This is a genomic window from Pseudomonas sp. PS02290, from assembly GCF_029960075.1.
In the GTDB taxonomy this organism is placed as follows: Bacteria; Pseudomonadota; Gammaproteobacteria; order Pseudomonadales; family Pseudomonadaceae; genus Aquipseudomonas.
The window spans coordinates 1-44637 of record NZ_JASCOY010000044.1 but is presented as its reverse complement, the minus strand read 5'-3'; the positions used below and the strand labels follow the sequence as shown (position 1 = coordinate 44637).

The 44637-nt window shown below is 61.1% G+C and carries 36 protein-coding genes; 9 read left to right on the top strand and 27 right to left on the bottom strand.

What is annotated here, in order from left to right:
• Positions 1 to 142: 142 nt before the first annotated feature.
• The 3 genes from QMX88_RS18315 to QMX88_RS18305 form a co-directional block, all read right to left on the bottom strand.
• The gene (locus QMX88_RS18315) at positions 143 to 3229 is read right to left on the bottom strand and encodes an efflux RND transporter permease subunit (RefSeq protein ID WP_282371736.1); all 3087 of its coding nucleotides are present in this window, start codon (positions 3227 to 3229) and stop codon (positions 143 to 145) included.
• Positions 3226 to 4326: an efflux RND transporter periplasmic adaptor subunit gene (locus QMX88_RS18310; RefSeq protein ID WP_282371735.1), complete on the bottom strand. Its 1101-nt coding sequence runs from the start codon at positions 4324 to 4326 to the stop codon at positions 3226 to 3228. Before QMX88_RS18310 ends, QMX88_RS18315 begins: the two co-directional genes overlap by 4 nt.
• 76 nt (positions 4327 to 4402) lie before the next feature.
• Positions 4403 to 5017, bottom strand: coding sequence for a TetR/AcrR family transcriptional regulator (locus QMX88_RS18305; RefSeq protein ID WP_282371734.1), 615 nt, complete (start codon positions 5015 to 5017; stop codon positions 4403 to 4405).
• A gap of 89 nt (positions 5018 to 5106) precedes the next feature.
• Between QMX88_RS18305 and QMX88_RS18300 the strand changes: the two genes are divergently transcribed.
• The gene (locus tag QMX88_RS18300; RefSeq protein WP_282371733.1) at positions 5107 to 6564 is read left to right on the top strand and encodes an efflux transporter outer membrane subunit; all 1458 of its coding nucleotides are present in this window, start codon (positions 5107 to 5109) and stop codon (positions 6562 to 6564) included.
• A gap of 123 nt (positions 6565 to 6687) precedes the next feature.
• Positions 6688 to 7458: an SDR family NAD(P)-dependent oxidoreductase gene (locus QMX88_RS18295; protein WP_282371732.1), complete on the top strand. Its 771-nt coding sequence runs from the start codon at positions 6688 to 6690 to the stop codon at positions 7456 to 7458.
• A gap of 33 nt (positions 7459 to 7491) precedes the next feature.
• On the opposite strand, the gene QMX88_RS18290 is transcribed toward QMX88_RS18295, so the two are convergent.
• The 14 genes from QMX88_RS18290 to QMX88_RS18225 form a co-directional block, all read right to left on the bottom strand.
• Positions 7492 to 8274, bottom strand: coding sequence for a hypothetical protein (locus QMX88_RS18290; protein WP_282371731.1), 783 nt, complete (start codon positions 8272 to 8274; stop codon positions 7492 to 7494).
• A gap of 77 nt (positions 8275 to 8351) precedes the next feature.
• Positions 8352 to 9341 carry an alginate O-acetyltransferase AlgX-related protein gene (locus QMX88_RS18285; protein ID WP_282371730.1) on the bottom strand — a complete coding sequence of 330 codons (990 nt, stop codon included), beginning with the start codon at positions 9339 to 9341 and terminating at the stop codon, positions 8352 to 8354.
• Positions 9338 to 10003, bottom strand: a complete 666-nt coding sequence (locus tag QMX88_RS18280) for an alginate O-acetyltransferase AlgF (protein WP_282371729.1) — start codon at positions 10001 to 10003, stop codon at positions 9338 to 9340. The genes QMX88_RS18285 and QMX88_RS18280 overlap by 4 nt, the downstream gene beginning before the upstream one ends.
• 8 nt (positions 10004 to 10011) lie before the next feature.
• Complete coding sequence (locus QMX88_RS18275; protein WP_282371728.1) at positions 10012 to 12594, bottom strand: bacteriophage N4 adsorption protein A; 2583 nt, start codon at positions 12592 to 12594, stop codon at positions 10012 to 10014.
• Entirely contained in the window at positions 12591 to 14699 is a 2109-nt protein-coding gene (locus QMX88_RS18270; RefSeq protein ID WP_282371727.1) for a glycosyl transferase family protein, read from the bottom strand. Before QMX88_RS18270 ends, QMX88_RS18275 begins: the two co-directional genes overlap by 4 nt.
• 12 nt (positions 14700 to 14711) lie before the next feature.
• Positions 14712 to 16925 (bottom strand): hypothetical protein, encoded by a 2214-nt coding sequence (locus QMX88_RS18265; RefSeq protein ID WP_282371726.1) that lies wholly within the window; start codon positions 16923 to 16925, stop codon positions 14712 to 14714.
• Positions 16926 to 16971: 46 nt separating this feature from the next.
• Positions 16972 to 18189 carry a non-hydrolyzing UDP-N-acetylglucosamine 2-epimerase gene (gene wecB / locus QMX88_RS18260; RefSeq protein ID WP_282371737.1) on the bottom strand — a complete coding sequence of 406 codons (1218 nt, stop codon included), beginning with the start codon at positions 18187 to 18189 and terminating at the stop codon, positions 16972 to 16974.
• Between the two features lie 875 nt (positions 18190 to 19064).
• A complete protein-coding gene (locus tag QMX88_RS18255; RefSeq protein ID WP_282371725.1) occupies positions 19065 to 19862 on the bottom strand; it encodes a hypothetical protein in 798 nt (265 codons plus the stop codon).
• A 415-nt stretch (positions 19863 to 20277) separates the two neighbouring features.
• Positions 20278 to 20928, bottom strand: a complete 651-nt coding sequence (locus QMX88_RS18250; protein ID WP_282371724.1) for a LysE family translocator — start codon at positions 20926 to 20928, stop codon at positions 20278 to 20280.
• 544 nt (positions 20929 to 21472) lie between these two features.
• Positions 21473 to 21946, bottom strand: a complete 474-nt coding sequence (locus tag QMX88_RS18245; RefSeq protein WP_282371723.1) for a hypothetical protein — start codon at positions 21944 to 21946, stop codon at positions 21473 to 21475.
• Positions 21943 to 23052: a saccharopine dehydrogenase NADP-binding domain-containing protein gene (locus QMX88_RS18240; RefSeq protein WP_282371722.1), complete on the bottom strand. Its 1110-nt coding sequence runs from the start codon at positions 23050 to 23052 to the stop codon at positions 21943 to 21945. The genes QMX88_RS18245 and QMX88_RS18240 overlap by 4 nt, the downstream gene beginning before the upstream one ends.
• 121 nt (positions 23053 to 23173) lie before the next feature.
• On the bottom strand, positions 23174 to 24385 hold the full coding sequence (locus QMX88_RS18235) for an MFS transporter (protein ID WP_282371721.1): 1212 nt from the start codon (positions 24383 to 24385) through the stop codon (positions 23174 to 23176).
• A 46-nt stretch (positions 24386 to 24431) separates the two neighbouring features.
• Complete coding sequence (locus QMX88_RS18230) at positions 24432 to 25130, bottom strand: haloacid dehalogenase type II (RefSeq protein WP_282371720.1); 699 nt, start codon at positions 25128 to 25130, stop codon at positions 24432 to 24434.
• Between the two features lie 179 nt (positions 25131 to 25309).
• Positions 25310 to 26437, bottom strand: coding sequence for a serine hydrolase domain-containing protein (locus tag QMX88_RS18225; RefSeq protein WP_282371719.1), 1128 nt, complete (start codon positions 26435 to 26437; stop codon positions 25310 to 25312).
• 144 nt (positions 26438 to 26581) lie between these two features.
• Between QMX88_RS18225 and QMX88_RS18220 the strand changes: the two genes are divergently transcribed.
• Positions 26582 to 26845 carry a hypothetical protein gene (locus tag QMX88_RS18220; protein ID WP_192174076.1) on the top strand — a complete coding sequence of 88 codons (264 nt, stop codon included), beginning with the start codon at positions 26582 to 26584 and terminating at the stop codon, positions 26843 to 26845.
• Between the two features lie 49 nt (positions 26846 to 26894).
• Positions 26895 to 27134, top strand: coding sequence for a hypothetical protein (locus tag QMX88_RS18215; protein ID WP_282371718.1), 240 nt, complete (start codon positions 26895 to 26897; stop codon positions 27132 to 27134).
• 164 nt (positions 27135 to 27298) lie between these two features.
• On the opposite strand, the gene cysC is transcribed toward QMX88_RS18215, so the two are convergent.
• From cysC to QMX88_RS18185, 6 genes are read right to left on the bottom strand one after another with little or no spacing between them, the layout of a single operon-like run.
• Positions 27299 to 27901, bottom strand: coding sequence for an adenylyl-sulfate kinase (gene cysC, locus QMX88_RS18210; RefSeq protein ID WP_442969473.1), 603 nt, complete (start codon positions 27899 to 27901; stop codon positions 27299 to 27301).
• 28 nt (positions 27902 to 27929) lie between these two features.
• Positions 27930 to 28712, bottom strand: coding sequence for a class I SAM-dependent methyltransferase (locus QMX88_RS18205; RefSeq protein ID WP_282371716.1), 783 nt, complete (start codon positions 28710 to 28712; stop codon positions 27930 to 27932).
• Positions 28681 to 29883: a hypothetical protein gene (locus QMX88_RS18200; RefSeq protein WP_282371715.1), complete on the bottom strand. Its 1203-nt coding sequence runs from the start codon at positions 29881 to 29883 to the stop codon at positions 28681 to 28683. The genes QMX88_RS18205 and QMX88_RS18200 overlap by 32 nt, the downstream gene beginning before the upstream one ends.
• Positions 29884 to 29929: 46 nt before the next feature.
• A complete protein-coding gene (locus QMX88_RS18195) occupies positions 29930 to 30661 on the bottom strand; it encodes an SDR family NAD(P)-dependent oxidoreductase (protein ID WP_282371714.1) in 732 nt (243 codons plus the stop codon).
• Positions 30658 to 31395 (bottom strand): sulfotransferase family protein, encoded by a 738-nt coding sequence (locus QMX88_RS18190; protein WP_282371713.1) that lies wholly within the window; start codon positions 31393 to 31395, stop codon positions 30658 to 30660. Before QMX88_RS18190 ends, QMX88_RS18195 begins: the two co-directional genes overlap by 4 nt.
• The gene (locus QMX88_RS18185; protein ID WP_282371712.1) at positions 31392 to 32618 is read right to left on the bottom strand and encodes a transaldolase family protein; all 1227 of its coding nucleotides are present in this window, start codon (positions 32616 to 32618) and stop codon (positions 31392 to 31394) included. Before QMX88_RS18185 ends, QMX88_RS18190 begins: the two co-directional genes overlap by 4 nt.
• A gap of 397 nt (positions 32619 to 33015) precedes the next feature.
• Between QMX88_RS18185 and QMX88_RS18180 the strand changes: the two genes are divergently transcribed.
• Positions 33016 to 33168 carry a hypothetical protein gene (locus QMX88_RS18180; protein ID WP_192174084.1) on the top strand — a complete coding sequence of 51 codons (153 nt, stop codon included), beginning with the start codon at positions 33016 to 33018 and terminating at the stop codon, positions 33166 to 33168.
• 2 nt (positions 33169 to 33170) lie between these two features.
• Positions 33171 to 33713 (top strand): cytochrome b, encoded by a 543-nt coding sequence (locus QMX88_RS18175; protein WP_192174085.1) that lies wholly within the window; start codon positions 33171 to 33173, stop codon positions 33711 to 33713.
• Between the two features lie 32 nt (positions 33714 to 33745).
• On the opposite strand, the gene QMX88_RS18170 is transcribed toward QMX88_RS18175, so the two are convergent.
• The 4 genes from QMX88_RS18170 to QMX88_RS18155 form a co-directional block, all read right to left on the bottom strand.
• Complete coding sequence (locus QMX88_RS18170) at positions 33746 to 34957, bottom strand: cytochrome c biogenesis protein DipZ (RefSeq protein ID WP_282371711.1); 1212 nt, start codon at positions 34955 to 34957, stop codon at positions 33746 to 33748.
• Positions 34958 to 35194: 237 nt separating this feature from the next.
• A complete protein-coding gene (locus QMX88_RS18165; RefSeq protein WP_244656017.1) occupies positions 35195 to 36310 on the bottom strand; it encodes an HlyD family secretion protein in 1116 nt (371 codons plus the stop codon).
• A 119-nt stretch (positions 36311 to 36429) separates the two neighbouring features.
• Positions 36430 to 38109 carry an MFS transporter gene (locus QMX88_RS18160; RefSeq protein ID WP_282371710.1) on the bottom strand — a complete coding sequence of 560 codons (1680 nt, stop codon included), beginning with the start codon at positions 38107 to 38109 and terminating at the stop codon, positions 36430 to 36432.
• 94 nt (positions 38110 to 38203) lie between these two features.
• Positions 38204 to 39376 (bottom strand): XdhC family protein, encoded by a 1173-nt coding sequence (locus tag QMX88_RS18155; protein WP_282371709.1) that lies wholly within the window; start codon positions 39374 to 39376, stop codon positions 38204 to 38206.
• 459 nt (positions 39377 to 39835) lie between these two features.
• Between QMX88_RS18155 and egtB the strand changes: the two genes are divergently transcribed.
• The 3 genes from egtB (at position 39836) to QMX88_RS18140 (ending at position 44594) form a co-directional block, all read left to right on the top strand.
• Entirely contained in the window at positions 39836 to 41983 is a 2148-nt protein-coding gene (gene egtB, locus QMX88_RS18150) for an ergothioneine biosynthesis protein EgtB (protein WP_282371708.1), read from the top strand.
• A 358-nt stretch (positions 41984 to 42341) separates the two neighbouring features.
• Positions 42342 to 43439 (top strand): enoyl-CoA hydratase/isomerase family protein, encoded by a 1098-nt coding sequence (locus QMX88_RS18145; RefSeq protein ID WP_282371707.1) that lies wholly within the window; start codon positions 42342 to 42344, stop codon positions 43437 to 43439.
• A 3-nt stretch (positions 43440 to 43442) separates the two neighbouring features.
• Positions 43443 to 44594: an acyl-CoA dehydrogenase family protein gene (locus tag QMX88_RS18140; protein ID WP_282371706.1), complete on the top strand. Its 1152-nt coding sequence runs from the start codon at positions 43443 to 43445 to the stop codon at positions 44592 to 44594.
• Positions 44595 to 44637: the final 43 nt, after the last annotated feature.

Genomic DNA, 44637 nt, shown 5'->3' with positions numbered 1-44637 from the left:
CCACCGCTGTTAATGCCCTGGGGGGGGGGGGGGGCGGTGCCCCCCCCCCCCCCCGGCGCTGATGTTTCATTGACTACCGGGCCATTCAGAGAGCTGCTGACTTTGGGCGCTGGAACAACGCTTTACTGCCAGCAGCATCCTGCTAAGAGGCGTGTGTTTCGGGAAGAGGCTCTTTCACCGGGCGGATCCTGAACCAGATAGAGTACATGGCCGGCAGGAAGACCAGGGTTATGACGGTTCCTCCCAGAGTACCGCCTATCAAGGTGTAGGCCAGGGTGCCCCAGAACACTGAATGGGTCAGCGGGATGAATGCCAGGATCGCTGCCATTGCCGTAAGCAATACCGGCCGTGCTCGCTGCACCGTGGCCTCGACCACGGCGTGAAACGGGTCAAGACCTTGCTTTTCGTTGTGGTCGATCTGTCCGATCAGGATCAAAGTGTTGCGCATCAGAATGCCGGACAAAGCGATCAGCCCTACCAGGGCATTAATGCCGAAAGGCTGGTTGAACAAGAGCAAGGCAGGCACTACCCCGACCAGTCCAAGCGGTGCGGTCAGGAAAACCATCACCATCGCGGACATGGACCGTACTTGGATGATGATGATCAGCAGCGTGACGGCAATCATGATCGGAAACAGCGGCAGCAACGCTACGGTGGCCTTCGCCGACTCCTCGATAGAACCGGCCTGCTCGATCCGATACCCGTCTGGAAGGCTGGCGATGATGGGCTGCAACTCGCTTGCGATCTCGGAAGAAACGTCCGGCGGCTGCAGGTCCTCTGCAATATCGCCGCGCACGGTGATGGTTGGCATGCGGTCACGGCGCCGAAGAATGGGATCCTCCATGCGCACACTGGCCTCGCCTATCTGGGAAAGCGGGATCCGCTGACCTGCCGAACCTGTCAGAGTGAAGCCCTCAATCTTTGCAGGATCGAGCCGGATACCGCCTGCTGCCCGCCCGATCACCTCCACCGAACGGATATCTTCACGAACAGCCGTTATCGGTACACCCGAGAGTAAAAACTGCAGCTGCTGGGCAACTGCGCTGGACGTAAGCCCCACTGCCTGCAACCGGTCCTGATCCAGAGAGAAATGCAGCGTCGGCACCCTTGGGCCCCAATCGCTATTGACCGTGCGCATCATAGGGTTTGCCTGCATGACGCTTTGCACCCGCCCCGCGATCTCACGCAATTTATCGGGATCTGGTCCAATCACCCGGTATGCGACAGGAAAGGGCGAATAAGGGCCGAAGACAAGCTGAGTCGCTCGAACGCGCGCTTCGGACGCGAGCCCTTCAGCGACCGCTTGCCGAATATGCAACTTGAGCGCTTCGCGCGCCTCCTGGCTGTCCGTGAGCACGACGATTTTTGCAAACGATGGATCCGGTAACTCAGGCGCCATTGCCAGGTAAAACCGCGGGGAACCCTGCCCGATATAGGAGGTTACGATTTTCGCGGCATTCTGCTGTCGGAGCCATGCCTCGATCTTCGCCGTCGTCGCACTGGTCTGTTCAATCGAGGTGCCATAGGGCATTTGCACCTCGATCAATACTTCAGGACGATCAGAGGTTGGGAAAAACTGCTTTTTGACCAGTCCCATTCCCACAATGGCCACGGCAAATATCAGAACGACCCCACCCGCCACCCACCATTTATGCCCGATCACGCGGGTCAACACCCGACGGAAACGGTCGTAATGCCGCGTGTCATAGATCGCGGCATGCCCACCTTCCACCGGTTTGATCTCGGGCAGCATCTTCACACCCAGATAAGGCGTGAAGACCACAGCGACTACCCAGGAGGCAATCAGAGCAATGCCTACGATCCAGAACATGTTGCTTGTGTATTCGCCGGCCGTTGACTGTGCAAAACCGTTGGGCATAAAGCCAACCGCCGTGACTAAAGTGCCGGCCAGCATGGGCGCTGCAGTGTGGCTCCAGGCGTAGGCCGATGCCTTGATGCGGTCATAGCCCTCTTCCATTTTCACCACCATCATTTCGATAGCGATAATGGCGTCATCCACCAACAGGCCAAGCGCCAGGATCAGAGAGCCCAGGGTAATCCGGTCAAAATTCTTGCCCGAGGCTTCCATGACCACAAACACGATCGCCAGTGTGAGCGGCACTGCCGCCGCTACGACGACACCCACGCGCCAACCCATGCTGAGGAAGCAGACCAGCATCACCACGAGCAGCGCGACGAAGAATTTGATCATGAACTCGTCAACGGCCGAGCTGATGTTCACTGATTGGTCGGTGACCTTCGAAAGCCCCATTCCCAGAGGCATGCCCTGGTTGATTTTGACCGTTTCGGCATCCAGCGCCTTGCCAAGGTCCAGCCCGTTCCAGCCATCACGCATGACGATGCCTAACAACAAGGCAGGCTCACCCTGGTTGCGGACCATAAAGGTCGCGGGGTCCTCATACCCACGCTCAACAGTCGCCACGTCTGACAGCTTCAACGTTCTAGCCTGCACGACGATCGGGGTATTGCGGATACTGTCGAGCTTGTCGAAAGCGCCATCCAGGCGCAAGAGCACTTGGGGCCCGCTGGTTTCAATCGAACCGGCCGGGGTCAAGGCATTCTGGCTGTTCAGTGCAGCGAAAATATCCTGGGGAGCAATACCCAGCGTGGCCAGCCGCTCATGGGAGAACGACACGAAGATGCGCTCGGTCTGCTCGCCGATAATGTTGATCTTTTTGACGCCCGGCACATGCAGCAGACGCTGGCGCAGCGATTCGCCATCGCGCACCAATAAACGTTGGGGCTCCCCTTTGGCCTTGAGCGCAAACAACGCGAAGGTCACGTCCGAGAACTCATCGTTGACCATCGGGCCAATCACGCCCGCAGGCAGCGATTTGGCCGCATCACTCAGCTTTTTACGCGCTTGGTAGAATTCTTCCTGCACCTCGGAGGGCGGGGTTTTATCCAACAGCGAAACGATGGTGAAGGCCATGCCTGGGCGGGTGTAGGTCTCGCTGCGGTCATACCACTTCAATTCCTGCATGCGTTTTTCAAGGGGCTCGGCCACCTGATCCTGCATCTCTTGCGCGGTCGCACCCGGCCATACAGAGATGACGGTCATCTGTTTGACGGTGAACGGCGGGTCTTCTGCACGGCCCAGTTTGAAAAAAGAAAGCGTCCCCGCGATGCCGATCAACAAAATGAGAAACAGTGTGATGGACCGTTCGCGAACGGCCACTGCAGAAAGATTGAAACGGGACGCGCTCATGGTCGCTCCCCGTTGATACCGTCACCCGGCTGCTGGACCAGCACTTGCTCACCTTCGTGAAGTAAATGCGCTCCCAAGGCAACAATCTGTTCACCAGGCTTGACGCCGCCACTCACCGTCGCCGAGTCATCGCTCAAACCCAGCAGTTGAACCGCACGCCAGGAGACGGTCGCCGGCGTTCCCCCTACCACCCAAACGCCAGGGCCCTTGCCCGAGTCGTAGATGGCTGCCATTGGAACCGCGAGCGCAGGCTGGGCAGCCTTGCCGTCCGAGAGACGCAGCGTAACGGTAGACCCCAGCGGCGCGTTGGCGTCATCAAGCACATACCGTGCTTCGAATGTACGCGTGAGCGGATCGGCTGCGTCAGACAGCAGCCTGAGCCTGGCAAGGATGACCTTCGTATCGCTGCCGTAGAATTTAGCCTGAGCCAGGTCGCCGATGGCGGGCCGCACGGTTTCGGGCAAGTGAATAATGGCCTCGCGAGGCCCCGCCTTTGCCAGCCTTGCGACGGGTTGACCTGCGCTGACAACTTGCCCGGGCTCTGCCAGCGTTTCAACCACCACACCGTCGGCGTCGGCCAGCAAAGTGGCGTAGCCCGTGGCATTGCGCGCGACATTGGCCTGAGCTTGGGCGGCATTCAGTTCCGCCTTGGCCGTGTCGGCCATGGACTTGATCCGGTCGTATGCCGAGGCGGAAATCGCGCCTGCGGCAACCAGATCGCGATTCCGTGCTTCCTCATCGGCCGTTTGTTTGGCGCGCGCACCGGCGGCCGCAACGGCCTGCGTTTGGGCTTGCGTCTGAAGGCCCAGGTCGATGGGATCGAGGCGCATCAGGGGCTGTCCCCGTTTGACTGGCTGCCCCGTGTCAACCAGGCGCTCCAAGACCTTCCCCGACACACGAAAGCCCAAATCGCTTTGGACGCGAGCGACCACAACACCGCTAAACGATCGCGATGCCCCATCGGCGCTTGCAACAATGGCGGTTCTTACCAAAGGTGGCTGGGTTCGCGGATCGCGTTCGCTCGACGACTCACCACACGCAGTCAATACGAACGGAATTAAGCAAACGGCAATGGTTGCAGATCTGGACCGACGCATGGGATCCCTGGCTCATATCAAGTGGACAGGGAAGTGATTCTCTATAAAGTGACCAATTTAGTCAATGGTCACAGAGTTATGGAGCCAAGCTTCTTAGTATCAGCGCGGACAGATGCACCGGGGCGGTGGCCACAATGTCCAGGTTGTATTGCAACTGGACCGGGCTGATGTAGGGACGCATGACCAGATGGATCGCCTGAACGGCATCATCCAACGGGGTCTTTCGCTCGAACTCCCCAGACTGTCGTCCTTCGAGAACAATCTCCCGAACCAGCATTCCCAGGCGCTCGTCATGTGCCACAGCAGAGGGCCACTGGTCTCGCCCCGCCACAGCGGCGATGTCATAGAGCTTGCGGTCGTGGAAAAACAGATCACTCCCAGCCTCTACAAGCGCGCGGAACATGCGCCGCAGCTTCTCGGAGGCTGTTGGCGCATCCGAGATCGCCGACTCTACGATGGCCATGATCATCGCCAGCCGGTTGGCGCAAATCACCTCACCGATAGCCTGCTTGGAGTCAAAGAATTTGTAGATGTAGGCTTTGGAGAATCCAATGGCCTTGGCCAGATCGGAGACCGTGGTCTTCTCATATCCGTAGTGGCCGAAGTGCTGAGTGGCCGCTTCCACAACCTGGTCACGAACGCTATGGTCCGATGGCCCGCGAGGGGGCGTTGTTTTCATTTGATTAGTCATGTTTCCAGCTTAGCTCCACGAGCCCTGATTGACAACGAGTAACCATATCGTGATATCGTCACAGCCTACCTCAGATCAGGGAAAATTCAATGCGCTCGCTCTCTGTGTACGCACTGGTCATCAGTACCAGCCTACTGGCGAGCTGCGCAGTGGGCCCGGATTATCTACGTCCACAAGCACCGATCAAAGACCGTTATCTGACGCAACCTGGTCTCGAAACCAATACTACCGTGGGTTCTGCAAGCAATGTCGTTTGGTGGCAGGGTTTCGATGACCCCTTGCTCAGTGATTTAGTCTCGCGGGCTCTTGCGAAAAATCTGAACCTGGCTCAATCCGACGCTCAACTCACCCAGGCGCGGGCAAAACTCGGTTTTGCGAAAGCGGCGCTTCTGCCCTCCGGGAACATTAGCGCCCAGGCGGCACGCTCATATCAGTCGGTAGAGACACCGCTAGGCCAGGTCCTGGACTCCACGCCAGGCTATGATCGCTATGGCAATTCCTACGAAGCTGACCTCGGTGCCAGCTGGGAACTGGATGTGTTCGGCGGGCTGCGCCGCAGCAGGGAGGCAGCATTGGCCGAGTATCAGGCGTCTGAGGCAGGCGTCAGTGCAGCGAAGCTTGCAGTCGCGGCCCAAACGGCTGATACCTACATTACTGTCCGTGGCCTGCAGGCCCGCCTGGCTATAGCCGGCGAGCAAGTCAAAACGCAGGAAGATCTGTTGGAGAAGGTTCATCTTCTATACGGCAAGGGGCTGACTCCAGAGTACCAAGTGCGTCAGACCCAAGGCGAGCTTGCACAGGCGCAGGCGAGCGTGCCAGTTCTGCGCGCGGCGCTTGATGCGGCTATGAATGGGCTGGACATCATGCTTGGCGTGCCCCCTGGTACCAATCGTCAAAATTTGGCGACAGCCCAAGGCATCCCGCGCCCTCCGCATCTCACGTCGACCGGCACACCCGCCGACCTTCTGCGCCGCAGGCCCGACCTCATCGTGGCAGAGCGTCGGCTCGCCGCTTCGAGCGCCCGGATTGGAGCGGCCGTGAGCGAGTACTACCCAAAGTTTTCCTTTAGTGCGTTGGTCGGGAGTGCGACAGCAGTCTCCAGCGGCAATCTGTTCAGCAGCGGAGCGAACCAATCGGCAGGCATTCTAGGGCTGCGCTGGAGACTGTTCGATTTTGGCCGGGTAGACGCTCAAATCGAGCAAGCCAGGGGCGGAGAAGCTGAAGCGTTGGCTGCTTATCGGCAATCGGTCTTGCAGGCCACTGCCGATGTTGAAAGCGCTCTCTCCGCCCTGGCCAATCGAGAAGATCAGGCTGCAACGCTGACCAGAGGTGAAATCGCACTCACCGCCGCCAGACAATCTTCATTAACGGGATATCAAAAAGGCGCGGTCAGCTTGATTGAAGTGCTGCGCGCCGATGAAAAGCTGCTGCTGACATCCGATGCTCGCGCCCAGGCGCAGACAGAGTCGGCGCGCTCGGCCGTCGCCGTATTCAAAGCACTTGGTGGCGGATGGCAACCGACGCAGCCCGTCGTTGGCGCTCGATAGTCCTTGGAGAGCACGCCTATGCCGCTTCGCTGAGATCCCTATAGGTCAGCAGGCACCTACCTGAACGTCATACCCTGCCCCGAAGTCATAAAAACATTTCAGCCACGCCCATCAAGGTGCCTTATGCGTTTGATACCCGAACTGAACAGCGAAGCTCACGTGCTGATTTGCGGCGCCAGTCGAGGTATCGGCCTGGCACTCTGTGCGGCATTGCTGGCTCGCGATGATGTGGCTCAGGTGTGGGCAGTATCGCGAAGCGCCACCACCTCCACAGAGCTGGCAACCCTTGCAGCGCAATACGGCGACCGTCTGAAACCTGTCGACTGCGACGCGCGTAATGAGCAATCCCTCGAAGCGCTCGTGAGCGAAACGCTTGCAGGCTGCGAGCAACTGCACCTGGTTATCAGTGCGCTGGGCATTCTTCATCAGGACGGCGCCAGAGCAGAAAAGGGGCTGGCACAGCTGACCCTTGCAGGCCTGCAAGCGAGCTTCGCGACCAACACCTTTGCGCCGATCCTGCTGCTTAAACACCTGCTTCCGTTATTGCGCAAACAGCCTGCTACGTTCGCGGCGCTCTCCGCGAGGGTTGGCTCAATCGGCGATAACCGATTGGGTGGCTGGTACAGCTACAGAGCCAGCAAATCGGCGCTCAACCAGTTACTGCACACCGCCAGTATCGAATTGAAACGCCTGAACCCTGCCTCTACTGTCCTGGCCATACACCCGGGCACGACCGACACGGAGCTGTCTCGGCCCTTCCAGGCGAACGTGCCTGAGGGCCAACTGTTCGAACCGGCGTTCTCGGCGGACCGCATTCTTGAGGTGGTCGGCGCACATGGGCCGGCCGACAGCGGGACCTTTTGGGACTGGAACGACAAACCTATTGTCTGGTGACGTGTTCCACTGGCGAAGACATGACTTCGATCATTACTTCGCCAACGCTTTCACCAAGGCTGGCGTCACGTAATGCGGGCCATCGAACAGGTACAGCGGATAGCCGTCGTAGGCGGCCAGCTGCGGTTTGAGCTCGGCGGCCGTTGCGGAGCGGAAACCGCCGCCGTAGTTGGGGCGGAAGGCTTCGACGATGATGCGCACGCGGTCCTTGCCCAGGCGTTCGCGCAGGGTGTCGGCGTAAGTGCGGGCGACCGGTGCGGTGCGGGCGTAGACGCCGACCCCATCCTGGAAGAACACGCCGATGTCGTCTGGCAGCCATTGCTTGAGCCAGTCTGCTGTGGCGGCCGGGCCGATGTTGGCGCCGTCATACACGCTGATCCACAACGGCCGCGGAAGCTTGGCCAGCAGCGCGGGCAGCTCCTTGGCGCGGGTCCAGCTGGGGTCGACTTCGGCCGGGAAGTAATAGCCCGTCACGTGCAACAACGTCGGCAGTCTGGCGATGCGCTCCGAGACGGCAGCCAGTTGCTCGATGTTGTCCCGGGAGCGGTTCTCGCTGAAATATCCGGCCAGGCCGATGATTACATCCTGGGCCCAAGGCTCTTTGGCAATACGTGCCCAATCAGGCAGCACCGGTACGTTCGGCAGACCGGTGCCTGGCACGAACGCCTGATCGTCGACCACTGTCCATTGCACCAGCAATTCCCTGGCACCGATCTGGTCCCATTGCCCCTTGATGCCGACTGTTTTGTTATCGGGCTGCCAGACAATTCCAACGATGCCCGGGTCCAGCCGTTTTTGCGTGGTGGCGTAAAACATGGCGGTGCCTGTGACCAGTGTCGCTGCAAGCAGCAGAACACCTAGAGTGGCACGCCGGGGGGTCCTGCCGAGAACTTTCAAGGAAGCGCCTTTTTGATGCGCTGGCGCCACTGGCCCAACGACGTCACTCCCTTGGCATTCCACTGGGCGGCTGCATCGGGGCCGAGGTGGAACTGGCCCTCGTTGAATTGCCACACGATCACCTGCGGCTTGTGCTGAGCAAAGTCCGGTGATTCCAGGTACTGCAGCAGTGTCGCCCAGGGGCCGACGTCGCCGGGGTTCCAGGTCAGTGTGACCTGGCGGTCCAGGGCGTTGGACAGTTTCTGCGTATAGCCAAGGTAAGGCTGCACGAAGCTGTTGCCGATGACCTGAACAGGTGCCGGGGCGTCGTCGATCAGCAGGTCTTTCTCGACCTGATGGCGCACGGTGTAAATGTCTCGGCCGATGGCCTTGCGCTTGATGGACGGCAGAAAGTTGCTGGCCAGATCGCCGAAGGCGCGCCTGTCGAACCATTCCCCCAGCACTGCACCGCCGCCGGGCTCACCCTCCAGGCGATAGCGTGCGGTGATCAGTTTCGCAGTGGCATCGGCTGTGTTTTCAGCGCTCCAGGCGGTCCAGTGGTAGTCGGCCCGGTAAAACGCCGTCTGCTTGCCTTGCTCGGTGGCTTGCAGTATCGGCTTGATGTTCAGGGTCGTCAGGCCAGCCTTGGCCAGTTCGCCTTGCAAACGGTCATAGCGCTGCACCACGGCCGGGCTCAACGGATGGTCGGCGGGTAGCCGTTGGGCGTAGAACGGCGCTTTCATCGGCACCACCAGCACCACGAGGGCGATTTTCTCCCGTTCAAGTTGCTGCTGGACGTCCTTGATCAGGGCGATGTCGCGCGCAATGCCGGGGTTATCGACGGTGTTCAGGCTTTCCCACGCAGGAAATAACCAGCCGCCCTGCCCGGTGATCACTGCCGAATCGGCCTGGGCAGCGGTGCCGGACAGGCTCAGCAGCGCGCCGGCGATCAAGCCGGATACCGAAGGGCGGCGCAGGATGTGGCGAGGTTTTACTAGGAAGGTCATGGGGCAGTCTGGTCAACGAGGCCGATCAGGCGGGGGGTCTGGCGTGAGCCGACCAGGAACAGGCTGTAACGGTCACCGGCCTTGAAGGGCTCAAGCTTGAGCGGCAGGCTGGCGCTTTGATCGCAGCTGGCAATCAGGGTCGCCTGCACCGGATTGATGGTGCGCTGCGCCTGGCCATTGAGCGGCAGCTGGCTGAACACGCTGGAGCCGTTGGCCAGCTTGATCTCGGCTTTGTCACAGCCGGCGCTGAGGTTGTAGACGTTGAGTTCGGCGCGCAAGTCTTTGCCCCGCGGCTGCGGGTCGATCACCACCCGGGGGGCGGCCGCTGGATCACTGTTCAGAATCACCGTGACAAAGGCGTTTTTCGGCACGTTCAGGCCCTTGAGCTCACGCTGGTTGACCGTAATGCGCAGCGGTTGCCGCGAATCCACCACCTGGAAAGGACTGGCCACCACCGACTGCGCAGACAGGGCAACGCCGGGCTTGTTGTCCACGCTCACTTGCACGGCGCCGTCGGCGGGATTGACCACCCGCACCCAAGCCGAGCCTTCCGGCAGTTTCGGCGCATAGAGTTGAGCGATTTCCGACGCAGCCTGAGCCACTGTCGACGCCATGCCCAGGCTCAGTCCGAGCCCCATCAGCCAATACATACGAGGGTGCATATCCGTCCTCAATAGGAGTAAGTCAGGCGAGCGAAAACACCTTTGGCGCGGTCATCGCCAGACACTTTCACTCGGTATTGCAACGAAAAATCCACATAGGAGCGCGGCGCGTTGTACGCGTCTTCGCGGAACCAGTAGCGCACGTTGTTGCCCACGCCGACGCCAGCGGCATGGCCGGAAGAATATTCGGTGCTGCCGTCGGAGCGGGTGTCGCTGTCCATCTTCGAGTCGTAGTCGTACGCGGCCACCACGTGGGGGAATGTCACCCAGCGCGAGCCGGCACCGCCAATGGCGTAGCTGCGACCGCCTTGCCATTCGCTGTTGATGTAGTTGCGCGAGTCGTTGACGTAATGACCGGTCTCGGCGAACAACTGCGACGTCCACCAGCTGGGGACATCAACCCGCAAATCGGTGCCGATGCTGGAGCCGTAACCCAGGCGCAACAGCCAGTCGCCGTCGATGTCGGAGGACCCCAGGGGAAAGGTCCGTTCCACGGCCGCCATGACGTTCAGCGAGGTGAACGGCTTGACCCGCACGCCCAAGGCGCCTTGCAGCGCATCCAGGCCGGTGTCCGAGTCGCTGTTCTTGCTCCACAGCGTATCGGTGACCCGGCCATACAGCTCGACGAAACGGGCGTTGCGGTAACCCAGCGGACGCCACGACAGTTCGGTGCTGTTTTGCAGGCTGTCGTTGCTGCTACTGCCGCTCCCGTTATTGCCATTGCTGGTGCCGGTGCTGGGCGCCGAGCTCAAGCCACTGCTGGAACTGTTGCCGCGATAACTGGTGGTGCTGGTCAGGCCCCAGGTGCGCGACACATCGGCCACGGCGCGGCGGGTGTCGAACAGCTGCTGGTCGGTCATGTCCAGTTCGCCGGCATTTTTGGCGTCGATAACCCGCTTGAAATAACCCACAGCGTGTTCGTCGTCACTGACCCGCATCGCGTTGTAGGCCGCGTCCTGAGTCGCCGTCGGCGCTAGAGGCGTTGCGGCGTCAGCTTTGCGGAATGACTCATGGGCGCTGTCATCGTCGCCGGCCTGCACCGACAGGTAAGCCACTTGCAGGTCGCTCATGCCGTCCAGCTCGCCAGCGTCGCGGGCTACCTGCAAACGTTCCCGCGCCGTGCGACGTTGGCCCAGCTCGGCATAAAGGCTGGCTTCTTCATACGTGGGCAGGCTGCCCAGGGCCAGGGCCTGGGTGAAATCCTTGCGGGCACCGGCATCGTCACCGGTCTGCTGGCGCAACCGACCGCGCTGGGCCAGCAGGCGGGCGTCGTCGCCATTGGCTTGCAGGCCATCGCTGGCCGCCGCTATCGCTTCGGGCAAGCGCTTCTGCTCGGTCAGGGCGCTGACCAGCAGGCTGCGATAGGCCGGATTCTGCGGCGCCCGGCGAATGGCTTCGCTGGCCAGAGCCGCAGCCGAAGCGGCGTCCTTGCGGGCCAGCGCAGCGTAAGCCTGCACCGCCGTGTCCGTGCCGCCATCGCGCTGGTTGCCCGGCCAGATATCGCAGATCAGGCCGAACGCGCTTTCCTGGCAGTTAAGGGCCGGCGCCGGAAAACGCGTCGCGGTTTTCAGGCCATTGTTCTTCTGGCGCAACGCGACCTGGGCGGCGGCGCGACGGCGGGCGACTTCACCGCCCGTGTCGGCGGGCAGTTTTTGCAATTGATCCAGGGCCTGCTGCGGCTCGTTGTTGGCCAGCGCCAGGTCGGCGGCGAAAAAGCGAATCTCGCGCACTTCAGAATCCAGCAAGCCTTCGATGGACAAGGCCCGGTTCAGGTCGGCCTGTGCCGCCTGAGTCTTGCCCTGACGGTCAAGTGCGTAGCTGCGCAGAATCCACGGCGCGGTTTCGCCATCGTCCTGGGCCAGCGCGCCGGTGGCGGCCAGTTCGGCGGCGCGGTAATCCTGGGTCGCGATCAGCGCGCTGATCAGCAATTGCTGGTGAGCGCCGATTTCCGGTGCCCAGGCCACGGCCTTGCGGGCCTGATCCACGGCCAGCGGCAGGTTGCCTTGTTCCAGCGCGCGATAACCGGCGATGGCCAGTGGCGCGGCCAGTTGGCGGCGAATGGCTTCGCGGCGCATCAGCAGGGTGTCGTCATCCGGGAAAACCCGCAGGGCTTCGGTGGTGGCCTGATCGGCTTCTTCCAGATGCTGTTGGCGTTGCAGGGATTCGATCAGCAGCAGGCGATAATCCATGCGCTTGGGTGCCTGGGCGATCGCCTTGCGAGCGGACTGCGCGGCGACGCCGAAGTTGTCGCGATCATAGGCCTTGAACGCTTGGGCCGCCGCGCTGAAACCGGGGGCCGGGCGCGACGGCGACTGCGACGGCGGGTAGCGCTTGGGGTTGTCGCGCTGTTCCTTGTCACGTTGTGCCTGCACGATCAGCCGGTTCAGACGGGTGACATCGGCCCGCTGACGCAAGGCTTCGCGGGCCTTGGCGATGGCCAGGTCGTAGTCCTTGCGGTCGTAGGCGCTGTAGGCCTCACTGGCCGCCTGGTAAGCGGGACCGGTCAACGGCAGGGGCAGCACTTCGCCATGGACCAGCGCAGGCAAAAGGGTCAGCCCCGTGGCCATGAGCGTCAGGAAGGGGCGGTTCATGCCGGGAACTCCGTTGGGTAATGACTGTGCTGACGGGCCACGGCCTGTTCGATGGTGGTCCGAGGCAGCACGCCGCTGTCGACGAGATAGTCGCCAATGCGACCGTGGTGCTGCGGGCGGTAATTGAGCATGGTGCGGTTGAACACGTCGCGGTCCAGCAGCCCCATTTCGATCAACAGGTCGCCCAGCATCGGCGCGCGGGCATTGGGCACCGGCTGGCCATCGAGCGCGTTGACGTTGCGCAATTGCGCAACGATCTCGCTTTCACGGGCAATCAGTTGCACCGGCTCGCTGCCCAGCTCATCGCTGATCTGTTGCAGGCCTTCGGCGGACAGCGGGCTCGCGACAGCGATCTGCGCACGGCCTGCCTCGTTGATCCCCAGCGGCACAACACGCCAGCGCAGCGCAAACTCGTCGGCCAGCAGCGAGGCGTCGGCTTTGTGGGCGACATCGAACACCCGCGGCAGATCGTTCTGGAAGGCGATGGCTTCAGCCAGGGTTTCGTCATCCAGCCAGCCGTGGCTGAGCAAAATGCGGCCCAGTGGCATGTGGCGGGTTTGTTGTTCGTCGAGTGCCGTCTGCAGGTTGGTGTCGTTGATCGCCTGCCAGGACAGCAACACGCTGCCCAGCTTGCGCGGTGCGGCTGCCACCAGGTCGGTGGACGGGAAGTCGTGCATGGTCTTGTCCCAGACCAGCTTGCGATTGAGCGCCTTGCCGACCAGAAACATGCGCCACGCCCGGGAGGCGGCCATGAAGTTAACGAAGTTGCCCACCACCATGCGCGGGATCGACAGCAAACCGTGCTGCCAGCCATACAGCACCGTCGTGAAGTAGCAGCGGTGCAGAATGCGCCAGCCCAAGGCCAGACCGTTGGCAATCAACAGGTACTTGATCCAGCCGTTGGATTCGAACGGCGTCGGGAAGCTGACGTTCCACAGCCCGCTCTGGCGCAGGATAATCAGCGCCACCAGTTGCACCAGAATCACGTAGGCCAGGATGCTGACAAACGCTGTCACCACGCCCTTGCGATCGCGAAACAGCAGGTATCGGTTGGCCAGCGATCCGTTCCAGCCCATCTGCTCCCAGCCTTGCAGGCCGATCCCGAGGGTCCAGCGCGCTTTCTGGCGGAATGCCGTGCGGAAGGTGTCCGGGAAGAATTCACGGACACACAGTGGCATCTTCAGGGTGGATTCATAGGGTTTGCGGAACCACGACTTGCGCAGCACCCGGAACTCCACCGGGAAGCGTACGAAAATGGCGTTCATGCCGACTTTGGCCAGGCGCGCGCCAACGTCGTAGTCCTCGGTGAGGCTGTCGGTGTTGAACGGCTGGTTCTGGGTTTCCCCGGCCAGCACTTTCAAGGCCCGGTGCGAGAAGCAGGTGCCGACGCCGGCCGAGGGCACGGTATCGGTCATGCTTTCGCGGACCACCAGGTCCTTGCCATGCCATTCGGCAAACTCATCCATGTAGGTGCCGGCTACCCATTCATACCAGTTGCGTTCCAGGGAAACGACCGGCAGCTGGATCATGTCCTTGCGCGGCAACAGGTAGTTGAACAGGCGCAGTTCCAGCGGGTGCAACACGTCCTCGCTGTCGTGCAGCACGACGCCGGCGAAGGTCATGCCGTGGGTCTGTTCATGCAGGAAAATCGCCTGAATCACCCAGTTCAGGCAGTCAGCCTTACAGGTCGGCCCGGCATGGGGGACTTCCACGCGATGCAATTGCTTGTAACGCCGACGCATGCGCTCCACCTCATCGATGGTGCGCTGGTCGTTGATGTAGGTGCCGACGAAGACCACGTAGTTCTGGTAGTCGAGGGTCGACACCATGTTCTCGATCATCGGCGCGATGACGTCGTATTCCAGCCAGGCCGGAACCATGATCGCCAGTGGCTGTTCGTCCCGGTCCAGCAATTGCCGGGCGGTCAGTGGCCGGTATTTGCGGTCCGCAGTGAACTTGCGAAACAGGCGGCGAGACCAGTACCACAGGTCAATGAACAGATCGTCCAGGCTGGAGATCAGGATCAGCACCGCGACCACAATGGTCGCGACCTCCAGGAAGCTGTAGTAATGGGCCAGCCAGTACGGCCAATAAAGCGACGTCATCGAAGGGTTCCGTTACTGGCGATTGCGACGGGCGCTACGGCCGGCCAACATCAGGATGAGCACCAACAGGATGCCGCCGGGGATCAGCCACAACATCGAAGGTGTGCGCCAGGCGTCCAGGCCCTTGGGCTCTTCTCTGTCGATGAACTGGCTGCCGTTTGGATCCTGGGTATCGAAGGTGTTCACGACACCGTTGTCGCCCAGGATTGACACGTCGCCGCGGGTCAACAGCACCGGCTTGGCGAACACAGGGGCTTCGCTGCCAAGAACGCGATAGACCAGACCGTGCTGACCACCGGCATCCACTGCCTGCAATGACGCCAGGTGGTTGAGCGGCGACAGGTCCAGCAGCGGCTGGTCCTTGTGGTTGATACGCAGGCGACCCTGGTCATCTACCTGAACCGATTCCTTGCTGTCCTTGAGCGGCAGCTCGAAGGCCAGGAAGTCTTTGTCCGGCGTGACCGTGGCTTTAGGGTCGCTGCTGACTTTCAGTTCAGCGCGCAGCGGCGAAACGCCCGCCCCGTCAGCCACCGAGATCACCTGCGGCAAGCTGCTGGCCGGGTGATCCAGGTAAGCCTGGGGCACGAGGATCTGAGTGTTCGTGGCGTAACGGGCGGCCATGCCGGAGAAACCGTCATCCAGGGAAATCTTGTCCAGCACGATGTGGCTGGTCGGCAATACCGAAACCGGGAACGCTTGCGGCGTTTCCAGGCAGCGATCACTGACGGGCTGACGCTGGAACGAGACCCGCAGGACGTTCCTGGAACCCAGGGCGTAGCTCGGGATGCGCGCTTCGATGCGTTGCTTCTCGCCGTTGGCAAGCAACTGTTGCGCGCCGATCAGGTAGTCGTTGAGGAACAGTGACGCCACCGGAGCGGTGTCCGAAGCGCCAGGGGCGGCGGACACATCGATCACGGCCTTGACGGGCAGGCGACCGTCGTAGGCCACGCTGCCCAGTGGGAACGTAGCGCTCCAGTCGGACTTGGCGAGCACGTCGATGGTGCCGGGGTTGCCGCCCAGATTGCTCAGGGCCACACGGCCATCGGCACTCAATGGCATCTGCGCTTCGCTGACGGTCAGCGTGCGACTGCGGGCCAGTTTGTTCCAGGCGCTGCTGAACAGGGCCATGGCCTTGCCGGCCGCGTCAGGGGCGATCATCAGTACCGGACGAGTGCCGAGCAGCGCCAGACGCACATTGTCCGTACCCTTGGCGGCCATACCGGCGTTCACGTGACGTTCGCGCCATTGAGTAAACGCACCGCCCGCTGAGGCATCCAGACCTTGAATCTGACTTTGCAGGGCGTCCAGAGATTCGTTGATTGCCTTGAGCAATTGCGGGTCGTTGATGGCCAGGTCGGCCTGCACATCAGGGGTCTGGCCGAGCATCAGCAATGCGCCGATTTCCGCCGGGTTGGCCAGCGTATGCGAGCCCTTGCCGTTGAGAGCGGCGAAGGCGGGAATGCTCTGCAGTTCGGCCGGAATGCGCAGGGCGCTCAGGTCAACGCTGTCCTGTACGGCAGGGAAGGACAGGATGCGCGCATGTTTGCCGATCCGTTCCAGGGCCACGCCCAGGCGCCAGGCGGCGTCGTAAGAGCCGGCTGCCAGGCTGCCCGGAGCGACCATGATGCCCGGCTTGCCCGGCAATGCGGCCCAGGCAGCGCCGACGTCCTGCAACAGGTTGGCGTCGTAGCTGTAATTGAGGCGGGTGTCCGGTTCGATGCGCAACACGTTGCCGATCGCGCGTTCGTCTTCACACAACACGCGAGACACGATCGACGACCAGGCCACGCCCAGGCGCACCGAGCCGCTGTTGCGAGCGGCTTTGTCGACGCCCAGCGTGGAGCTGGCGTTGCCTTGCGCTTCGCTGAGCCCTTCGGCCCGTACCGGATAACCGTCCAGGGACAACAGCAAGGTGTTGCGACCGCCCTCCCCGTTGAGGTAACTGGCGTCGAAGGTCAGCGACGCGTCGGTCAATGGCACACCGGCTGGAACCGGCAGGTACAGTTCGCGGCGCGAATCCGTGGAACCGAGCACGATGGGTGCATCGATGCCCAGATCGCTCAGGCGAATCTCCCGGTGTTGCTGGGTATCGGCGTTGAGTCGGTTGATCGCCTCGGTGAGCGGGCTGTCCGCCGCCAGGGCAAAGTTGGGCACGAGCGCGAGCAGGCTCACGCCACAGACAAGGGCGCTAAGCGCGCCCGTTTGGGTGGCAACGGAAGACTTCATTAAGGCAGATCTCAAGCTGATAGAGGGGCGGTCGTTCGATCGGTCGTTATTGGTACGTGGAAGCCGGACGGTCGCTGTCCGGTGTCGGGGCGCGTTGCCCATGCTCAAGGTATTTGGGCACGTGCAGCTGGCCGACCACGAAGTCGTTGACCGGGCGGCCCATCAAGGCATCGACGATGCGCGAACTGGCCTTGCCGTCGCCATAGGGGTTGGCCGCCTGGGACGCGCGTCGCCACAGCAGGTCATCGTCAAACAGCGCGTTGACGCCGCTGATGATCGAGTCCGGTGAAGTCCCGACCAGCCGCACGGTGCCGGCCGCAACGGCTTCGGGCCGCTCGGTCACCTCGCGCATGACCAGTACCGGTTTGCCCAGGCTCGGCGCTTCTTCCTGCACGCCGCCGGAATCGGTAAGGATCACGTGGGCGCGCTGCATCAGGCGCACGAACGCCAGGTAATCCAGCGGTTCGATCAGGTGCACATTGGCCAGGTCGCCCAGGTGCTCGGTGACCGGGCCCAAGACGTTGGGATTCAAGTGCACCGGGTAAACGATCTGGATATCGCTGCGCTTGGCCAGTTGACGCAAGGCTTTGCAGATGTCCAGGAAGCCGTCACCGAAGTTTTCCCGACGATGGCCGGTCACCAGCAGGACTCTGCGGTCGCCCCGCAGGAACGAGAATTGCTGATCCAGTCGGGTACGCAGTTCAGCGTTTTCCTCAATGCGTCGAGCGGTCAACTGCAGGGCATCGATGACCGTGTTGCCGGTCACGAAGGAACGCCCTTGCAAGCGCTCGCCCAGCAGATTGCGGCGCGACTCATCGGTCGGGGCGAACAGCAGGTCGGCACTCAAATCGATGCAGCGGCGGTTCATTTCTTCAGGCCACGGGCTGTAGATGTCACCGGTGCGAAGGCCGGCTTCGACATGACCCACAGGGATGCGGCGATGGAAGGCACACATCGACGCCACCATGGCGGACGTGGTGTCGCCATGCACCAGTACGCGGTCCGGCCGGGTGATTTCAAGCACCGGATCAATCGCTCCGTACAGCGCGGCGGTCAGCGAGTTGAGGGTCTGGTGCGGCGTCATCACATCCAGCGTGAAATCGGCTTTCAGATCGAACAGCTCCAGCACCTGCTTGAGCATGCTCTGGTGTTGGCCGGTGATGCAGATCTGCGAGTGAATACCCGGCTCTGCAGCCAGCGCTTTCACCAACGGAGCCATCTTGATGGCTTCCGGACGTGTACCGAAAATCGACAGGATTTTAATCCCGGAATGACTACGAGCGATGATGCCCTCCTCACACGGCTTGTCCGCGCCTTCTCGATGCTCCAGGCGTGATCGCCTCTTGAGCAAACAGAGATATTGAGTTTATGGGGCCGGGGACTTAATCAGAATGGAGGCTTGATATTTCACTTCGTGTGAGATGGCGCATTGCCTTGCTTCCCGGAGCAGGCCGGATTATTAACATTAATATCGATGACTGCAAAGGCAGATATGCAAAATGAATGTTTAATTCGCCAGTGTGAAACTTTCGAAGTAATGGACAGTCACTTAGGGGTTTTGTTTTAGTTGAGAAGGGTAACTTACGAAGCAACTAAACAGGCGTTTGCGCCAGTGTTTCCGGGGAAACGAGCATTAACACGCGCCGCTCGTCTGCAAAATTGGATCTTTTCTTATATACCGTTGTCGCGACGAAAGCTATACCAGGGTTTGCATAGAGACAGTTAATCCAATGCACTTTCGATAGTCACCCTAATGGCGCCTGTATATTGTCGAAACCGATAGCGAGAGTGTCTGACAATACATGTCGAGTTGCAAGCCCGTTATGTATCGGAAAGGAAATAGTTGAGGTCGCCGCGCGGTGGCTTTCATGCAGCGCAAGGCATCTTCGCTGTACTTACCTGTTCAGCGTGATGCCTTCGGGGGGGGAAAATTCGCTTCGAATGGTCAGGGTCAGGGTCGGTGTGCATTAAACCGTGCCTCGCCTCGATCTCGCGCGACCTTGTCGCCCGCCAACAGGCCACCCTGGAAGCCCATGTCGGGCGCAAAGGGGAAGGAAACATCCACAGCCGACGCGCGCCAACCTGACTGCCGCTCCTGCCAGGCATGCCTCCCAGAAAGAAGCATGCGGCAAGAATCATTTAGAGCGTGCCCGCTACGGTGCGCACCTCTTCTGGTGCAGCTTTGGTTTCTGACAAGGCGCCGGCATAGGCGCCAGCCGCCATGGCTACCGGATTGCCGCCCCCGCCGATCAGGCCTTTGGCCCCACCTTCGGCGATATGCAAACCGCCTTCGACACCGCCTTTGAGTATCCCGCCAACACTGCCATCAGACTCACCGATGCCTGTCGCCACGCCACTCAAACCGGGGACCATCCACATTGCCTCGCCCACTTCGCCAGCGGCGGAAGCCAGGCCGTTCTTGTCAGCACCTTTCTCGTCCACATGGGCATCCCTGGTCTGACTCCGGGCAGAATCGCCGGCGGAATGCGCACTCGCCCCGCCGCCGAACGGCTGCAGCAGCGCCCCGATTAACTTATCAAGCAGCTCCATCAAGGGAGAAGACGGCTTCGACGCCTCACCGCTGTTGCTCAGCCCCTGACTTTGCTCAGCCAGCGACTTGTTTTGCATAACGGCCGGCCCGCCATTCCCGGCAGGGCTGCCATAGTTGACCGCGCCCGTGGCGGACTGCGTGGCGTACTGCGAATTCTGTGTGCTTTGATAAGCCCGATAAATCGCCGAGCCGCCGCTGGCCAGAGCCCCGGTGCCTTGAGCCACGTTGCTGAAGTTGCCGGTGGCTCGGCTGCCGCCATTGCCGGAATCAGTGGGGGTGTTCGACGGCTTTGCAGCGTCAGGGGTTGGTTTGCCGTCGGGCCTGGAGGCATGGGGGGTGATATCAGGTGTCTTGGGCGGCGAGGCGCCGAGTCCGGGTAATTTCACGTTTTTTCTCCAAACTGAAAGGTCGGTTGGCAGTGCCCCAAGCCCACTCATGACCGCTTGCACAGGTGCAGGCGTGCTGGATGTTGTAACGGGGCGATCGCTGTGAGGTTCGCGTGGTGAGTGGGTAGCCCTTGTGTGGCGCTGGAGAGCAGATCGGTTCCGGGGAAATAATGGGGGCGAAGGCTAGTCACCGTTGCGGTGCAACGGGAGACATCCGCACACGGGTGATCTTACCGTCGCGCACTTCTGCAAGATCGATACTGCTAATGAGGGGCGGGCCTTTGGCGAAGTCGCCAGCGTCGAACTCGATCCACATCCAACCGACCTGTGAAGATTTTTCCGCAGGGCTTTGTTGATCTGTGCGAATTGAAGGTAAGGCGCGGAGGAAGAGTAAACAGCACTCTCGGCAGCACTGTCAGACAGGGTTTGCTCCCAGAGCTTTGGTGTTCAGCAGACGTACGCCCAGACCAATGAAAATTGCACCCGTGATGCGCTTCAAACTTCGCACCCACCAGACGGATTTAAGGCGTTTGCTGAATCGGTAAGCCGTGTAGCAGTACACCGAGTGAACGATGATCACGGTCGCCGCGATAGTCAGGTACATGACGATAAACTGCCCAAGAACCGACCGATCGTGATCAATAAACTGCGGTAGGAAAGCGCAAAGAAAAATCAGCGTTTTGGGGTTGCTCGCTGAGACCAAAAACGATTCTGTGCCGATTTTCCAGTTCGATAATGGAGCGCAGGCGGTTTTTACTTCTGTTTCTGATTGGATCGCCGGGGTGCGGGCGAATAATTGACGCGCCCCTAGATAGATCAGATAACCGGCTCCTGCGATTTTTAAAATCAAAAATGCCGTAGGAATAGCGATCAGAATGGCGCCTACCCCTAACGCCACTCCACTGGTGACCAACATCTGCGCACTGAGATTGCCCAGCAGCGTTACGGCCATAGCGGGAGGGCCGCAACGCAACGCATTGCTCACGACCAAAAGTACGTTCGGTCCAGGGGACAGGGTCGTCACCAGATAGGCTAATGCGAAAGTAAACCAGAGGTGCAGTGTCACGGAAAGCTCCTTAATTGAGCGACCGACTTGCTAGAAGGTCAGCAATTCCATTTGCGTATTTCGGAGGCAGAATCTCATGGCTGACCCTGCGCAGCAAGCGACAGGAAACCTCCCCTTGGGGATGAAACTTGTATCGCCCCAAGGCCCACCGTCGCCCACGATATCGAGTAGATTTCCGTTCCGCTACGCAAACCAGGCCAGAAATCCCCACAGCTTTTTTGCAGTCTCAAATCTTGCATGGCCGCACATCAACACCGCCGGTAGGAACAGCAGGGCAACCGCGCCAAACATAAATGAACACTCGGTCCATCCTGCCCAGAAGCTAGCGCTTGAAACCAACACTGCAATTGTTCCTATCCAGAAGCCATGCCACCGGTCACGGGACTGATCGGGATATTTTCCAAACATCTACAATGCCCCCCTTTGCAGTTGCTTCTGCGGAGCACGATGCATTGCGATGCGCCTCAATGCACAAACTTCCAGGCAGTTACAAGGCCAAGGCCGCGTAGGCAGAACGACCAACGCCGGTCACAAACTTCTGCATTCAAAGCGCCGGCTCTTCGGCTCTACTTCGCAGATAGCCTGCCATCGCAGCGAAGCGGTTGCGGGTTTCCCATTCGAAGATTCTGTTCACCAGCGAATCGAGTATACGCCCTAACCACCTCGGCCGAAGTTGCACGCCAAACGTGTAAATCAACTCCGAGGATTTTTCATCGATGTCGCGATGCCGCATTGAAGCGGCCCACCAGTGAAAACAGCCAGCGGGCTCAACCAGCACCGCCGCTGCAACCTGTCCAGGTCGATAATTAACGAATCGGGTGCGCATAGCAAAAAAGCGCTTCCAGCCTCGCCCCTCATTCACCGTGATCGCACCTATGTAAGGGTGACTGCCCCCGCCCTCCACCGCTCCATGAGCCAGCAAAGTGTCCCACCGTTTGCGAACGGTGTGATTGTGAAAGGCTTCGAACACGTCGGCTGCGCAAGCCGGCATAACCAGAGCGATTCGCCGCTGTGTCATAGGGACTCCTCGGTAATGTGGGAGGTTATATTCCACCGTCGAAACTCAGCGTCGAAGTCCTCCAGTTTCAGAAGCCCCATGCACGGGATTGCACCGGTCAATGAAAGCTGTCCGCTCGCCAGCTTGCAGGCAAGGAGCACGGCCGCCATACAGGGGATTTCCGGACCGTTTCCTTCAGGGGCGGTAAGTTGCCAAGTCAAACGGCGTTGCTCGCCCCCCTCAACATTCCCAAGCACCTGAACCTTCATTGCACCAACGTCGGTTCCAAACCGGTCAAGGATGAGATCGGAAATCGCGTTCAAACGCGCCGCCCAGCGGTGCATCGGTAATGGCAGACCCAGTCGCCTTAACGCCGCGGCCAACCAGAGCGCGACATGTTGAACCCGAAGCTCCAATGCAGCATGGAACTCAACATCGCGCACCCCAGGATATCGCTCAGGAAACAGTGCAAGATCGGGAACGTCGCACGCGGCTCCCCAGCGCGGAGCCAGACCGGAAAACGTAAAGCGTCGGATATCCTGCCACCCGTACTGCACCCCCCAAGCCGCACCGTTCCATCGCCCAAATCCCAGTCCTGCGTAGCCGAAAACCGCACTGATCGTCGCCATGCCCCTCGCCGCCTGCTGGCCGGGAGCGATGACAGTGCTGATGGAGTTCACGCGTAGAAGCGAGTTGGATAGATGATCGACCACGGCTGAAGAAAGCCCCGGTACACTGCTGGCCCCTGACACGGCGAGGACTCCCGCCGCTTTTGCCGAGGCGTCGACCTGATCAGAGAAGTTTGCGACGAAGTCTCGACCGTCTGCGAGATCAAGGTAATGGGCGCCCGCAGCGCACGAGGCCAGCGCGACGCGATAATCTTGATTTTGAAAGGGCCCGGCGCAATGAATCACCAAACCGGGCGCGGCCTCAAGAAGGCGTGCCTGGAAATCGGGGGAGTTGATATCAAGGGCCAGAGTTGCAACGGTCTGGCCAGAACCGAACGTATGCGTGGAGCTCCCGGGCCTACGACTGGCTGCGACGACTGTCAAACCTGCGACTTGGGAAAGCCGCTGGCAAATCCGCGCTCCAAAATTACCCAAACCGCCGATGACGATGACACGCATTGCCTGTCCTTAGCCGAACTTTAGTGGCAAGAGTATACGGGTGCGGCATGCAATTCGATCAACAGCAAACTTACTCGACTGACTGTCTGGATTATCCAGTCAGCCAGTGCAAGTCCGCTAATTATGGATGGCCGTAGCAACCTCTGGGCAACCTCAAGAACGAAACCTCGCCCCAGAGATTCCACGCAACAAAACCCCAGAAGCCACAAACGCCAACGAAGCGAACATCACATTCGCAAAATACCCGGCGCTCAAGCCATACAGCCAGGCGCTCAACAGCCCACCCAGCGTGCCCCCCCGTTTGATACACCGCATTGAGCGATGAATTAAGACTTCCTCTCCGCGACGCCTCAACCAGCCGCATGGCGTCGCCCAGTATCAGCGCCAGCATCAGGTCTCGTCCGAACGCGAAGGCCATGTAGGCCGCGCCCTGTGCAAACGGCGAGCCTTCGCCCCATGGGATCACCTGAATCACCGCCGCGATCGCCATTGAGGCGACGGCGCATAAGCGCAACGGATTGTTGAATCGGCTGGCAAGCCTCGCGGAAAGCATCGCGCCGAAGAGTCCGCCGACCTCACCAATGAAGATGACCGAGCCCACGGTATCGACGCCAAATGACGAAAGCCCGTGTTGCACGAGCCAGCTCGGGTAAAGCCCCAGAAAGACGTAAACGCCAATCGACCAGCAAAAGTACGCCGCCATCAACGGGCGCGTTCCGGGGCTGGCCGACAGCGACGTCAATCGCTCCTTGTACATGGCCCGGCTAATTGTGGAGGAGGACAACGAGGCTGAAGGCGGTGCCGGGAAGGTGAGCGCCAGACCGGCAAGGGCGGCGCAGACAACCGCCAGGCCGATGACCGTGACTTGCCACGACAGCAGCCCTCCCACAACGACGCCCATGGAAAGTGAGCACAGAAAGGCAATCGGCGCTGCGGTGGTGACATACCCGGCCGCCCTGGCGCGTTTAGGCTCGGGGACATAGTCCGCTAGCGCGGCGAAAATGGATGCGCCAATCATCGGCATGAACATCCCCGTCGCCGCACGGCTGAGCACGATCATCGAGGCACTGTGGGATGCGGCGGTGAGGAGGAGCGTTAGGCAGCAAGCCGCGCCGCCCACGATGATGAACAGCTTCCTGCCGAGGCGATCAATCAGCGGGCCAAGCGCCAGGTTACTGATCAGCGCCACCACTGGAAAAGCAGCCAAAATCCACCCGGACTCGCTGGGAGAAAGGCGCAGATCACGCTGAACGAACGGCAGCAGCGGAATCATCATCACCACGTTGAAGTTGATGATGAAAAACGCTATCCAGAGGATTCCGGTAACCAGCACGTGAGCCCCCCTTGTAAGCGTGGTGTCCGACAGTCGAGCCGGCGTGTCAGGACGGCATCAGCAACTGCGGCAGTCCGGAAAGGTCCTTCAATACGGCGTCAGGTTTCCAGGCGGGATCGAGGGTTTCGCTCTCTCGATCAATCCAGACGCACCGAATCCCCAATTCCTGGCAGACCTTCAAGTCACTGAACTGGCCCATGGCGACATGGATCGTCTCCTCTTTTGTAACACCTATCGTGGCGTAAGCGTGGCGGAAAAGCGCGTGATCAGGCTTGTACGCCCTCGCCTGCTGGGCCGTGATAACGAAATCAATTGGCGTACCGATTGCCGTGATGGTGTCGGCGATAAGCTCATCCGAGGTGTTGCTGATGACGGCGATCCGGTAATGCTGGCGCAGCCGGGCAAGGGCTTCGGGTACGTCAGGGTGGGGCTCGATCCGCCTGAGGGCCGCGAGCAATATCTCCAGGTCTGCCGCCGTGGCGTCATGACCGGTTTCACGCAACGCCTGGTTCAGGCTCGCACCGAGTACCGCTTCGTACTCAAGGAAAGGCGATTGTTGCTGATGCTCCATCGCTATCTCACGCAGGCGAGCCGCGAAACTTGCGATGCTTTCCTTTGAGGCCGTAACCGTCAGATGCCGCTCAAGGATGGAGGCAGCCGCTCGCCGTACGGCGTCATGCCACTGAACAAGGGTGCCATAGCAGTCAAAAGTGATGACTTTGGTGCGGGAATCAAGCTCAAGCATGGACGTGTTCTCCGAGGCTGCGCAGTGAGATCGCGTGCTGATCAGGAATGTACGGATACGGGCTTAAACTCAGTAGCCAGCATGCTTGAAGAGTTCCGCGGGAATGCGCGTCTGCTCCGTCGAGCGATGATGTCCCTGCTCATGACTTGACCCAAATTGTTGCAACGACATTAACCGGATCACGCCCGCCCGAGCCTGCAGACTTCCTGCGCTTCCATTCCCAGCGTCGTCGATTCGAATATTCTGGAAGCGGACCAGGCATTAGGGCCGGAGTGCATCGAACCCACGTTTGTGAGGAGGGCCAGCACGCAGTCGGTTTCTTCGAACCACCACGTGGTTGCGCTAAACCCAAGCACATTCCCGCCATGACCGATCACAGGCCCGTATGGCGTAGAAGCACGGAAAATACCCAGCCCCATCTGCCTGCCGGGCTGAGCGGGGAGCCAGGCAAAAAACTGCCGTTGCATCATCGGGCCCAGCAACCGCCCGGACTTCAAGGCCGCCATGAACGTCACGATGTCCGATGCCGAAGACACGATGCCGCCTGCAGCCCACTCGACCGACAACTGACTGGATGAAACGTCCAGCAAGCCTGGGCCGACGTAACGGCAGGAAGGCGCGACGCCGGCCGCTTTAAGAAAACATTCGGTGGCCCAATGGTAGCGTCTGGAAATGCCCGAGGCTGTGAGTCCTTCAGCGTCTTCAAGACCGGTCGAGGTCATCTTGAGCGGGCTGATAATGCGCTGTTTCAGCACATGTTCAAGGGGCTGAGAAGTCACTGCTTCAATGAGCAAGCCCAGTAATGTGTAGTTGGTGTTGGAGTAATGGAAACCTTCACCCGCTTCGAATACGGCGCCCACGCCACGGATGTAATCCAGTGGCTCAGAATGGGCCCAACGTTTGCCGGGCGTCATGTGCTCCCCTCTCCCGTCACGAATCCATCGGGCGTCATTTTCCCAACTCGCGATGCCGCTGTAGTGGGACAGCAACTGGCGAAGGGTTACGGTTGCGGCATTCGCAATGCCTTTCAGCATCGGCACTGGGAGGTACTGAGCCAAGGTGTGATCGAGACCGATACGCCCCTCCTCCACCAGTTGCAACGTGACTACCGCGACAAACACCTTGGTTATGCTGCCCACGCCGAAGGTGCAGCCGGGATGTGCCGGCATGTTCTGCTCAAGATCGACATACCCGGCAGCCCCTTCCCACATCACACCCCGACTGTCCCCGACGGCTAACGCAAGGCCAGGGACCCTGGCAGGCGCGAGGCGATCGATGAATGCTTGAAGATGCGAATGTGAAGTCATTGCCTGGGTCTTCTTGAGTCAGTTCCATCCGCAGCACCCGCGCCGTCGGTGGCATAGCCAAACTTTTTGTATCTTGCTGAACGTTGTCTACGCTGAAAAGCGATGAGGTCATGAGGACCTCGACGTTCGCTCAGGAGTATTACCATGCACAAGCTCGTTTCGTCTGCGCTCATCACTGCGCTGATAACTGCGTCCGTTGTTCCTTTGGCCCTCGCCGAAGACGAAATGGCAAAGGGGATTCGTCACGACAATCGTGAGCTGGACAAGGGCGTGGATCATGATGCCAAGGAAGCAGACAAAGGCGTCAAGCATGACGCCAACGAAGTGGATAAAGGCGTTAAACATGACGACGATGAGCGTCATAAAGCGGATAAGCATCTGGATAAGGAAGCCAAGAAGCATCTCTAAGTGCGCTAATTTCTGTTTATTAATGGCTGTTATTTGAAAGGAGTGGTCGATGCGTTTTCTTTCTTCATCTCTGCTTGCAGCACTTATCGTCACAGGACCTGCGTTTGCCAAGGATGATCACCATGAATGTGAAGCAGCACTCGACAAGCTGAAGGCAGCGACAGAGGCTGACTTCACCTCGTCAGGTCACCATGAGCATCAGCAAGCCAAAGCGGCCCATGAGTCGGGCGACTTCAAGAAATGCGCCGACCAGGCGAACAAGGCGTTGTCCCACATCAAGGAGAAGTAACTGCGCGCTCAGCGGCTATGGGAGCGGCTCGTCTTAAGAAGGCCCCACCGGATGAATACGTTGTTTCAGTGGGGCCGCCTTCAGCCGGGGGAGATCGATCTGGGCGAGGGGAATCACGGACTCGCACGGCGGGGGTGTTGGATCGCAACCCATGCGGCCATCGCCTACCCCCGCGCCAACAACCAGTCATCAATCATCCTCACCGCCCGCCCCACCTCAACCTGATCACTGCGAATATGCAGTTCCGGAAACACCGGCGGTTCATACGCCGAATCCACGCCGGTAAAGCCCGGAATCCCCCCAGCCCGGGCCCTGCGGTACAACCCCTTCGGATCCCGCGCTTCAGCCACCGCCAGTGGCACGTCCACAAACACCTCCACAAACCGCGCACTGCCAACAATCGAGCGGGCCAACTTCCGAGCCGAGCGGGTCGGCGAAATCAACGCCACCATCACCGTCAACCCCGCTTCAACCATCAACGCCGCGACTTCCGCCACCCGCCGCACATTTTCCTCACGATCCTCCGCAGAAAAACTCAAGTCGCGGCACAGACCGGTGCGCACGGAGTCGCCGTCCATAATGCAGGTCGTCAACCCGCGTGCGCGCAGCACCGGGTTGAGGCTGTCGACGATGGTGGATTTACCCGCCGCCGACAGGCCGGTCAACCAGATGACCCGGGGTCTGGCGACGCACGTGGCCGGAATGATCGGAGTGAACGGATACGGCACCAGGTTGTGGTGCTGCGTCAGGCCAGGGGTATGGCTGATCATGACAATGCTCCTCCTTGAGTCAGGGTCAGGCATGGGCCTGATGAATGATGAAGTCCACGTTCATGACGTCGTAGATCGGTTTGAAATCGCCGTACGCATGGGGCGCGCGGAAGCCGGCCGCGCGCAGTTCGTCCTGCAACTGGCGCGGACGAATCGGGCACACCCGCAGCCGATGCTGCGCCCCGTCGGCAAAGCGATAGACGAACTCGCACACCGACTCGTCCAGCTCGCCGAGGGTGACGCTGGCGGTGTCGCCGCAGTAGTAATAGCGCCCCGATGACCTGAAGCGGCCGGCGAGGATGGCTTCGAAATTGCGCTGATCGATCAGCAGCAGTCCACCGGGTTTGAGCATCTGCCGAAACCTTTTCAGCACGGCGATGCGAGCCTCGCGGTCGAACACGTGGCACAGCGAACTGCCGAGGCACAGCACCGCGTCGAACTTCCCCAGTACGCGGGCATCCAGCGCTTGCCAGTCGCAACGATGGACCGGCACGTCGACGCCCAGCCGATCGAAGTTGCGTCGGGCCCGCTGCACCATGGTCGGGCTCCCGTCAGAGGCGGTGACGTCGAAGCCGGCCTTGTGCAACTGCGCCGCATGAAAGCCGCTGCCCGTCGCGGCATCCAGCACACGCCAGCCCCCCGTCCGGCGCAGCAGATCATAAAAGAACGACCCCTCGCCGGCCGCGCGCTTGTCCCAGTCGATCAATTCATCCCAGCGCTCGACGAAGTCCACGGCGTATTGCCCGGCATAGTCGTGATCGGCGACGGCCAGTCGGTCAGCAGGCGAAAGCGCGATGACCGGCGGCATGGGCGGCGACTCCTGCGTGGTGACCGCTGTTGTGCTGAGCGCCCTCGGCATACGCCAGGTATTTGCTACCCAGTTCCTCCGCCCAGGCGGCGGCGTCGCAGACGCGCATCTCGGCCATAGCGAAATTCAGCTCACGCTGCATGACCTGCATCTGTGCCTCACCGAACACCGCCGTGCCGTCGGCGCGAATCAGTTTGATGCCGTCCAGCCGCTGCCCCGCTTCGTTGACCTTGATCGCCTCTTCCCGGGTCACGCCGTACGGCAGGTCGAGCAGCACCTTGCCCATGCCGACCTTGACCGGATAACCGCCGGGCAACCCCTGGGGGCCTGGACCGTGGACCCGCACCTCATGCTCGGCGTGGAGATTTTCCAGCACCGTCACGGCCGACATGGCGGTGAGATATTGCCCGTCGACGCCGCCCGATCGGCTGAATTCACGGGCAACGCAACCGAAGATAGCCTCCGCCGTGTGTTCGTCGGTGCGCTCTTCGCCATCAATCCAGTACGTCAGGTTGAAGCTGGCCTCGAGCCGTTGGGGCGGCAGGCCATGGCGGGGCACGCTGTGGCTGAAATAGTGGTGGCCAACGAGTTTGGCGCAGACCTGCGTTGGCAGGCAGCCGGACAGATGCGCTACGGCGCTGCGGGTGCCCGGAATCAGGTTGGCGATATTGCCGATGCCGATGTCCGGCGCCATGCCGACCTTGTAAAGAATCGGATTGACTGCATCAGGGAACGCCGCGTTGACCACCAGACTTTTCGGGCAGGACTGTTTGACGGCTCGCATCAGCGCGTAGGCCGGCGCCAGGTGCATCGGCAGCCAGGGCCCGAGCTGCGCCTGATCAAGAGCGGCAAAGCGTTCGGCCGGCAGTTGCGTGATCACCCGCCAGGATTGCAGCGAGGCACAGTTGAGAATGATGTCCGGCCGGATCTGTAACAGCGTTTCCGCATTGCGGCTGATGCACGATTCGCGCAGGTCCATCTGATAGCTGTGAATCTGGACCGTGACGTTCTGTTGCAGCGCGGCCAGTCGGATCAGATTGCACATCCGCGTGGCCTTTTCGAGATCGCGACTGGCGACGTGGAATTCAAATTGATTGCGCGGGGCCAGGATCTGCAGGATTTGCAGGCACAGGTTGCCGCCGCCAACGATGAGCAGTTTTTTGCGGTGCATGGTGTTCTCCCTGGAAAGACGTGAGGGACGGTGGTGTTCCCGATCACTAGCGCGGGTAAGCGCCGTTATCCACTGCGATGACTTTTCCGGTCAGGTGGCGGCTCTGTTCCGACAGCAGAAACAGAATGACGTCGGCCACGCCGTCTGGCTGGATGGGCTCCTTGATGATTTCCTGTCGCTCGTACTCCCTGCGGCGGGGATCGGGAATACGATCATGGATCGAGGTGTCGCGAATCAGCCCCGGGGACACGGTGTTCACCCTGATCCGGGGAGCGAAGTTCCAGGCGTTGGATTTGGTCAGGCCGATCACGCCCGCCTTGGTCGCGCCGTACCACGCATCCATGCTCCCGACCTCCCCTGCCACCGATGTGATGTTGACGATGCTGCGCGAGTAGCCCGCCGTCGACTCCCGCCGCGCGAAGTCCTTGGACAGGCACCCCAGCGACTTGAGGTTGACCGCCCAGATCTCGTCCACTTCCGAGTCGCTGTAGTCGTAGACACTTTTGCCGTGATAGATCCCGGCGTTGTTGACCAGGGCATACAGCGCCCGGTGTTTGTGAAGGTCGTACAGGTTGCCGATAAACGACTGATAGACGTGCGCCTGGGAGAAATCCGCCAGGTGGGTTTCGAGTCGGTGCAGCGGCAGGCTTGCCTGAAGCGACTGCAGGCCCAGCCGGTCAATGTCCGCTGCGATGACGTAATAGCCGGCTCTGACGCAGGCTATGGTGGTGGCCTTGCCGATGCCATTGGCGGCGCCGGTGATGACGATTTTTTTCATGGCTGTCCCTGCTCGGTGAACTGATTCATACGCTCGTAGAAAGGTCGATGCAGCTGGTAATACGTCATGAGGTGGGGATTGGCGTGCAGAGGACGCTCATCGAAATCAGCACTGACGGGCATGATCCTGGTGCTGTTCTCGGCCTCCTTGTGCCAGCTGCGCCAGGCCTTCCATTGCTCGGGGCACGTTGCACTCCAGCTCAATGCCTGGGGCATGAAATCCAGTTGCAGGTGGTCGCAAAGCCTGCGCACGGTGTGCTCCGGGTGGCTTGCCAGGTCCTCGGCGTTGATCACACAGGGGGTTTGGCCGGTCAGCCGCCTGACCTCGCGGAAGATTTCGTACAGCGCTTGATGACCGATCGCGTGCGCCGGCATCTGCGGGAAGATGGCGTGATGGGACAGAATCGCCCGGGCAGGATCGCGAATGATGAAGACGTTCTGTTGCTCCGTTAGAAACTCGGCATCGGCCTTCAACCGGTCGAGGCAGTGATAGGCCATGTCTTTATGAAAAACATGGGCGCGCTGGCGGGTGTTACGCAACAGGGCCTTGATCGACTCGTAGTCACGGGGCATCCCGCAGTTGAGGTCCCCATGGGGAATGGCTGATTGTTCGTCGAACGCCATGTGCGAAAACGGCTCGTGGAAAACCTCGAAATCACCGCGCTCGATGAACACCCTTTCCAGCACCGTCGATCGCGAGCGCGGATGGGCCCAGAGGCCAATCATCCGGTTCATGCCCGCCCCTCCACGGTCGTTGGACGACGCGCGATGCGAGGCGTGACACCTGGCGGATCCAGGGTGTCGTTGATGAAACCCCGCAGGCGCTGCACGCCCAGGCGTACGTCATTGCCTGCAGTCAGGAACGCCGGATGACGGGCGTATTCGTCCGGGGTGAGGCCGCGTTCAAAGTACGCCTGGTTGAAATAGGGAATGGCCAGGAGACGATCAAGGACTTTGCCGGGAATCGGCACCCACTCCGTCGCCGGGGTGATACCACGCCCGGCCTGCTCACGGCGCACGAGGAACTCGATGAGTTGGGGCGTCAGCGTGTACAGCGTGGTGTCGGCCCCGGTGCGCTGCAGGTGCCAACAATGCTCGCGCCCACGCGCATCGGTGTCGACCCTGATGCTGCACAACAACAGTTGCGCTGGTGTCTCGCGCCGTCGCATCAGGGCTTGCATCGCCTGATACACCGCCAGCTCGGCCCAGCGTTTATCCGTACGGCTGAGGTTGATACGACTGCCCCGCGCTTGCCGTTCGAATTCCGCTTCCGCACCCAGCCGACCGATCATGAAGCTGACCACGTAACGCGCCCGCTCCGTGCTCACGCCGTTGGCGAGCGCCCGCTGACGCCCGGCGTGAATGGCCTTGAGGCAGGCATCCAGCTGGGAGACGGTAAAGCAGAAGGTGTTGTTGATTGAGCAACCCCGCGCCACCAATTGTTCGATGGCGCGATAGCCTTGGGCGCTGCCCGGGATCTTGATCATGATGTTCGGCGCCAGCTCCGCCAGCGCAAGCCCGCGGACAACCAGCGCGTCCTGATTCATCCAGTGCCCGCCCTCGATTTGCGCCGATAGCCAGCCGTATCGGGCTCTTGAACGCTTGAACAGCGGCAGCAACGGTTGGGCGCTGTCGATGACCACTTGGTCGTAGAGCTGTCGCAGCCGAGCGTCTGCCGACATCGAAGGGGGCAGGGTGTAAAGAAAATGACGGTAATGAGCTGCATTGCTCATGACCGCCTGACTGATCAGCGTCGGGTTGGTGGTGGCCCCGCTGACGCCCGCATCCGAACTATCCGGTTCATCGGGCAATAATCCGGTAATAAAATTGTGCGTATCCGGATAAGCCCACAGCAACTTCTTCACGCAGCCTTTATATACAGTCGGCGACGAATCAAACCAGACTTGCGCATCGGAGTTATGACGTTTTAAAAGGTGAACGAAGCCTGAAACATCCATGAAGATGCCCTTCCCTTTTCGATAGATTCACGAACGTCGAGGCCCCGGTTGCATATGGGCAAAATGCCAGCTTTTTCAAGCTGATAGTCAGGGATCTGAGCCGTCGAGGCATTAAGATGGATCCAAGCGGACAACCTGTCAAACGGAATTCAACAGCATTTTAATGCCAAATCAGAATAAGTACCGGCTTCGTTTATTTCTAATATGAATATGAAGGGATATTTAAAATTATTCCACTATTTGAAGTTACTCAAACGAATGACATTAAAAATTAAGTACAGGAACAGGTTCAAAATAGTATCGAGCGGAAATAAGCAAAATGAATATCAGGCGCCATAATCTCTGAATTAATTAGTCATACCATTCAAGTTAGTTAGGCTTTCGGAAGGAGGAGTTAATGGGACGGGCAGGTTTCAAGGGCAAGTGGGTGAGGCCCCAGGCGCCGTTCGAATTGCACGTTCTCCTCGACGGCCGCCAGACGTTGGGTTATGAAAGCGCTGCGGCAGTGACTGCGCCGCGCCAGATCAAAAAAACAGACCAAGAGACCTGACCGTGAGCAAACCTTCCGATACCGAACGCTACAGCTACAAAGCCCGCTGGTTTCACTGGGTGATGGCGATCCTGATTGTGCTCGCCTACGCGCTGATCCTGAGCCGTACCCAACTGGCCCGTGGCAGTGACGCGCGAACCTTCGTCGTGCAAACGCATTTCTGGGTCGGCATCGTCGTGCTGGTCATGGCGTTTTTCCGCATCGCCGAGCGCCACCGCCATACGCCGCCGGGCATCACCCCGCCCCTGGAGGGCGTATTGCGTCTGGCGGCCACGTTGTCCCATTACGCGCTGTACGCTTTCCTGTTCGCGCAACCCCTGCTGGGTCTGTTCACCGTGCTGCTGGAACGCGGCGCTCTGCCCATCCCCCTGACCTCCCTGAGCATTCCAGCGCCGTTCGACATGTCCAAGGACACCGCCGAAACACTGGAGCATTACCACATCCTGCTGGGCACGATTTTTTACTACGTCATCGGCCTGCACGTGGTCGCGGCGATCTGGCACCACTTCGTGCGCAAGGACAACACTGTCAAACGCATGGTGTAAGCGCGACCTTTCATTCGTCAGCGCCTCTCGCTTCAGCCCTTTGCGTGGGCCTCGTCGAGCAGCTGGCGAATGACTTGCTCCTGGGTGTCGTAGGCGCCTTCGCCAAAGTGGGTGTAGCGGATCTGCCCCTCGGCGTCGATGAGGTAATGCGCAGGCCAGTACTGATTGTCGAAAGCGCGCCAGATGGCGTAGTCGTTGTCGATGGCGATCGGGTAATTCAGGCCCATCCTGGCGACATGCTTGCGCACGTTGTCGATGAGCCGTTCGTACGGGTATTCGGGCGTGTGCACGCCGATGACCACCAGGCCGTCCTTTTCGTACTTCTTCGCCCATTCGTTGACGTAAGGAACGCTGTGCTGGCAGTTGATGCAGTCAAAGGTCCAGAAGTCGACCAGCACAACCTTGCCGCGCAGGGATGCCTCACTCAGCGGCGGCGAGTTAAGCCACGCGGTAGCCCCGGACAACGAAGGCATCGCGCCCTGGCTGCTGACGTCCGGTGCCGCTGCAGCTTTGACGCTGGAGACGACGTAATCGATGACTTTGGGCACGCCGCTCAGCAGGCCCTTTTCCACCGCTGCTGCGCCCTCGGATGAGGTGCCGGCAAGCAGTTGATTCTGCGAGCCCGTGGCGAGGGTCACGGCCACCAGCAACGCAGCGAACCCAACGCCACGGCGCAGCCAGGCAGTGACCGGCAGCGACAGTTTCAGCCGCGCGAGCAACCCGCGTCCGGCGAAGATCAGCACCCCTAACGACACTGCGCTGCCAAGCCCGTACGCCAGCAGCAACAGGCTGGTCTGCGCACTGGGCCCTTGCAGCATGGCGCCAGTGAGGATGATGCCCAGAATCGGCCCGGCACACGGCGCCCACAGCAGGCCGGTGGCAACGCCGATCAGCAATGCAGCAAGCGGCCCGGACAAGCGCCGCGTGGCAGGGTCGAGCCGATTGCCGAGCGCCACCAGCGGCAGCATCAGCCAGTGACCCACGCGGGCGGAAAGCAGCGACAGGGCAAACAGCATCAGGATCACCAGCGCGATGTTGCGGCCGATACCGTTTGCCGCCACCACCCAGTCGCTGCTGACCACGGCCAGACTGGAGACCAGCGCAAACGTCAGCGTCAGCCCCAACAGGGTCATCAGTACCGAACCCGCCGTCCGATCGGCCCGGGCAAACAGAAAGGGTACGACTGGCAGGATGCAGGGGCTGAGCACCGTGACGATGCCGCCGAGAAAGGCGATCAGAAACATGGCCGGTCACCCACATCGCTGATGAGCGTGGCGGACAGAAAGGCGGTGGTGAGGTTTTTCCAGTTCATGGCGGGCTCCGGGCACTGGGCGCGTTGGTTGAAAGAGCGGCCGATGCGTGTTGCCTCGGAGCCGCCATTCAACGTCCGGGAGGTGTCGCCGGTGTGTCCGGGAAATCAGTGAATGAATCAGCACGTATCTGCCGTGGAGCGGGATACACGGCGATACAGGCGGGCCGATTCAGCGGCCGTTCACCGAATCCACCTTGCCATCCACGGGGTCCGGCGGCACGGCGCCGTCCTGGCTGGTGTCGATGCTGACCACCACCGACATCCCCGGGCGCAGGCGGTCGACGTCATGCTGATCGTCGTCGATGGTGATGCGCACCGGAATGCGCTGGGCGATCTTGACGAAGTTGCCGGTGGCGTTATCAGCAGGCAGCAAGCTGAACTCGGATCCCGCCGCCGGCGAGATGCGCTGCACCCGGCCGCGCATCTTCAGGTTTTCCAGCGCGTCGACGGTGAAGCTTACCGGCTGGCCCAGACGCACGTTCGCCATCTGGGTTTCTTTCATGTTGGCGATAATCCAGCGCGGGCGCGGCACCAGCGCCATCAACTGCGCACCGGAGTTGACGTACGCCCCCAGGCGCACCCCGATCTGCCCCAGCTGACCGTCCCGAGGCGCAGTGATGCGCGTGTTGGTCAGGTCAATGCGCGCCAGCTCGATGGCAGCTTCGGCATTCTTCACCGACGCTTCCAGCGAGCCGCGATTGACGATCACGGTTTGCAGGTCCTGACGGGAAATCTCCAGCGCCGCCTTGGCTTCGGCCAATGCTGCCTTTGCTTGTGCATCTGCCGCGCGGGTCACGTCGAATTCGCTTTTCGACACCGAGCCATCGGTCACCAGTGCCTGACCGCGGCGAAGGTCGGCAGCGGCCTTGTCACTCTGCGCCTGGGCATTCGCGATAGCGGCCTGACGTTGGGCAATGGTGGCCTCGGCGCTGCGCCGCTGTTGCAGATTATTGGCCAGCGCGGCCTGCTGAACGCCCAACTGCGCAATGCCCTGATCCAAGTGCTGCTGATAAATCCGGTCGTCGATGCGCACCAGCAGATCGCCCTGCTTGACCCACTGGAAATCCTGCACCGGCACTTCGTAGACGTAGCCGCTCAGTTGCGGGCCGATGATCGTGGTCTGCCCACGAATCAGGGCATTCTCGGTGCTTTCGATCGGGCTGCTGAACGGGGGCAGCTGCCACGCGTACAGCACGACCAGCACACCCGCCAGGGCAATGCCGCCGAACAGAATCGCCGACACCAGGCGTATGCGCGCCGAACGCGGTTGCGTGGTGGCCGGCATGACCGCCGGCGCGGGCGCTGCGGAAGTTGCCTGTGACGGGGCGGCGTTGGGCGCCGCATTGCCAGAAGAGCCGCCTGAAGCGCTGTTTGGAGGGGTGCCAGAAGGTTTGCCAGGTTCTGTCATGAAGGTTGAGCGCCAGAAGGTGTTAAGGGAGATGCCGAAGGTGTGGCCGGCGTAAACGGCGCGACCGGCTCGGTGGTGATCCACAGCCAGGTGGCGCGGCTGGTGATCCAGATCATGGTCAGCACCGCGATGACTGCGATCAGCATAAATACGTCGTTGTAGGCCAGGGTATTGGCCTCACGGGTGGCGGCGGTTGCCAGCGAGCGAATGCCCAGGCTGGTACGCGCGGCCGGGTCGGCGATGGCCGAAATATACGCACCGCTCGCGCTTTGCAGGCGCGATTGCACCTGAGCGTCGATCAGCGTGACGTGCTCGACAATGTGCGCCGAGTGGAATTTCTCGCGCCAGACCTGAAAGGTGCCCAGCAGCGCCGAGCCGATCAGGCTGCCGACGTTCTGGGTAATCCCGAACATCACCGAAAAACTGACCATGTTGCGCGGGTTGCTGATCACCCCGCTGATGCCCAGCACCAAGGTCGGACCGAGGAAGAAGGTGCCGCCGAACGCCAGCAAAAACTGGCTGAAATACATCTGCGGTTCACGGGTGAGGCTGGTGGAGAAGCTGTCCATGCTCGAACCGATCGCCATCAGCGCCAGGGAAATGATCAGCGGCTTGAACAGGTGCTGCGGATCAATCGTCAGCGCGCTGACCGCAAGGCCCGCGACGCTGCCCAACAGCATGAACAGGTACAGCGTGTGCAGCTGCTCGGTGCCCTGATTCATCCCCTGAAGAAAACCGACCGCGCCGGTGGATTGCTCCGACAGCACGATCCGCGTCAGCAGCACGCCGAAGGCGAAGCGGATCATCCGGCCACTGCCCAGCCAGCGGGTGATCAACAACGGTCGGGTGCGATTGTGCTCGATACACAGCCCGGCAAGGATCAGCACGATTGACGACGCCAGGGCGATGCCGATCCAGGGCTCTTCAAGCCACCATTCAATCCGCCCCAGCGACAACGCCGCACAGAGCGCAGCGAAGCCTGAAGCGAGCAAGGCGAAGGTCAGGAAGTCGAGTTTCTCGAAGGCTTTGAAGCGGTCACCGGGGGGCAGTTTCAGAATCAGTACGCAACCCAGGGACAGCAGGCACATGCCCAGTTCGAACAGGTAAAGCCCGCGCCACTCGGCAATCTGCAGCAGGTCTTCGGAAACCAGTCGCGCCAGCGGCGTGGCCAGCTGCGCGGTGCCGAGGCCCAGCACCAAGGCTTTCATGCGCCACTTCTGCGGGAAGGCCTGAATCATGTAGTACAGGCCCAGCGAACTCAGTGCCGCGCCGACCATGCCGTGGGCAGCGCGAACGGCGATGGCCGATTCGATGTCGTTGACGAACAGGTGCGCGAAGGTGACCAGCGCGTACAGCACCAGAAATACTTCGGTGAACGCGCGCAGACCAAACTGCTGGCGAAACTTCACCAGCAGCAGGTTCATCGACACATTGGTCATGACATACGCGGCGGGCAGCCAGGCGATCTCGGCCTGGGTGGCGCCCAGCGAGCCTTGCAGATATTGAAGGTTGGCGACCACCAGCGCGTTGCCCAGCCCGCCGGTCAACGCCACGATCACCCCGACGATGGCATAGGCCCAGCGCTTAGGCGTTGCGTGCAAGGGCGTCGACGGCGAGCCCGGCAACGTCGGTCGCTCGTGGGGAGCCCAGTCGTGGGGTCTGTACTTGTCGTTCATTGAGCGGACCTGATGAATGCCGTGCCGAGCCACTGAAAAGCGATGGGGCCAGCCGCTATGAAAGCGGCCGCCTGTGAAGGCTAGCTGATCATGCTCAGCTAATCATTCTCAGCTCCCGCGCCTGCTCCAGTGTGACATCCACCGCATGAATGCTCGCCTGCCGGTGCTTGAGCATCCCGCCGCTGCGGCCGTTGAACACCGCGTTGATCTCGGCGAGGATCGACAACGCCACGCTGTGGGGCGCGTCACCGCCCAGGTCCAGCCCGACCGGGTAATGCAGGCTGGCCTGCGCAGCGGCTTCACGGGCCTGATCCGGCAGCTCGTCGAGCAAACGTTCGGTGCGGCTGCGTGGTCCGAGCTGGCCAATGTAGCGCGGCGTCGATTGCAGCACCTGCCCCAGCCAGTGGCGGTCCTGGCTCAGGCTGTGGGTCATCACCACCACGGCAGCGTCGGCGACCATCGCGTGCAATTCGGGCATTGGCTGCAGCGGCGCCGACAGCACCTGATCGGCCTCCGGAAAACGCTGGGGACGGGCGAAATGCGAGCGCGCATCGATCACCGTGATGTGCCAGCCCTGCAGCCGCGCCATGCTGACCAAGGGCATCGCGTCATGCCCGGCACCGAAGATCACAAGCCGGCGCGGCGCTGCGATGTACTCCAACAGCACCTCAACGGCGCCGTCCGCGCTGTCGTAGGTACGGGTGGCGGAGCGGCGGGCAGCGAGCACCGTTTTCAGGTCCTCGGCCACCGCCGTCGCCAGCCAGCGCTCACGCATGTCGATTTGCACCTGCCCGGATGAACGAATCGCCACCCGCTCGCCCAGCGCCGTATGACGTTCGCTTTGTGTGCCGATCACCGTCGCCAGCGCAGCGCCAACACCGCTGGCCTTGACCTCACGCAACACGTCCGCCACCAGACTTGCCGCCTGGGGATCTATCCGTTCGAAGAGGATGTGCACCGTGCCGTTGCAACCGAGGCCAAAGCTGAGCTCGGCGTCTTCGAGTTCGTCGTCGTCCTCGCCGGTGCTGTACGTGCGCAGGGACGGCTTGCCATTGGCGGTCAGCCACCAGGCCTTTTTGCTGACGTCGCTTTCGAGACAGCCGCCGCTGACGGTACCGGTCGCCTCGCCCATCGGCGCGATAACCATCCGCGCACCCGGGCGTCGGTAAGCCGAACCCTCGACCTTGACCACCGTCGCGATCACCACTTCCTGCTGCCCGGTCTGCGCTTCATCAAGCGCCCCCAGCAGACTGGATAGATCATTCATGCGCGTCCCCAAAAACCGGTTCATTCATCTGGCGTGATTCATTTGTCACCTGACACATACCTTGAAAAGCCACTGCCATCTGTGACGCAAGTGCTGTTGTGCAGACTGTGAGTCGCCGCGCAGGTTCAGCTTTTGCCCGCGAAACACGTGTTGTGCGCAGTGCACTTGCAGCGAATGGCCAGCAGGTTACCGCAGACGGCGCGCAGATTGGCCATCGGTCACCGACTGCGCGAATCAGCCCGTGCCGGGACTACACTCGGTGCGTGCCGTTAAATCCATGCAAAACGCTGATGATCCAAGGCATCAACGTACTCGTGGGAAGTGGCCGTCCTTCATTTGGATATTTCGGTTGAACATTCCGCACAACGCACGCCTCAAACCCTGAATCGCCGTACCGCCTGGCTGCGTGGAATCACTCCACCGGGTCCACCGGGCATCGGCTACGCCGGAGAGCACCTGATGACGCGCCAATTACGCCAGCTTCGCGAAACATCCTCCACCCACACCCTGTGCCAGCGCTTTCAAAGCGTGCGCGACCGTACCGAACTTCTGGTCGAGCCCTTGAGCGCCGAGGACATGGTGGTGCAGTCGATGCCCGATGCCAGCCCGGCCAAATGGCACATGGCGCACACCACATGGTTCTTCGAAACCTTTCTGCTGGCGCCGAACCTGCCGGCCTACGAAGCGTTCGATCCGACGTTCGGCTACCTGTTCAACTCTTATTACGAAGCTGTCGGCCCGCGTCATCCGCGTCCGCAGCGCGGCCTGATGACCCGGCCGAGCGTCGATCAGGTCCTGGCCTATCGCAGGCACGTCGACGAAAACATGACGACGCTGCTGATGACGCCGCTCAGCGACGAGATGACCAGCCTGATCGAACTCGGCCTGGCCCACGAAGAGCAGCATCAGGAACTGCTGCTGATGGACATCCTTCATTTGTTCAGCCTGTCGTCGCTGAAACCGGCCTACAGCCCGCGCTGGCCGAAAGACCTGTCGGGCCGTCGCGGTCATTTCAAGCCGCTGAGCGCCGGCCTGACCGAAATCGGCCACGACGGTGACGGCTTTTCGTTCGACAACGAAGGCCCGCGCCACACCACCTATCTGCAGTCCTTCGAAATCAGCGACCGGCTGGTGACCAACGGCGAGTGGCTGAGCTTCATTGCCGACGGCGGCTATCACACCGCGGCCTTGTGGCTGTCCGAAGGCTGGACCCTGGTGCAGGAAAACGGCTGGAATTCGCCGATGTACTGGCAGCACGACGAGAACGGCTGGAAGCGCATGAGCCTGCGCGGCCTTGAGTCGATCGACCCTTCGGCACCGGTCACGCACATCAGTTACTACGAAGCCGCCGCGTTTGCGCTATGGGCCGATGCGCGCCTGCCCACCGAAGCCGAATGGGAAGCCGCCGCCCGCGCCGGTTTGCTGGAGCAAGTGGACGACGTCGCCTGGCAGTGGACGCAAAGTGCCTACAGCGCCTACCCCGGCTTCAAGCCCTCAGTGGGCGCAGTCGGTGAGTACAACGGCAAGTTCATGGTCAATCAGATGGTCCTGCGCGGCGGTGCCAGCGTCACGTCGCCCGATCATTGCCGCCTGACCTACCGCAACTTCTTCCACGCCGACAAACGCTGGATGGTGTCGGGCCTGCGCCTGGCCCGTGATAGCCGTCAACCCGGCGTGGTTGACCCGAACGACAGCGAATTCGCCCGCGACGTGGTGGCCGGTCTCGGCGCCCCGGAGAAAACACTGTCGCCCAAGTATTTCTATGACGCTGCGGGTTCCGACCTGTTCGAAGCCATCTGCGAAACGCCTGAGTACTACCCGACGCGCGCCGAAACCGGGTTGCTGAAACGCATCGCCGGCGAGATCGCTGCGACCATTCCGGCGGGCGCAGCACTGGTGGAATTTGGCAGTGGCGCCAGCGAGAAGACCCGTCTGGTGCTGGATGCCGCGCCGCACATCGCGGTGTACGTGCCGATCGACATCAGTGCGACAGCACTGAACAAGGCCGCGCGGTCATTGCGCCAGCGTTACCCGGCGCTGATCGTCGCGCCCCAAGTCGACGACTTCACCCGGGTGCTCACCCTGCCTGAAGAAGCCGACGGCCACACCCGCGTGGGTTTCTTTCCGGGTTCCACCATCGGCAACTTCAGCCACGAGCAGGCCGTTGATTTCCTCCACAGCGCCCACGATGTGCTGGGGGAAAACGCCCACTTCATCGTCGGTGTCGATCTGGTCAAGGATGAGCAGACGCTGGTGGCCGCGTACGACGACGCCGACGGCGTGACCGCGCAGTTCAACAAGAACCTGCTGACCCGCATCAATCGCGAGCTGCACGCCGACTTCGACGTGTCTGCCTTCGATCATCTGGCCGTGTGGAACGCCGAACAGGCCTGCATGGAAATGCACCTGGTCAGCCGCAAACAGCAAAGCGTCACGGTCGCCGGACACACCTTCCGCTTCGCTGCCGGGGAACGCCTGCACACCGAGAACTCCCACAAGTTCACGGTTGAATCGTTCACCGAACTGGCCGCGCGTGCGGGCTGGACCGTCAGCGAATGCTGGATCAGCGACGCGCCACAAACGGCGTTGTTCAGCTTGCAGGCGTGACAGGGGGCAACGGAAATCCTCCAACTTCCAGGATTTCCGAATGTGGCTCGGCTACCACAGATGGCGCAGCAGACGCGGACCCTGTGGGAGTGAGCTTGCTCACGAAGGCGGCATCTCAGGCGCTAAAGATATATCGGGTGTAAGGGCCTCTTCGCGAGCAAGCTCGCTCCCACAAGTCGGTGGTCAGCCAGCGATGGCGTTGTTCAGCTTGCAGGCGTGACAGCGCTGATGTGCTCATCCCTGCCGGAAACTTCATTGTCATTTGCAAAATGGCGCTGGTAGCATCCGTTAGCACCCTCACGGACCCCGGCGGTACAGCCGGGGATTGAGTACAACAATAATCAACAGGGAGTCAGCGATGACGGCTCAGGTCATACCTGCCGAATACGCGGCGCAGCAATCCGCCTGCGCGAGCGTTCTGTCCGACGTACGCAATCACATTGGTCACCTCACCCTCAACCGCCCCCAGGGCCTCAATGCCATCGACCTGCACATGGTCCGGCAGCTGCAGTACCAGCTCGACGCCTGGGCAAAGGATGACAACGTTTACGCCGTGGTCCTGCGCGGTGCCGGCGAAAAGGCCTTCTGCGCCGGCGGCGACATCCGCTCGCTGTACGACAGCTTTCAGGCCGGTCGGACCGAGCACCTGGATTTCTTCGTCGAAGAATACGCGCTGGACCTCACCCTTCATCATTACCGCAAACCCGTCGTCGCCTTGATGGACGGCTTTGTGCTCGGCGGTGGAATGGGCCTGGCCCAGGGCGCGGACCTTCGCGTGGTCACTGAGCGCAGTCGTCTGGCGATGCCGGAAGTCGCGATCGGTTATTTCCCTGACGTGGGCGGCAGCTACTTTCTGCCCCGTGTGCCCGGCGAGTTGGGGATTTATCTGGGCGTTACGGGCGTGCAGATCCAGGCCGCCGATGCGCTGTATTGCGGGATGGCGGACTGGTACCTCAACAGCGAACGCCTCAATGACCTCGATCTGCAGCTCAATAACCTGAAGTGGAGCCTGGCCCCGCTCAAGGATTTGCAGGGCGCGCTGGCGAAACTCGGCGTGCAGCACTTGCCTGCGCCGCCGCTGGCAAAACTGCGCCCGGCCATCGATCATTTCTTCGGCCTGCCGGACGTCCCGAGCATCATCGAACAATTGCTAGAAGTCAGCGTCTACGACACCCATGCCTGGGCCCTCGACACGGCGCATCTGATGCAAACCCGTTCACCGCTGGCGATGGCGGTCACTCTGGAGCTGCTGCGCCGCGGCCGGCATCTGCCGCTGGAGCGTTGTTTCGCCCTGGAGCTGCATCTGGACCGCCAGTGGTTTGAACGGGGTGACTTGATCGAAGGCGTTCGTGCCTTGATCGTCGACAAAGACAAGAAACCGCACTGGAGCCCTTCCAGCGTGCAGGCATTGGATGCCGAGCACGTGGCAAGCTTCTTCAGCGGTCATGAGGGGTGACCTATGCAAGATCTTGAACTGACCGAAGAGCAAGTGATGATCCGCGACATGGCGCGGGACTTCGCGCGCAATGAAATCGCGCCCCATGCTCAGGCCTGGGAACAAGCCGGCTGGATCGACGACGCGCTGGTGGCGAAGATGGGCGAACTGGGCCTGCTCGGGATGGTCGTCCCGGACGAATGGGGCGGCAGCTACATCGACTACGTCGCCTACGCGCTGGCGGTCGAAGAAATTTCCGCCGCCGACGGCGCCACCGGTACGCTGATGAGCGTGCACAGTTCAGTGGGCTGCGGGCCGGTGCTCAACTACGGCAGCGACGGGCACAAACAACAGTGGCTGGAAAAGCTCGCCAGCGGCCAGGCCATCGGCTGCTTCTGCCTGACCGAACCCCAGGCCGGCTCCGAAGCCCACAACCTGCGCACCCGTGCCGAATTGAAAGACGGCGAATGGGTGCTCAACGGCGCCAAGCAGTTCGTCAGCAACGGCAAGCGCGCGCAGCTGGCAATTGTCTTCGCCGTCACCGACCCGGACCTGGGCAAGCGCGGCCTGTCAGCGTTTCTGGTGCCCACCGACAACCCCGGTTATCGCGTCGACCGTATGGAACACAAGATGGGCATCCGCGCCTCCGACACCTGCGCCGTGACCCTGAGCGATTGCCGGATTCCGGCGGAAAACCTGTTGGGTGAACGGGGCAAAGGACTGTCCATCGCCCTTTCAAACCTGGAAGGCGGACGCATCGGCATCGCTGCCCAGGCCCTGGGCATCGCTCGCGCGGCATTCGAAGCGGCACTGGGTTACGCCCGTGACCGCGTGCAGTTCGACAAGCCGATCATCGAGCACCAGAGCATCGCCAATCTGCTGGCCGACATGCACACCCGCATCAATGCTTCTCGCCTCTTGGTCCTGCACGCCGCGCGGTTGAGAACGGCCGGCAAACCCTGTCTGTCCGAAGCGTCCCAGGCCAAGCTGTTCGCCTCGGAAATGGCCGAGTGGGTCTGCTCCAAAGCGATACAAATCCACGGCGGCTATGGCTATCTGGAGGATTATCCGGTGGAGAAATACTACCGGGACGCGCGGATTACCCAGATCTACGAAGGCTCCAGCGAAATCCAGCGTTTGCTGATCGCCCGCGAGCTGCGCCACTACGCGCTGTAAGGGTCACGCCCCCTCCCCCCAGAGACGCCGAGCCCCTCAGGGC

Coding starts and splice junctions, on each gene's coding strand:
- QMX88_RS18315 (WP_282371736.1), bottom strand. CDS start 3,229: ATGAGCGCGTCCCGTTTCAATCTTTCTGCAGTGGCCGTTCGCGAACGG.
- QMX88_RS18310 (WP_282371735.1), bottom strand. CDS start 4,326: ATGCGTCGGTCCAGATCTGCAACCATTGCCGTTTGCTTAATTCCGTTC.
- QMX88_RS18305 (WP_282371734.1), bottom strand. CDS start 5,017: ATGACTAATCAAATGAAAACAACGCCCCCTCGCGGGCCATCGGACCAT.
- QMX88_RS18300 (WP_282371733.1), top strand. CDS start 5,107: ATGCGCTCGCTCTCTGTGTACGCACTGGTCATCAGTACCAGCCTACTG.
- QMX88_RS18295 (WP_282371732.1), top strand. CDS start 6,688: ATGCGTTTGATACCCGAACTGAACAGCGAAGCTCACGTGCTGATTTGC.
- QMX88_RS18290 (WP_282371731.1), bottom strand. CDS start 8,274: ATGTTTTACGCCACCACGCAAAAACGGCTGGACCCGGGCATCGTTGGA.
- QMX88_RS18285 (WP_282371730.1), bottom strand. CDS start 9,341: ATGACCTTCCTAGTAAAACCTCGCCACATCCTGCGCCGCCCTTCGGTA.
- QMX88_RS18280 (WP_282371729.1), bottom strand. CDS start 10,003: ATGCACCCTCGTATGTATTGGCTGATGGGGCTCGGACTGAGCCTGGGC.
- QMX88_RS18275 (WP_282371728.1), bottom strand. CDS start 12,594: ATGAACCGCCCCTTCCTGACGCTCATGGCCACGGGGCTGACCCTTTTG.
- QMX88_RS18270 (WP_282371727.1), bottom strand. CDS start 14,699: ATGACGTCGCTTTATTGGCCGTACTGGCTGGCCCATTACTACAGCTTC.
- QMX88_RS18265 (WP_282371726.1), bottom strand. CDS start 16,925: ATGAAGTCTTCCGTTGCCACCCAAACGGGCGCGCTTAGCGCCCTTGTC.
- QMX88_RS18245 (WP_282371723.1), bottom strand. CDS start 21,946: ATGACACAGCGGCGAATCGCTCTGGTTATGCCGGCTTGCGCAGCCGAC.
- QMX88_RS18240 (WP_282371722.1), bottom strand. CDS start 23,052: ATGCGTGTCATCGTCATCGGCGGTTTGGGTAATTTTGGAGCGCGGATT.
- QMX88_RS18230 (WP_282371720.1), bottom strand. CDS start 25,130: ATGCTTGAGCTTGATTCCCGCACCAAAGTCATCACTTTTGACTGCTAT.
- QMX88_RS18225 (WP_282371719.1), bottom strand. CDS start 26,437: ATGACTTCACATTCGCATCTTCAAGCATTCATCGATCGCCTCGCGCCT.
- QMX88_RS18220 (WP_192174076.1), top strand. CDS start 26,582: ATGCACAAGCTCGTTTCGTCTGCGCTCATCACTGCGCTGATAACTGCG.
- QMX88_RS18215 (WP_282371718.1), top strand. CDS start 26,895: ATGCGTTTTCTTTCTTCATCTCTGCTTGCAGCACTTATCGTCACAGGA.
- QMX88_RS18205 (WP_282371716.1), bottom strand. CDS start 28,712: ATGCCGCCGGTCATCGCGCTTTCGCCTGCTGACCGACTGGCCGTCGCC.
- QMX88_RS18200 (WP_282371715.1), bottom strand. CDS start 29,883: ATGCACCGCAAAAAACTGCTCATCGTTGGCGGCGGCAACCTGTGCCTG.
- QMX88_RS18195 (WP_282371714.1), bottom strand. CDS start 30,661: ATGAAAAAAATCGTCATCACCGGCGCCGCCAATGGCATCGGCAAGGCC.
- QMX88_RS18190 (WP_282371713.1), bottom strand. CDS start 31,395: ATGAACCGGATGATTGGCCTCTGGGCCCATCCGCGCTCGCGATCGACG.
- QMX88_RS18185 (WP_282371712.1), bottom strand. CDS start 32,618: ATGGATGTTTCAGGCTTCGTTCACCTTTTAAAACGTCATAACTCCGAT.
- QMX88_RS18180 (WP_192174084.1), top strand. CDS start 33,016: ATGGGACGGGCAGGTTTCAAGGGCAAGTGGGTGAGGCCCCAGGCGCCG.
- QMX88_RS18170 (WP_282371711.1), bottom strand. CDS start 34,957: ATGTTTCTGATCGCCTTTCTCGGCGGCATCGTCACGGTGCTCAGCCCC.
- QMX88_RS18165 (WP_244656017.1), bottom strand. CDS start 36,310: ATGCCGGCCACCACGCAACCGCGTTCGGCGCGCATACGCCTGGTGTCG.
- QMX88_RS18160 (WP_282371710.1), bottom strand. CDS start 38,109: ATGAACGACAAGTACAGACCCCACGACTGGGCTCCCCACGAGCGACCG.
- QMX88_RS18155 (WP_282371709.1), bottom strand. CDS start 39,376: ATGAATGATCTATCCAGTCTGCTGGGGGCGCTTGATGAAGCGCAGACC.
- egtB (WP_282371708.1), top strand. CDS start 39,836: ATGACGCGCCAATTACGCCAGCTTCGCGAAACATCCTCCACCCACACC.
- QMX88_RS18145 (WP_282371707.1), top strand. CDS start 42,342: ATGACGGCTCAGGTCATACCTGCCGAATACGCGGCGCAGCAATCCGCC.
- QMX88_RS18140 (WP_282371706.1), top strand. CDS start 43,443: ATGCAAGATCTTGAACTGACCGAAGAGCAAGTGATGATCCGCGACATG.